We start from the raw sequence: 57,443 nt of genomic DNA on the forward strand, positions 1-57,443 counted from the left end.
ATCGAGGAGGCGAGCCGCATCGACGGCGCGGGAACCCTGCGCGGGTTCGTCTCGGTCGCCCTGCCGCTCGCCCGCAACGGCGTGCTCACCGTGAGCGCGATCGTCTTCCTCGTGTCGTGGGGCGAGTTCCTCTACGGCATCACGTTCATGCTCTCGCCCGACAACTACCCGATGAGCGCGCTCATCGCCGTGCAGGCCGGTGCGTACGGCGTCGACTGGCCGTCGATGATGGCCTTCGCCGTGATCTCGGCCGTGCCCGTGTTCATCGTCTACGTCTTCAGCTACCGGCTGCTGCGCACGGGCCTCACGATGGGCGCGGTGAAGTAGGGCGCGCTCGCCGGGCGAGGAGTCGCCCGGCGAGCGGATGCGGCGATCAGACGAAGGTCGCGCGCCAGCCGTCGCCCGGGTCGCCGTCGGCGACCACGACGGACTCCCCCGACACGGCGAACCGCGCCGAGCGGCCGTCGGGTGTCGTCACCGTCGCGCCCGAGGCATCCGTCGCCCCGGGGAACACGCGCAGCTCGAGCCCGTCGAAGTAGTCGGCGTCGGGCTTCGTCGTGTCGGCGCCGATCGGCAGCACGGCGCCCTCGCGCACGTACAGCGGCACGGTGTCGAAGCCGTGCACCTCGCGGCGCCACGAACCGGAGGAGGTGACGACCTCGCCCGTCCACCAGTTCGTCCAGCGGCCGGCGGGCAGGTAGAACTCCACCTCGCCGGACTCCGAGAACACGGGGGCCACGAGCAGCGACGAGCCGAGCATGTACTGCCGGTCGAGGTACGCGGTACCCGGATCGTCCGGGAACTCCAGCGCCATCGGGCGCATGACCGGCACGCCGCTCGCCGACGCGTCCAGGCCCTGCCGGTACAGGTACGGCATGAGCGAGAGCTTCAGCTTCGTGAAGATCCGCGTGACGTCGACGGCCTCCTCGTCGAACGCCCACGGCACCCGGTACGACCCCGACCCGTGGAAGCGCGAGTGGGTGCCGAGCAGGCCGAAGGCGACCCAGCGCTTGAACACACCGGCATCCGGAGTGCCCTCGAAGCCGCCGATGTCGTGGCTCCAGAAGGCGAAGCCCGAGTACGCGAGCGAGAGGCCGCCGCGCAGGGTCTCGGCCATCGACTCGTACGTCGAGGTCGAGTCGCCGCCCCAGTGCACGGGCAGGCGCTGGCCGCCGGTCGTCGCCGAACGCGCGAACACCACGGCCTCGCCCTCGCCGCGCTCCTGCTCGAGCACCTCGAACACGGCCTCGTTGTAGAGCTGCGTGTAGCGGTTGTGCATGCGGTCGGGGGCCGACCCGTCGAAGTACTCGACCTCGAGCGGGATCCGCTCGCCGAAGTCGGTCTTGAAGCAGTCCACGCCCTGCGCGACGAGCGCGCGCAGGTGGTCCTGGTACCAGCGGGTCGCGTCGGGGTTCGTGAAGTCGACGAGGCCCATGCCCGCCTGCCAGAGGTCCCACTGCCACACCGTGCCGTCTGGGCGCTTCACGAGGTAGCCGAGCTCTGCGGCCTCGGCGAACAGCTTCGAGCGCTGCCCGATGTAGGGGTTCAGCCAGACGCAGACGCGCAGGCCCTTGCCGCGCAGGCGAGCGAGCATGCCCTCGGGGTCGGGGAACGTGCGCGGGTCCCACTCGAAGTCGGTCCAGTTGAACTCGCGCATCCAGAAGCAGTCGAAGTGGAACACGCTGACGGGCAGTTCGCGCGCGGCCATCTCGTCGACGAACCGGTTCACGGTCGCCTCGTCGTAGTCGGTCGTGAACGACGTCGAGAGCCAGAGGCCGTACGACCAGGCCGGAACCCGGGCGGGCTTGCCGACGAGCTCCGTGTAGCGCTCGAGCACGCCGGCGGGGGTGCCGCCGTAGATCACGAAGTACTCGAGGCTCTCGCCCGGCACCGAGAACTGCACGCGCTCGACCGCCTCCGAGCCGATCTCGTACGACACGTGCCCGGTGTCGTTCACGAGCACGCCGTAGCCGCGGTTGGTCAGGTAGAACGGCACGTTCTTGTAGGCCTGCTCCGACGAGGTGCCGCCGTCGGCGTTCCAGATGTCGACCGTCTGCCCGTTCTTCACGAGCGGCCCGAAGCGTTCGCCGAGGCCGTAGACGAGCTCGCCGACGCCGAGCGAGAGCTGCTGCAGCGTGTACGCGGATGCCGCGGCGCGCGCCGAGCCCTCGCGGGCGTTGCCGACGGGCACGCCGTCGAGCTGCGCGTCGGGCCGCACGCGCATGTTCGCGATCGACTTGTCGCCGGCCGACACGATCGTGCGGCCGTCGACCTCGAACGCGAGCCCGAACGGCGCGCCGGGCGCCACGCGCACCGAGAGCCGTCCGGAGGTGAGCAGGCCGCCGGTCTCGTCGACCACGACCACGCCGTGGTCGCCCCGCGCGCCGACGAGGTCGAAGCCCTGCGGCCTCGGCCCGCCCGCGTGGTGCTCGACGCGCACGCCGATCACGTCGGGCAGCGGCGACGAGATCGTCACGGTCAACAGCGGGCGGTTCAGCGTGTCGCCGCGCTTGGCGACGACGCCGGTCGTGGCGAAGACCTGGAGGCGGTGCTCGCCGTCGGCCCAGATGTCGTACGCCTCCCGGCCGTACAACGGTTCGATGCCCGGCCTGATCTGCCAGAACCCGTCGGTGAACTTCATGGGAGTGGGTGTTCCTTTCGCGCGGGCCGCAGCTGCGGCATCCGCTTCGTTACTTGACCGCGCCCGCGGTGATGCCGCGTGTGAGCGTGCGCTGGAAGATGAGGAAGAAGATCAGCGTCGGGATCACGCCGAGCAGTGCCGAGGCGCTCGTCGTCGTGACGTCCATGAGCCGATCGCCCTGCAGGGTCGTGATCGCCACCGGAACCGTCTGGTTGTCGTTGGAGATCAGGAACGTCAGCGGGATGAGGAACTCGTTCCACGTCCAGATGAAGAAGAAGATGAGCAGCACCGAGAGCGTGCCCTTGCTGATCGGCAGCACGACCTTGATCAGGGTGCGCAGCTTGCCGGCGCCGTCGAGCGCGGCCGCCTCGAGCACCTCCTTCGGGAACGTGCCGAACACGCTCGAGAGCAGGTACGTGCCGAACGCCGCCTGGATCACCGTGAAGATGATGATGATCGCGAGCTGCGTATCGTAGAGGCCCACCGCCTTGAACATGTAGTACAGCGGGTAGAGCAGCGCCTCCTGCGGAATGAGGTCCGCGAGCAGGAACAGCAGCAGGATCCACGTGCGGTACTTCACGCGCCCGATGCCGAGCGCGTAGGCGTTCAGCACCGAGAGGGCGACCGCGAGCACGGCGACCGAGCCCGAGATGATGAAGCTGTTCCAGAGCTTCTGCGGGAAGTCGACGCGGGTCCAGAAGTTCACGAGGCCGTCGAAGTAGAGCTCCTTCGGCAGCATGAGCGGGCCCGACGTGTTGTAGTCCTCCGGCGACTTGAACGAGTTGATCAGGATCAGGATGAACGGCACCGCGACGAGCAGGCCGAACAGGATCGCGAGCCCCAGCCAGACCCAGTCCTTCGCGGTCTTCTTCGACTGCGGCGAGCGGTCGCGCGGCGGCTTCGAGCGACGGATGCCGCGGCGCGAGCCTCGGTCGCGACCCGACTCGACCAGGTCGGCGCCGACGAGCGGCACCCCGCCGGCGCCGGAGGCCGACAGCGGCGTGAGGGGCGCGGGCGCGGTGTTCCGCGTGGTGGTGGCTTCGGTGTACGACATCAGCGCTCACCCTCCTGTCGTTCGACGCGGGCCTGCAGTCGGATGAACCCGATCGCGACGAGCACCACCACGACGGTCAGGGCCGTCGCGATCGTGGCGCCGTAGCCGACCTGCTGGCTCTGGAAGAACTGGATGTACGAGTAGTAGCTCGGCACGATGGTCGCCGTGCCGGGGCCGCCGCCGGTCAGGGCGTAGATGGGGCCGAAGACCTTGAGGGCGGCGATCGTGCAGGTCAGCGTCACGACGAAGATCTCGGGGCGGATCGCCGACACCGTGATGTACCGGAACCGCTGGAACCAGCCGGCGCCGTCGAGCTCGGCGGCCTCGTAGAGCTCGGGGTCGACGCGCTGGAGGGCGGCCATGAAGATCACGACCGGGTAGCCGATCTGCACCCAGACCATGACGGCCATGATCGAGAGCATGGCCGTGTCGGGGCTGCCGAGCCAGTTGTGCTGGAGGGCGCCGAGACCGACGGTCTCGAGCACGGTGTTCAGCGCGCCGTTCTCGGGGCGGAGGATCCAGCCGATGACGATCGCGGCGATGGCGACCGGGAGGATCTGCGGCAGGTAGTACGTGGCGCGCAGGAAGCTCGCGAGCCGCCCGCCGAACTTGCGGCCGATGACGTCGAAGAGCAGTGCCGCGAGCACCAGGCCGAGCAGCGTCGGGATGATCACCATGGCGACGATCATCGAGAGCGAGTTGCGGAACGACGCCCAGAACTTCTGGTCCTGGAACAGCTCGACCCAGTTCTCGAGGCCGATGAACTCGGGCGGGCGGACGCCCCGCCAGTCGGTGAAGCTGAGGTACACGTTCCAGACCAGCGGGATCAGGATGATGAACGTGAACAGCAGCAGGCCCGGGATCAGGAAGAACCAGAACCCGCTGGATCGCACACCCGAGATGGCACTCATGCCGTCGGTGCGCCGCGACCCGCGAGGTCGCGTGGCGAGGGTGGAAACCACGATGGTTCCTTTCGGTGGAGAGCTCGGTGGGAGCTTTCGGTGGAGCGCGGGCCGAACCGTCAGCGGTTCGGCCGGTGCCTCCCGGTCGGCGGGCGTCGTGCGTCGTGTCCAGATCGGCGACGCCCGCCGGTCGAGGGCGATCGGGTCAGCCGATGATGTCGGCGACGCCGTCCTCGTAGTCGGTGCCGAGCTGCTCGAGCGTCTGCTCGGGCGTCAGGGTGCCGTTCACGAGTTCCTGGAGGGCTCCGACGAGCTGGTCGTAGAAGTTCGGCGTGGGCCAGTCGGGGTAGAACGCGAGCCCGTCGGCAGCGACGACCTCGTTGAACTCGGTGATGAGCGCGGCGGACTTCTCGTCGGTGATGTCGGCGGGGTCGGCCGCGACCGGGATCGAGCCGTTGTTGCCGATGAGGGCCTGGATCTCGGGGCGCATCGTGATGTCGATGAACTCGTAGGCGAGGTCCTTGTTGGCGGCGTTCTCGGGCACGACCCAGATGTTGCCCGACGATCCGGGAACCAGCTGCGACTCGGGGAACGCGAAGGTGTCCCACTCGAAGGTCGTGGCCTCGTTGATCACGCGGCCGGCCCACCACGAGCCGGAGACCATCATCGGGTACTCGCCGCTCATGAAGCCGACGCCCATGTCCTCGGCCTTGAGGCCGGTGGAGTCCTGCGAGATCCAGCCGTTGTCGACGTACTCGACGATCTTGTCGGCCGCGTAGGTGAGCTCGGGGCCCTGCCAGTCGACGGGGTTCTCGTAGAGCTGGTAGTCGTTGACGAACTGGCGGTCGGCCTTCGACAGGGCGAGCTGGTAGAAGAGCTGCCCGAGGGGGTACTCGGCGCCGGCCTGCGCGAGGGGCGTCGTGCCGTCCTTCGCGAAGGTGTCGAGGATGTCCTCGAACTCGGCGTAGGTCGTGGGTTCGGCGAGACCCTTCTCGTCGAAGGCGGTCTTGTTGTAGTAGACGGTGACGTACTCGCCGTAGTTCGGCACGCCGTACCAGGGGCCGGAGCCCATGATGCCCTCGTCGGAGTACTTCGCCGTGGTCTGCAGCGACGGGGCGAGCAGGTCGTCCCAGCCGTACTCCTCGACCGCGTCGGTGATGTCGGCGAGCAGACCCTGGCTCGCGAGCAGTCCGGCGGTGGCGTTGCCCTTGGGCGACTCCATGACATCCGGTGCCTCGTTCGAGTTGAGCACCTGGCTGGCGGTCGAGCGGATCTGCTCGAAGCTCTTGTCCTCGTACTCGACGGTGGCGCCGGTCTCCTCCTCGAAGATCTCGATGGCCTTGTTCCAGGCAATGCCGACATCGCTGTCGGTGCCCTCGAAGTGCCAGAGCTTCAGGGTGTTCGGGTCGGACTCGCCGCCCGTCGAGCAGCCGGTGAGCAGTGCGGCCGTCGCGGCCAGTGCTGCGACGGCGCCGATGCCGCGCTTGGTGATTCCCATGGTGCGTTTCCTCTCGTGGGTGCAGCTGGTGTGGGGTGGGGTGGTGCTCGTGCGAAGGACTGTCGAAGCGCTTCGACGATGCGCAGCGTTCGACTCGGTGATTCGGTTCGGTTGGATTTCGTGGAGCGGATGCCTCAGAGCCGGGGTCGTGCGACCGATCCGCGGTTCTCGGTGACGGGCGTGATGAGTTCGACGCCGAGGGCGTCGGCCCCGCGCACCTGGCGCAGGGCGGACTCGACCGCGATGCGGCACATCAGGTCGAGTGGCAGTGGGATGCAGTCGAGCGGGATGACGAGGTGCGACGTGTCGTAGCTCGCACACGCGGCGAAGAGCGACAGGTCGCGGGGCACGTCGAGTCCGCGTTCGCGGATGCGGCGCAGCACCGACTCGACGACCGGCTCGTTGCAATGGAAGATCACGGCGGTCATCTCGGGCGAGGCGTCGAGCAGCTCGTCGAAGGCCCGCTCGGCCGCGCCGCGCGCGAGCGTCGGCGAGACCACGGCGATGCGGATGCCGCGGGCGGCCGCCTCGGCCTCGAGGCCCAGGTTGAACCGCTGCACGAAGCCCGTGCCCCTGGCGAGGTAGGTCGGCGGGTGGCCGACGACGCCGATCGACCGGTGGCCGGCCTCGGCGAGCGTCGTGACGGCGAGCCGGCCCGCCAGCTCGAAGTCGAGGTCGACGCACGCGACGCCGTCGCCGCTGTGGCCGTCTTCGCCCGGGATGCCGATGAAGGCGGCGGGCAGCGCGGCCCGGCGCACGACGTCGACGCGCTCGTCGTGGTTCTTGACGCCCATGGCGACCACGCCGTCGACGAGCGACGAGGCCGCCACCCGGCGGATGCCCGACACGTCGTCGTCGGTGGCGAGCAGCAGCACGTCGTAGTCGTGCTTGCGCGCCGTGTCGACGACGGCGGTGACGAACCGCATGTGCGTCGGCAGGTGCCCGTCGGCATGGATCGGCGCCGAGAGGGCGAGGATGTTGGTGGTGGCGCCGGCGAGCATGCGGGCTCCGGCGTTGGGCTCGTAGTCGAGTTCGCGGATCGCGGCCTCGATGCGGGTGCGGGTCGACGCGGTGATCGCGCGCTTGCCCGACAGGGCGTAGGAGACGGTCGAGATGGAGACGCCCGCAGCCTTGGCCACATCACTGATCGTCACCATCCCGGTACCCCCCTTTGGACCCCTCGTGATCGTCGAAGCCGATGGATTCGAAGCGCTTCGACGACGTGAGAGCGAGAGTACGTGACCGTACCCGTCGCGCGCAACCCTTTTGTTGGAATAGACCACAATTCGGTTTTCGCGCGACCGCGTCTCACTCCCGGAACGTGTGCCGGTACTCGATCGGCGACGTGCCGAGCACGCGGTGGAAGTGCAGGCGCAGGTTCGCGCCGGTGCCGAGTCCGACGCGCGCGGCGATCTGCTCGACGCCGAGGTCGGTGCGCTCGAGGAGTTCGCGCGCGAGGTCGATGCGGGCGCGCAGGATCCACTGCATGGGCGTGTACCCGGTGTCCTCGACGAAGCGTCGCGAGAACGTGCGCGTCGACACCTTCGCGTTGCGCGCGAGGTCGGCGAGCGTCAGCGGCTCCTCGATGCGCTCGATCGCCCAGTGCCGGGTCGCGGCGAACAGCTCGCCGAGGTCGTCGGGCAGCGCGCGCGGCACGTACTGCGCCTGGCCGCCGCTGCGGTACGGCGCGGCCACGAGCCGCCGGGCGACGTGGTTCGACAGCGCGACGCCGTGGTCGCGTCGTACGAGGTGCAGGCAGAGGTCGATGCCCGACGCGGCGCCGGCCGAGGTGAGCACGCGCCCCTCGTCGACGAACAGCACGTTCTCGTCGACCTGCACGAGCGGATGCCTCGCGGCGAGCGCCTTCGTGTAGTGCCAGTGCGTCGTGGCCCGGCGCCCGTCGAGCAGCCCGGTCGCCGCGAGGGCGAAGGCCCCCGTGGAGATGGCCGCGAGCCGCGCGCCCCGTTCGTGCGCAGCCCGGAGTGCGTCGACGACGATCGCGGGCGGCTCCTCGACATCGGGATGCCGGTAGCCCGGGATGAAGATCGTCTCGGCCCATTCGAACGCCTCGAGCCCGTCGGCGACGTGGTACGAGAGCCCGTCACCGCCCGCGACCGGTCCGGGCGCGGCGCCGCAGACCCGCACCTCGTAGGGCATCGACGCGCGGGTCGTGAAGATCTGCGCCGGAATGCCGACGTCGAGCGGCTTGGCCCCCTCGAGCACGAGCACGGCAACGCGGTGCGCACGGGTGCTGCTGGCACGGTCGGCGGCGTTCATGGGGCCAGCCTGCCACCGCTCGCAACGTTCTCGCCACTCGCCGGCGACGCGACATCCGCCCGTCGCACGTCATCGCGAAGAGAGATGACGGACCCGCCGGGTCCGTGGAGGAACGGTCACGGTGCGGCCGAGCGCATTCGGAGGTCGTCCGGCGACGGGGCCGCCACCCGGCGGGTCGTTGCGAGCAAGCTAGCCCGAGGCGCGCGGAACCGCCAGCGTCCCGCCGGATCGGGCCCCGAACTGGGGGCGGCGACACCTGGCAATGGCGACGTCCGCGACCGGGCTAGGCTGGCGGGCAGTGACACGGGGTGCCGCGCTCCCGCCCTCGCAGGGCGATCGCGGCTGAGAACACACCCGTCGAACCTGATCTAGTTCGAACTAGCGAAGGGATGTCGCGTGAGCGAACGTCTGCGAATCGACCCTGCCCACCTCATCGACGCGAGCGCTGCGCTGCTCGGCCGGCTGCGCGAGCATCCGCCGCTCGTGCAGTGCATCACGAACAGCGTCGTGACGAACTTCACCGCGAACGCGCTGCTCGCGATCGGCGCGGCTCCCGCGATGGTCGACATCCGCGAGGAGTCCGGCCTGTTCGCCGGCATCGCGGGCGGCCTGCTCGTGAACCTCGGCACGCCCGCCGAGGAGCAGCGCGACGCCGCACGCGAGGCGGTGGCCGCGGCATCCGTCGCCGGCACGCCATGGGTGCTCGACCCCGTCGCGATCGGCGCACTGCCGGTGCGCACGGCGCTCGCGCACGAGCTCGTGGCCTCGCGGCCCACGGCGATCCGCGGCAACGCGAGCGAGATCATCGCGCTCGCGGGTGCGGGCGCCGGCGGGCGCGGCGTCGACGCGGCCGACAGCACGGATGCCGCGGCCGACGCCGCGACCTCGCTCGCCCTCGCACACGGCTCGGTCGTCGCGGTCTCGGGCCCGGTCGACCTCATCACCGACGGGCGCCGCACGGCCCGCATCGCGAACGGCGACGCGCTGCTCACCCGCGTGACGGGCGGCGGCTGCGCGCTCGGCGCGGTGACGGCGGCGTTCCTCGGGGCGAGCCGCGACGCCGGCGCCGCAGCCGACGGGAGCACCGACGCCGCGCTGCTCGCCGATCCCTTCGTCGCGACCGTCGCGGCCACCGTGGTCTACACGATCGCCGCCGAGCTCGCGGCGAGCCGTTCGGCCGGTCCGGGCTCGTTCGCCGTGGCGTTCCTCGATGCGCTCGCGACCGTCGCGCCCGCCGACGTGCTCGACCGGGCGAACGTCACCGTGACGGATGCCGCGGCATCCGCCATCGCATCGGCGATCACCGAGCCCACCACCGCGACGGCCGGCGCATGACCACGCGCCGCGCGCTCGACCTCTCCATCTACCTCGTGACGGATGCGACGCTCTGCGGACCGCGCGGCGTCGCGTCCGTCGTCGCCGACGCGGTCGACGGCGGCGTGCGCGCGGTGCAACTGCGCGACAAGACGGCATCGACCGACGCCCTGCTGCGGCAGCTCGAGGCGCTCGCGACCGCGATCGACGGCCGCGCCGCGCTGCTCGTGAACGACCGCGTCGACGTGGCGCTGGCCGCACGCGAGCGCGGCCTGCCCGTCGACGGCGTGCACCTGGGGCAGGGCGACGCTGCGGCATCCGCTGCTCGCGACCTGCTCGGCGACGACGCGATCATCGGCCTCACCGCGAACGAGCCCGAGCACCTCGCGCGGCTCCGGCGTCAGGCGCGCCGCGAGATCGACTACCTCGGCGTCGGCGTGATCCGCCCCACGGCCACGAAGCCCGACCATCCGCCGGCGCTCGGCATCGACGGGTTCGCCCGGTTCGCCGCCGAGGCCGAGCTGCCGTGCGTCGCGATCGGCGGCATCACGCTGGCGGATGTCGCGGGTCTGCGTCGGGCCGGAGCCGCCGGCGTCGCCGTGGTGTCGGCCATCTGCGCCGCGCCCTCGCCGCGCGACGCGGCCGTCGCCTTCGCCGCGGCCTGGAGCGCACGATGACCGCGGGGGCCGCGACCCACCGGGTTCGCCGCGTGCCGCGCGTGCTGAGCATCGCGGGGAGCGACCCGTCGGGCGGCGCGGGCATCCAGGCCGACCTCAAGTCGATCGCGGCCGTCGGCGGCTACGGCATGTCGGCGATCACTGCGCTCACGGCGCAGAACACGCGTGGGGTGCGAGGCGTGCACGTGCCGCCGGCCGAGTTCCTCGCCGCGCAGCTCGACGCCATCAGCGACGACATCGCGATCGACGCCGTGAAGGTCGGCATGCTCGCGAACGCCGAGGTCATCACGGTCGTCGCCGACTGGCTGCGGCGCACGAGCGTGCCCATCGTCGTGCTCGACCCGGTCATGGTCGCGACGAGCGGCGACCGCCTGCTCGACCCCGACGCCGAGCTGGCGCTGCGCGACCTGCTGCCGCTCGCCGACCTCATCACGCCGAACCTGCTCGAGCTCGCGGTGCTCGCGGGGGCGGTCGCCGACGCCCATCCCGTCGCTCCGGCGACGACGTGGGCCGAGGCCATCGCGCAGGCCGAGGCGGTCTCGGCGGCGACCGGCGCACGCGTGCTCGCCAAGGGCGGCCACCTGCCGGGCGGCGACGCCCCCGACGCACTCGTGCACGCGGCATCCGCCGGCGTCGTCGAGTTCACGGGCGAGCGCATCGCGACCACCGCGACGCACGGCACCGGCTGCTCGCTCTCGTCGGCGGTCGCGACGCTCCAGGCCGAGCTCGGCGACTGGGAGGCCGCGGTCGGCGAGGCCCGTCGGTGGCTGCGCGAGTCGTTGCGGCACGGCGAGGCGCTCGAGGTCGGCGGCGGACACGGGCCCGTGAGCCACTTCGCCGGACTCTGGTCGCGCGGCGGCCTGCGCACCGCGCCGATGCCCGCCGAGATCGCGGACGAGTGGTGGGGCGGCATCGCCGACGTGCGGGCGGCGATCGACGACCTGCCGTTCATCCGCGCCCTCGCCGACGGCACGCTCGAGCGCGAGCCCTTCCTCGCCTACCTCGCGCAGGACGCCCTCTACCTGCGCGACTACGCGCGCGTGCTCGCCGAGGCATCGCGCCTGGCTCCGGATGCCGCGGGCCAGGCGTTCTGGGCGGACTCGGCGCACGGCTCGCTCGTCGGCGAGCTCGAGCTGCACACGCGGTGGCTCACGGGCGACGCGGACGCGACGGGCGTGGCGCTGCCGACCGAGGCCGACGCGACCTCCGCCGCCCTGGTCTTCGCCGCGGAGCCCGACGCCGCGACGACGGCCTACCTCGACCACCTGCTCGCGACTGGTGCGCGCGGCGACTACGCGGTGCTGGCCGCGGCCGTGCTGCCCTGCTTCTGGATCTACGTGGACCTCGGCGAACGGCTCGCCGCCGGAGAGTTCGGGCAGCGCGCCCTCGACCCCGAGCATCCGTACGCGTCGTGGCTGGAGACCTACGCCGACCCCGCGTTCGCCGTGGCCACGCGCGAGGCGATCGAGCTGGTGACGCGCGAGGCGGCCGCCGCGACCCCCGAGCGTCGCGAGGCGATGCGCCGCGCGTTCCACGCATCGGCCCGACACGAGCTCGCGTTCTTCGCGGCGCCACTCGCCTAGCCGCCGCCCGGAACCACCTCCTCAGCGCAGCTCGACGAGCTCGCCGATGTCGTCGAACGGCAGCACGTCGGCGGTCGCCGCCACCGTGATCGCGTCGAGGCGCACGGCTCCGCCGTACGAGCTGAGGAAGGCGGTGTCGGCGGCGTCGCGTCCGGTCGAGATGCGCAGCAGCGTCGAGCGCGGGGCGAGCGCGGTCGCGTCGACGACGTGCCACGCGCCCTCGACGTGCGCCTCGGCCACGGCGTGGAAGTCCATCGGATCGAGGCCGGGCGCGTAGACGGCCGCGAGACGCGCGGGCACGTCGAGCGCGCGCAGCAGCGCGATCACGAGGTGCGCGTAGTCGCGGCACACGCCCTGCCGGGCGAGCAGCGTCTGCACCGCGCCGTCGGTCGGTCCGCTCGAACCCGGAACGTACGCGAGGCGCGTGCCCACCCACGACGACACGGCGTCGAGCAGCGCATGCCCCTCGAGTCCCGAGAACTCGGCGACGGCCGTGGCTCCCAGACGGTCGGACTCGCAGTACCGGCTCGGGCGCAGGTACTCCACGAGGTCGAGCGGTCGGCTCGAGCCCGGGGCGGCCTGCCCGTCGACGGTGGCCGAGTAGGCCAGCGACAGTCCGCCAGCCGGCGCGTCGACGACGTGCAGGCGGCTGCCCGCGGCATCCGTCAGTTCGAGCGCAGGCACCTCGACGCCGTTCGCGAGCAGCTCGAGCCGTTCGCCGGAAGCCCCGCCCGCGACGGACACCATGAACACGAGCCGAGCAGGATCGTCGAGGCTCAGGTCGATTCGGGCGGAGACGGTTCGCTGCATGGCCATGGGTGCCCCGGTTCATCGTCGTCGCAGGAGGACGTGCCGAGCGGCACCCGCCCAGTCTGACCCCTGGCCCGCCGGATCGGAAGCATCGGCTCGCCCGGTTGCGCCGTCGGCGGCATCCGCGTTGACTGGGGTCATGCGCGTCGTCATCGCCGGAGGTCACGGCAAGATCGCCCTCATCCTCGAACGCCTGCTCGCCGACGGCGGGCACGATCCCGTCGCGTTGATCCGCAACCCCGACCACGTCGTCGATGTCGAGGCCGCCGGCGCAGAGCCGGTCGTGCTCGACCTCGAGGCCTCGTCCGTCGACGAGGTCGCCGCCGTGCTCGCGGGCGCCGACGCCGTGGTCTTCGCGGCAGGCGCAGGGCCCGGCAGCACCGCCGAGCGCAAGCTCACGGTCGACCGCGACGGCGCGATCCTGCTCGCCGACGCCGCTCGCGCTGCGGGCGTGCCCCGCATCGTCGTGATCTCGGCCATGCGCGCCGACGACTTCGACGCGGCATCCGACGACGTATTCCAGATCTACCTGCGTGCGAAGAGCGAGGCCGATTCCGCCGTGCGTGCCAGCGGCCTCGACTACACGATCGTGCGGCCCGGCGGCCTGACCGATGCGCCGCCGACCGGGCTCGTCGTGGCCGACACCACGCTGCCGAAGGGTTCGATCAGCCGGGCGGATGTCGCGGCCACCGTCGCCGCACTGCTCGTGTCGGGGGCGGCGTCGCGTGCGCAGTTCGAGCTCACCGAAGGCGGCCTGCCGATCGCAGGCGCGCTCGCCGCACTTCCCGACCCAGCCTGAGCCGATGGCCGTGATCCCCAACCTGCGGGCCGCGAAGCGCCTGCCGGTGCTGCAGGTCCTGAAGACCTCGGTCGCGACGATCGCCGCCTGGCTCATCGCGGGCGCCCTGATTCCGGCGCAACTCCCGGTCTTCGCGGCCATCGCGGCCCTGCTCGTCGTGCAGCCGAGCGTGAACCAGTCGCTCGGCAAGGGCATCGAGCGTTCGATCGGCGTGCTGCTCGGCGTCGTCGTCGCGTCGGCGCTGTCGCTCGTGTTCGGCACGAACTCATGGGTCGTGCTCGTGTCGATCCTCGTCGCGATGGCCGTCGCCTGGGCCCTGAAGATGACGCCCGCGACCGGCAACCAGGTCGCGATCTCGGCCATGCTGACCCTCGCGCTCGGCGCGGCGACGCCGAACTACGCGCTCGACCGCGTGCTCGAGACCCTGATCGGCGCCGCGATCGGCATCGTCGTGAACGCGGCGATCGTGCCGCCCGTGGCGATCGCCCCGGCACGGCGCGAGGCGGCCCTGCTCGGCGGCGAGCTCGCGGCATCCGCCGATCGACTGGCCGCGGCCCTCGAGACGACGCAGTCGCGCGCCGACATCGAGGCGCTCATGATCGAGGCGCGCCTGCTGCGACCCATGCGCGACGCCGCCGACGCGGCGATCGAGGCCGGCACCGAGTCGCTCACGCTGAACCCCCGTCGCTCGGCGCACCGTGAAGAGCTCGGCCAGCTGCGCGACCTGCTCGAGCAGCTCGGCCCGATCGTCACGCAGCTCATCGGCATGACGCGCGCGTTCGCCGACCACTACGACGCCTCGCTGCACGACGAGCCGACGGTCAAGGCGATCGCCGAGCAGCTGCACCGCGTCGCCCACGACATCCGGCTCGCGGCGCGGGTCGCGGAGCCCGAACCCGAACCGATGACCTCGATGGTGCCCGCCCTGACGTCGGCACTCGTCGTGCGCCCACCGACCTCGTCGCACTGGATCCTGATCGGGTCGCTGCTCGAAGACCTGCGACGCATCCGCGAAGAACTTGGAGCCGAAGCCTGATGACCGATCCCCGCCCCGACCGCCGGCCGCTCGGGTTCGACTTCTTCGGCGCGGGCGAACTCGCCGCGCCGAACCTGCCCGTCGCCGAGGTCGCCGCGATCCTGCGCGAGCAGTGGGGGCTCGACGTTCACCTGGAGTCGCTCGGCAGCCAGCAGGACCAGAACTTCCTCGCACTCTCGTCGGCGGCCGCTGCCGACGGGAGCCGGACCGTCGATCCGGTTCCGATCGGCGTCGTGAAGATCACGAATCCCGGATTCACGGCGCTCGAGCTCTCGGCACAGGACGCGGCGGCCTCGCGCATCGCGGCGCACGCGCCGACGCTCCGCATCGCGACCACGACGACGGATGCCGCGGGCCGGCCGCGCTCGATCGTCGCCGACACGACCGAGGGCCCCCTCAGCATCCGCCTCATCGAGTTCCTCGGCGGAGGAACGCTGCACGGCGACGCATACCTCTCGCCGCATGCGATCGCGCGCCTGGGCGGGCTGGCGGCGCACGTGAGCCTCGCCCTCGCCGACTTCGAGCACGACGGCCTCGACCGCGTGCTGCAGTGGGATCCCCGTTTCGCCGACCGCGTCGTCGAACTGCTCGCGCCGCACCACCCCGACGGGGCCAGGCGCGAGCGGGTGACGGATGCCGCGGCCGCCGCCTGGACCGCGATCGCCGCCCTCGCGGGCGACCTGCCGATGCAGGGCGTGCACCTGGATCTCACCGACGACAACGTCGTGCGCTCGACCGACGCTGACCCCGACCACTCCGGCGACGCCGGCCTGCCCGACGGCCTCATCGACTTCGGCGATGTGACGCGCTCATGGGCGGTCGCCGAACTCGCGATCACGATCTCGTCGGTGCTGCACCACGCGGGCGCCGAGCCGGTCTCGGTGCTGCCCGCGATCCGCGCGTTCCACGCACTGCGCCCGCTCTCGCCGGCCGAAGTGGCGGCCATCTGGCCGCTCGTCGTCGTGCGCGGCGCCGTGCTCGTCGTGAGCGGCGAGCACCAGGTGCAGCTCGACGGCGGCGAGAACGCATATGCCGCCGACGGCATCGAGCGGGAGTGGCGCATCTTCGAGCAGGCGGTGTCGATTCCCACCGCGGTGATGACGGCGCAGATCGCGGCAGAACTCGGCGTCGAGCTCCCGGCCGGTGAGACCGCGACGGGCACCTTCGGAGTTCGGTTGCCCGACCTCGACACCTCGGCGGCCGTGCGACTCGACGTCTCCCCCGAGTCCGACGCGGTCGACGCCGGGGCGTGGCTCGACACCGAGCTCGAGGAGCGCCTCGCACTGGACGCGCTCGACTCCGGAGCATCCGCCGCGTGGATCGAGCGCGCGACGCCGCGACTCACCGGGAGCCGCATCCGCTCGGCTGCGTCGTCGGCCACGATCCCGACCGGCATCGACGTCTGGTTCGCCGACCAGCAGCGCCTCGAGGTCGTCGAATCACGCTCGGCCGGAACCCGACTCGTCGTCGAGGTGCCGCCCGCGAGCCTGCCCGACCAGCCCGTCGCCGACGGGCTCCCGCGACGTGCACGCGTGCGCATCCGCCTCGAGCAAGTCGGGCAGCCCGCCGTTCCGCACCTCGTGCGACCCGAGTACGCGCACGGCTGGCTGGCGCAGACGGTCGACCCGGCGCCGCTGCTCGGGCTCGCGACATCCGCTCGACCGACACCGTCGGTGGCCGCCGTCACCGACACCGACGCTCTGCTCGCCCGCCGCACCGCGAGCTTCGCCGAGGTGCAGGAGCACTACTACGAGGCGCCGCCGCGCATCGAGCGCGGGTGGCGCGAGCACCTCGTCGGCGTCGACGGGCGCGCGTACCTCGACATGGTGAACAACGTGACGCCGCTCGGGCACGGGCACGTGGGCGTCGCCGATGCCGTCAGCCGCCAACTGCGTCGGCTCAACACGAACTCGCGGTTCCACTACGGCGCCGTGGTCGAGTACGCCGAGCGGCTCGCCGCCCTCGCGCCCGATCCGCTCGACACCGTGTTCCTCGTGAACTCGGGCTCGGAGGCCGCCGATCTCGCGATCCGCGTCGCCCTCGCGGCCACCGGCCGACGCGACGTGGTCGCGATCCTCGAGGCGTACCACGGCTGGACCTACGCATCCGATGCGGTGAGCACCTCGGTCGCCGACAACCCGAACGCGCTCGCCACCCGGCCCGACTGGGTGCACGGCGTCGACGCGCCGAACCCGTTCCGCGGCGTGCATCGCGGGGCGGATGCCGCGCGCTACGCGCCCGAGGCCGCGGCCGTGATCGCGGGGCTCGCCGCCGCCGGGCGCCCGCCCGCCGCCTTCATCGCCGAGACGTTCTTCGGCAACGCCGGAGGCATCCCGCTGCCCGACGGATACCTCGCCGAGGTCTACGCGGCCGTGCGCGCCGCCGGCGGACTCGCGATCGCCGACGAGGTGCAGGCCGGGTTCGGCCGCCTCGGGCACTGGTTCTGGGGCTTCGAGCAGCAGGGCGTCGTGCCCGATGTCATCGCCGTGGCCAAGGCCGCGGGCAACGGCTACCCGCTCGGCGCGGTCATCACGACGCGCGAGATCGCGGCCCGGTTCCGCAGCCAGGGCTACTTCTTCTCCTCCACGGGCGGCAGCCCCGCGTCCAGCGTCGCCGGCCTCGCCGTGCTCGACGCGTTCCGCGACGAGGGCCTGCAGCGCAACGCCCTCGACGTCGGCACGCGGCTGAAGCACCGCCTCGAGGAGCTCGCCACGCGGCATCCGCTCATCGGAGCCGTGCACGGGCTCGGCCTCTACCTCGGCGTCGAGTTCGTGCGCGACCGCGCGACCCTCGAACCCGCCACGGCCGAGACCGCGGCGATCTGCGACCGCCTGCTCGCGCTCGGCGTGATCATGCAGCCGACCGGCGACCACCAGAACGTGTTGAAGACCAAGCCGCCGCTCTGCCTCGACGACGAGTCGGCCGACTTCTTCGTGGCCATGCTCGACCGGGTGCTGACCGAGGGCTGGTAGTCCTCGCACCGAGCCGCCGTCGACGGCGCTTGTCAACCCCCTCCGTGTCGTTCGAAGGTTCGATGCGGGCCGCCGACCCCCTGCCTAGGGTGGAGGAATCCGACCGGGATCCGAACGACGACGGCAGGAGCAGCGATGACGAACCCTGAGCGCACGGCCTCCGCGGCGAGCGCAGCGCCGCAACATCCTCGAGCAGCGGGTGCGACCTCCGCCACGGCACCCCCTCGCGATCTCGCCAGGCAGCTCGTCGTCGCGGTCAGTGCCGTGGTCGCCGTCGTCGGCTCGTTCATCGGGTCGGGCGCGGCCGGCGGTCAGCGGGTTCAGGATGCCGCGGGCGGCGCACTCGCGGCCGACGCGACGCTCGTGGCGCCGGGCGGCGGCGCCTTCAGCATCTGGTCGCTCATCTACTTCGGGCTGCTCGCGTATGCGGTGTGGCAGTTCCTGCCCGCTCAGCGCACCGACGAACGACACCGCCGGATCGGCCCGTGGATCGCGGCGTCGCTGCTGCTGAACGCGGCCTGGATCCTCAGCATCCAGTTCGACCTGCTGTGGCTGAGCGTTCCCGTGATCGCGGCGCTGCTCGTGGTGCTCGTCGCGGCGTTCCGCATCGGACTCGCCCTTCGCCCGAAGAGCATGACCGACGCGCTGGTCACCGACGGCACGATCGGCCTCTACCTCGGATGGGTCTGCGTCGCGACGATCGCCAACGTCGCGGCCGTGCTCGTCGCGGCCGGATTCGACGGGTTCGGCCTGCCGCCCGAGACCTGGTCGGTGGCGCTCGTCGCCGTCGCAGGACTGCTCGGCATGGCCCTGGCCGTCTGGGACCGCGGGCGGATCGCTCCGGCGCTCTCGCTCAGCTGGGGCCTCGCGTGGATCGCCGTCGCGCGCCTCACCGACGAACCCTCGTCGACGGTGACCGGCATCGCGGCGATCGTGGCGGTCGTCGCCGTGCTGCTCACGACGACGGCGATGCGGGTCGTGGCGATGCGCGCGGCGGGCGGGCGGGCGCCCGACATCGCTGCGCACGATCCGAGCGCGCCGAGGGCCGACTGAGCCGCGTCGGGGCCCGCGAGTAGGCTGCGGGAATGCCCGCTCGCACGTTCCGTTGGGGCGATCGCACGATCGTCGTCCACGAGACGCCGCGCCCCGGCGCCGAGGCGGGTACGCCGCTCGGCGCCCCTGCCGACGACCCCGGTCCCGCGACGCCGCCCACCTACGTGCTGGTGCACGGCCTCGGCATGGCGGCCGAGTACTGGGGCGGCCTCGGCGAGCGCCTCGCCCCGACCGGCCGGGTGCTCGCGCTCGACCTGCCCGGCTTCGGCGAGGCGCCCGAACCGGCCCGGGTGCTCTCCGTGCCCGAGACCGCAGACCTCGTCGCCGACCTGGTGCGGGCCGAACGCCTCGCACGTCCTGTGCTCGTCGGGCATTCCATGGGCGCCCAGATCGTCGCAGACCTTGCGGCGCGGCACCCAGAGCTGGTCGAACGCATCGTGCTCATCGGCCCCTCGGTCAATCCGCGAGAACGCTCGCGGGCCAGGCAGACCGCCCGCCTGCTGCAGGACGTCGCCGTGATCGACCCCGTCGCGTTCGCGCGCGGCGCCGGAGCCATGGCCGAGGCCGGACTGCCCTGGGTGCTCGCGAATCTGCGGCCGGCGCTCGAGCACCATCTCGAACGCGTGATGCCGCACGTGCGCGCCGAGACCCTCGTGGTGCGCGGCGAGGACGACCGCGTCGTGCCCCGCTTCTGGGCGCAGGCCGTCGCGGGCCTCGCGCCGAACGCACGCTATGCCGAGGTCCCGGGTCGGGGCCACGAGGTGGTCGCCCGCGACACCGGCGAGCTCGACGACCTCGTCATCGCCCACGCCCTGGGCGATCGGCCCGGGCGCCGTCTCGCCCCGTACGAACGCCGCATCGCCCTGTCGCGCTCGTTCGGCGGCAGCACCACGACCAGGGTCGGATGGGTGCTGCGCGACTACGGCTACGGCATCCGCTGGCGCCTCGCGCAGCTCGTCGCCGGCGACCCGCCCGCCCGCTGGCGCGAAGGCGACCCGACGCTGCCCGACGTCGTGCTGGTGCCAGGGGTGCACGAGCACTGGAGCTTCCTGACCAGACTCGCCGACGCGCTCAACCGGGCCGGGCACCGCATCACCATCGTGCGCGGACTCGGCATGAACCGTCGCCCCGTTCCCGACACGTCGCGCAGGCTGCAACGCGCGCTCGCCCGGGTGGCCGCGCCGCCCGCCGGGCGTGTGATCGTGGCGCACAGCAAGGGCGGGCTCATCGCCAAGCACCTGTTGACCGACCTCGTGCGTGGGTCGGGGCCGTTCGGAACCTCGGCCGTGGAGCGGCTCGACGTTCGCGGGGCCGTCACGCTCGCCGCGCCCTACGCGGGTTCGGTGCGGGCCCGATGGTTCCTCGACCCGAGCATGCGGGCGTTCCTCCCCACGGATGCCACGATCCTCGAGCTCCAGCGCGACGCGGCCGTGAACGCCAACATCGTCTCGATCTTCGGCACGCTCGACGCCCACGTCACCGAGGGCAGTGCGCTCGCCGGTGCGACGAACGTGATCGTGCCCGCGGCCGGGCACTTCCGCCTCACAGGCTCGGCGGCCGCGCACCGCGCCGTCATCGAGGGCGTCGCCTCGCTCGCGGGCGCCCCGCTCACGCGCGCCGCGGCGCCGCTGCCTCCCGAGGGGCTCGCGACCGCTCCGGTGGAGCCCGTCACACGCTGACGCGGGGCGCCGTCCTCCCGCGGCGCCTCCGCGCCGATCCCTAGACTGGGCGCGTGCTCGCCACCGTCATCCTGCTCGCCGTCGTCCCAGCGCTCGTCATCTTCGCGCTCGGCGTCGTCGCCCGCATCGTGTCACGGCAGCCCGTGCACTCCCCCGTCGTGCAGTACACGCGTGCCCGAGGGGCATCGGTGCTCCACGACGCGCTCCTCGTCGAGGCCGACCGGCGTGCGGCCGCCGCGGTGCTCGTCGACCTCGCGGTGTCCCGGCGCATCCGCATCATCGCCGGCGAGGGCAAGCGCGAACCGATCGGCGTCGAACTCCAGCCCGGCGGCGTGTTCACCGACGACGAGTTCGCCGTCCTCGAGGCGATCTTCGGGCCCGAGCACACGACCGAGCGCCTGCGACGGTTCTCGTCGGATCGGCGCGCGCTGGCCGCCAGGCTGAAGGCCGTGGTGCGCGACGCGCACTACGCGCTCGCCCGCGCCGGGCTCGTCGCCGAGGCCCGCATGACGTGGCCGGGCACGACCCTCACCGTGCTCGCCTATCTCGGCATGCTCGTCGAGGGCCTGTTCATCGTCGCCTCGCTGGGAGCCGGCGACTGGCCGGCCCTCATCGCGACGGTCGCGGCCCTGGCCGTCACGATCGCGACGATCGTCGTGACGCCCGCGTCGTGGCGCCGGTTCCTGCCGCCGGCGCGCGAGCCGCGCGAACACCTCGACGGCCTGCGCCGGTACCTCGAGTTCGCCGAGGCCGACCGCCTCCGCACGCTGCAGTCGCCGACGGGCGCCCAGCTCGTGCCCGTTCCGCAGACGACGGATGCCGAGGCGCCCGCTGGCGCGTCCGCGACCCCCGCGGCATCCGACGCCCTCGCGCGCTTCCACCTGCACGAACGGCTCCTTCCCTACGCCGTGCTGTTCGGTCTCGAACAGGCGTGGATCGCCGCGCTCCAGCTCGACCTCGGCACCCTCGAACGCACCAAGCGAGACACGCTCGACGACCTCGTCGACGGCACTGCAGAGGCCGCGGAGCTCGCGGTGCACCTCGACACACTGAGTGTGCTCGTCGCCCACGTGCCGCGGCTCGCGATGAACCTCGGAGCCCTCGTCGATGCGAAGGGCACCGTCGTCGACCTCGCCGACGCCGTCGGCGACCTGTTCAGGATCATCGAATGACCGACGAGCCCGTCCGCATCGACGTCTCCCGAGCGACGGATGCCGCGGGCGCGAGTGCCGCCGATGCCTCGGGCCTGCTCGGCGGCGTGCCCTCGGTGGGCGGGCTCTCGGGCCGACCGGCCGACGCGTGGGCCACCCTCGTCGTCGCACACGGTGCGGGCACGGGCATGGAGCATCCGTTCCTCGAGGGGTTCGCAACGGCCGTGCAGGCGCTCGGCGTCGCGACCCTGCGGTTCGACTTCCCCTACCGCGAGGCCGGCCGCAAGTTCCCCGACCGGGCGCCCGTCGCGACCGCGACCTGGCGAAGCGTCGTCGAGTTCGCGCGCGCACGGTCGGTCGAGGCCGGCGCACCCGACGAGCCGATCTGGGTCTCCGGCAAGTCCTTCGGCGGACGCATGGCGTCGATGGCCGTGGCCGAGGGCATGCCCGCCGCCGGCCTCGCGTTCCTCGGGTACCCGTTGCACCCGCCCGGACGCCCCGAGAAGGCGCGCGACGAGCACCTGCCCGACGTGGCCGCCCCGATGCTGTTCCTCCAGGGACGCAACGACCCGTTCGCCGCCCCGAACGAGCAGCTCGACGACCTCGTCGGCCGGCTCCGGGCGGAACGCGGTCCGACGGGCGCCCCGATCTCACTCGAGTGGATCGCCGACGCCAACCACTCGTTCGAGATCAAGGGCCGCAAGCGCCCGGCGCACGAGATCGGGGCCTCGCTCGCGGCATCCGTCGTCGACGTCATGCGGGCGAACCCGCCGGCCTGAACGCCGACGCCGGGACCGCCTCGAGAGGTCGGCGCCGGCGTCGGTTCGGAACGGCGTCGGTTTCGAACCGGTCAGCCGCGGTCGAGCGCGCTCCAGATGTCGTCGCCGCGAAGCGTCGCATCGGCACCGCCGTCGACGTAGATCGTCTGGCCGGTGACGTGCGTGTTCTCCTCGCTCGTGAGCCAGGCGAGCAGTCGCGCGATGACGACCGCGTCGGAGTGGCCGTTGAGCGGCATCGGCACCGCCGCGTCGACCATCGCGCGCCCCTCCTCGGTTGCGAGGAGCGGCGCGGTCATGGGCGTGACGACCGTGCCCGGGGCCACGGCGTTCACGGGGATGCCGGCTCCCGCATAGCGCGGCGCGATCGACTCGCGGCGCACCCACCGGCTGAGCGCGCGCTTCGACGAGGGGTAGTTGAGGTAGCCGGTCTCGGGCCCCTGCTCGGCGAGGGCCGCACCGATCTCGAGGGCCTTCGCCTCGTCGCCGGCCAGCAGCGCCTCGACGAGCTCGGTCGAGTTCGGCTGCAGGCTCGCCATCGAACTCACGACGGCGATGCGCGGCGCGTCGGAGGCCGCGAGGGTCGGCGCCAGCGCGTCGAGGAACTCGGTGACGCCGAAGTAGTTCACGGCCACGGTCAACGGGATCGGCGCCGAGATTCCGGCCGCCGCGATGACGGCGTCGACGACGCCGCCCGAGGCCGCGACGACGGCGGCCGCTGCGGCCGACCGTCCGTCGGCGGTGGACAGGTCTGCGGTGATGTCGGCGCCCTTGAGGTCGACGCCGATGACCCGGTGGCCGCGGTCGGAGAGGAGTGCCGCGGCGGCTGCTCCGATGCCCGATCCGGCCCCGGTGATGACATACGTTCTGCTCATGTCATCGACGCTACGCCGATGATCCAGGCCCCCGCTCGAAGAGCAGACCGACCTGATTTCAAGCTGTGAATCGGGGCTGGGCCGTGCCGGCTCGGGCCGCCCGATCAGGCCCCGACGTACGCCGCGAGGTGCGTCGCCGTGAGCGTCGTCGCGTCGGTCTTCGCCGAGGCGACGAGATCGGCGGGCGTGCCCTCGAACACGATGCGGCCGCCGTCGCGCCCGGCGCCCGGGCCGAGGTCGATGATCCAGTCGGCGTGCGCCATGACGGCCTGGTGGTGCTCGATGACGATGACCGAGTTGCCGTCGGCGACGAGACGGTCGAGCAGCGCGAGCAGGCGATCGACGTCGGCCAGGTGCAGGCCGCTGGTCGGCTCGTCGAGCACGTAGATCGTGCCCTTCTTCGCCATGTTGATGGCGAGCTTCAGGCGCTGCCGCTCGCCGCCCGAGAGGGTGTTGAGCGCCTGCCCGAGACCGAGGTAGCCGAGGCCGACGTCGGAGAGCCGCTGCAGGATCACCCGGGCGGTCTTGTCGGTCAGGTACTCGAGTGCCGCGTCGACCGAGAGCGCGAGCACCTCGGCGATGTTGAGCCCGTTGAGGCGGTACTCGAGCACCTCGGCGGTGAACCGCTTGCCGCCGCACTCTTCGCAGACGCTCGAGACGGTCGACATGGGGCCGAGTTCGACGAACACCAGGCCGATGCCCTTGCAGTTCGGGCATGCGCCCGCGGAGTTCGCGCTGAAGAGGGCCGGCTTCACGCCGTTCTCCTTCGCGAACGCCTTGCGGATGGTGTCGAGAAGACCGGTGTACGTCGCGGGGTTCGATCGGATCGACCCGCGGATCGGCGACTGGTCGACCACCACGACCTGCTCGTGCCGCGGAACGTTGCCGTGGATCAGCGAGGACTTGCCGGAGCCGGCGACACCCGTGACGACCGTGAGCACGCCGAGCGGGATGTCGACGTCGACCCCGGTCAGGTTGTGCTGCGTCGCCCCGCGGATCTCGAGGGCGCCCTTCGCCGCTCGCACGGTGTCGCGCAGTCGCGCACGGTGGTCGAGGTGGCGGCCGGTGAGCGTCTCGGAGGCGCGCAGCCCGTCGAGGTCGCCCTCGAAGCAGATCTGGCCGCCGTGCGAGCCGGCGCCCGGGCCGAGGTCGACGATGTGGTCGGCGATCTCGATGACCTCGGGCTTGTGCTCGACGACGAGCACGGTGTTGCCCTTGTCGCGCAGCTGGAGCAGCAGTCGGTTCATGCGCTGGATGTCGTGGGGGTGCAGGCCGACGGTCGGCTCGTCGAAGACGTAGGTGACGTCGGTGAGGGCCGAGCCGATGTGCCGGATCATCTTCACGCGCTGCGCCTCGCCGCCCGAGAGCGTGCCGGCCGGGCGGTCGAGGCTGAGGTAGCCGAGGCCGATCTCGACGAACGACTCGACGTTCTGGCGGAGGTTCGCGATGAGCGGGGCGACGCTCGGGTCGTCGATCTCGGCGGCCCAGGCGGCGAGGTCGGAGATCTGCATCGACGAGGCCTCGGCGATGTTGATGCCGTTGACCTTCGAGGCGAGCGCCTCCTGGTTGAGGCGAGCGCCGCCGCATTCGGGGCAGGTCGTGAACGTGAAGGCCCGGTCGACGAACGCGCGGATGTGCGGCTGCAGCGAGTCGCGGTCTTTGGAGCCCATGCTCTTCTGGAGCTTGAGCACGAGGCCGTCGTAGGTCATGTTGATGCCCTGCACCTTGACCTTGGTCGGCTCCTTGTAGAGGAAGTCGTGCAGCTCGGCCTCGGTGTAGTCGCGGATCTTCTTGTCGGGGTCGAGGAACCCGCCCTCGGAGTAGATGCGCACCATCCAGCCGTCGGCCGTGTAGCCGGGGATCGTGATGGCGCCCTCGGCGAGCGACTTGTCGCGATCGAACAGCGCGTCGAGGTCGAGGTCGTTGACCTGGCCGACGCCCTCGCATCGCGGGCACATGCCGGCGGGCACGTTGAAGCTGAAGTGGAAGCTCGGGCCGACGTACGGGTCGCCGAGGCGCGAGAACAGGATGCGCAGCAGCGCGTACACATCGGTGGCCGTGCCGACGGTCGACCGGGAGTTCGCGCCCATGCGCTCCTGGTCGACGATGATCGCCGCCGAGACGTTGCGCAGGCTGTCGACCTCCGGCCGCGGCTGCGTGGTCATGAACGACTGGATGAACGTGGAGTACGTCTCGTTGATGAGGCGCTGCGACTCGGCCGCGATGGTGCCGAACACGAGGCTCGACTTGCCCGAGCCCGAGACGCCGGTGAACACGCTGAGCCTGCGCTTCGGGATGTCGAGCGAGATGCCCTTGAGGTTGTTCTCGTGGGCGCCGCGCACCTCGATGAGATCGTGGGCGTCTGCCGTGTGCTCGCTCATGGGATCCGATTCTGACAGGCGCAACCGACATCCGCGCGCGTAGCCTGAGGAGATGGCCGATCGCCGCACCACCTCGTCGCGTTGGTGGCTGCCCGCGGGCGCGGGCGTGGCCTCCGTCATCGTCTTCGCCGGGGTGGGCGAACTCGCCGCGGCGCTGCTCGCGTCGGCATCGAGTCCGTTCGCCGTGGTCGGTTCGCTGCTCATCGATCTCGCGCCGCCGTGGGCGAAGGATGCCGCGATCGCGCTGTTCGGCACGAACGACAAGGCCGCGCTGCTGGTCGGCATCGGTCTCGTGCTGCTCGTCGTGGCCGCGGGTGCCGGGGTCCTCGAGGCGCGGAGGCCGCCGTGGGGCCAGGTGGTCTTCTGGGTGTTCGGGGGCGTCGGCGTGCTCGCCGCGGTCACGCGCGCGAACGCCTCGATGCTGGCGTTCGCACCCGCGGCGCTCGCGGCGATCGCCGGGGTCGTGACGCTGCGGCTCCTCACGCAACGCCTCCCGGGTGCGGATGTCGAGCCGGCCGTCGCCGGTCCACCGCACGCCGCAAGCGGCGACGACGACGAGCGAGCGGATGCCGCGGGCACGGCCGCGATCGACCGCCGCCGGTTCCTCGGCTGGGCGGGCGGTGCCGCCGCGATCGGCGCACTCGCCGCCATGGGCGGTTACGCGCTGCAGGCCGGATCCCGCGCGGTCACGGCGGTGCGCCAGGCGATCCGGTTACCCGATCCGGTGTCATCGGCGTCGATTCCGGCTGGGGCGGAACTCGACCTCGACGGTCTCTCGCCGTACGTGACGCCGAACGCGCAGTTCTATCGCATCGACACGGCGCTCGCGGTGCCGGCCGTCGAGCCGGCGAACTGGAGCCTGCGCATCCACGGCGACGTCGAGCAGGAGGTCGTGCTGACGTGGGACGAGCTGCTCGCCCTGCCCCTGGAGGAGTCCGTGACGACGCTGGCGTGCGTGTCGAACGAAGTCGGCGGCGGCCTCATCGGCAATGCGGTGTGGCTCGGCTACCCGATCCGCGAACTGCTCGCGACGGCCGTTCCGAGTGCGGATGCCGACATGGTGCTCTCGCGCAGCATCGACGGGTTCACGGCCTCGACGCCGCTCGAGGTGCTGCAGGACGACCGGAACGCGATCCTCGCGGTGGGCATGAACGGCGAGCCGTTGCCCGCCGAGCACGGGTTCCCGGTGCGCATGGTCGTGCCGGGGCTCTACGGCTACGTCTCGGCGACGAAGTGGGTGACCGAGCTCGAGGTGACCCGGTTCGACGCGGCATCCGCGTATTGGACCGACCGCGGCTGGAGCGAGCGCGGTCCGATCAAGCTGCAGTCCCGCATCGACGTGCCCCGTCAGGGCCAGGGCCTCTCGGCCGGTCCGGTGGTCGTCGCCGGCGTCGCCTGGCACCAGCATGTGGGCGTCGCGGCGGTCGACGTGCAGGTCGACGACGGTCCGTGGCAACCTGCAGCCCTCGCCACGGCCGTCTCGGACGACACCTGGGTGCAGTGGAGTTTCGACTGGGACGCGACCTCCGGCTCGCACACCCTGCGCGTGCGCGCGACGGGCGCCGACGGCGAGGTGCAGACCTCGAAGCGCCAGGGCGTCGTGCCCGACGGCGCCACGGGCCTGCACTCGCGCGACGTGAACGTCGGCTGAGGCGCCCGGGGCGGCGACGCGTCTCGAAACCGGGCAGGGGTTTCGAGACGCGTCCGACTCCGTCGGGCGCTCCTCGACCGGCGGGGCGCTCCTCAACGGGCGGGGCGCTCCTCAACCGGCGGAGCGCGTTTCGCGTCGGCGACGTCTCGCCGAAAGCCGCGGAAGTTCGCTCATGCGACCTTCGACGAGTGCTCGGCGCTTGGCGCGGCTCCACCCCTGCACCCGCTTCTCCATGGCGTACGCCTCGTCGATCCGTTCGAACTCTTGGCTGTAGACGAGACGCACCGGCAATCGCCGCCGGGTATAGAACGCACCTTCTCCACGACGATGCTGAGCGACTCTCCGTTGAGGTCGAGCGTGCTGCCGACGTAGGTCGTGCCGTCGGCGCATTCCAGGAGGTAGACATGCGGCATTCCACGAGGATGACCTGCACCGGCGGGCGCCCCACGCCTCGGGCCGGAGTCGTGAGCGGATCCATGCCGGCGGCGTCTGTGGAGGAACGCTGGTTGAGGAGCGCCGGCGCGGAGCGGCGACGCGTCTCGAAACCGGGCAGGGGTTTCGAGACGCGTCCGACTCCGTCGGGCGCTCCTCAACCAGCGGGGCAACCGGCGCCCGGGGCGGGTGCCCGGGCGCCTCAGGCGGTCACGGCAGGCGCGGGGTGCGCGGCGGCTCGCTGCGGCGCGCGCCGGTCGCCTCGAAGGCGGCGGCCAGGCGCAGCAGCGCCGTGTCGTCGTAGGCGCGGCCGGCGAACGTGAGCCCGACCGGCATCCCGATGTCGGACATCGTGCCCATGGGCACCGTGACCGTCGGGATGCCGAGGTGCCGCGGCACGAGGTTGCCGTTCGCGACCCAGACGCCGTTGCGCCAGCCGAGGTCGGCCGAGGCCTCGTTCACGTCCATGTCGGCGGGGCCGACGTCGGCGGAGGCCGGGAAGATCACGGCGTCGAGGCCGAGCCCGTCCATCCACGCCTCGAGATCGATGCGACGCGTCTCCTCGAGTCCGCGCAGGCCCTCCTCGAGCTCGGGCATGTCGTCGAACGTCGCCTCGGGGTGCTCGCGCACCCAGGTCGGGTAGGTCACGACGTCGTCCTCGAAGCCGAAGTACCGGTCGGGCAGCGTGCCCTCGGGCTGCGGGAAGATGCGTTCGCCGTCGACGCCCGCGAGCGAGTCGAGGGCGGGGTCGCCGTTCGCGGCCAGGAAGTCGTTCCACGACCAGGCCGAGAGATCCACGATCTCGCGGCGCAGGTACTCGGGCGAGACGAGTCCGCGCGTCGCGATGGTCGGGGCGCCCACGCGATCGCCCTCGTAGTTCGACACGACCGGGAAGTCGACCTCGACGACCTCGGCGCCCGCGGCCTCGAGGTCGCGGCGTGCGGCCTCCCACAGGTCGATGACCGAGGCGCGGGTCTCGATGCGCTGTCCGGTCGATCCGCCGATGCCGGGCTCGCGACCCGGCTCCGCCGTCCCCGCCTCGGGGTCGGCGTTGACGTACATGCGCGGGATGCCGAAGCGGCGACCGGCGAGCACGGCACGCGCGGCGTCGAGACGGGCGCCCGCGGCATCCGTCGCTCCCGCGGCATCCGTCACCGCGAGCCCGACGTAGGAGTCGGGGCGCACGTCGGAGGCCTTCGGGATCTCGACCCACGGCTGCACGCGCCAGAAGTCGCCACGTGTGTCCGCATCGTCGACGACGATGACGTCGAGCACCTCGAGCAGGTCGGCGATGGTGCGCGTGTGCGGCACGACGACGTCCATCGTGGGCACGAGGGGCCAGTTGCCGCGCACCGAGATGACGCCGCGCGAGGGCGTGTACGCGCAGAGGGCGTTGTTCGACGCGGGCGCTCGGCCGCTCGACCAGGTCTCCTCGCCGAGCCCGAAGGCGGCGAACGAGGCGGCCGTCGCGGTTCCGGAGCCGTTCGACGAGCCCGAGCCGAACGCGGCCGTCAGGAAGTCGGCGTTGTACGGGCTCTCGGCACGTCCGTAGACGCCGCGCTGCATGCCGCCGTTCGCCATCGGCGGCATGTTCGTCAGGCCGATGAGCACCGCGCCGGCGCCGCGGAGGCGCTCGATCGTGAACGCGTCGCGCTGCGCGACGAGATGCTCGAACGCCGGGGAACCGGCTGCGGCCGTCAGTCCCTTCGCGAGGTAGCTGTCCTTCGCGGTGTACGGGATGCCGTCGAGCGGGCCGAGCGCCTCGCCGCGCGACCGGCGAACGTCGGAGGCGACGGCGTCGGCGCGGGCGTCGGGGTTCGCGACCACGAGCGCGTTCAGCGCCGTGTCCGTGCCCGCGGCGTCGTAGGCCGCGATGCGCGCGAGGTACGCGTCGAGCAGCTCGACCGAGGTGACGAGGCCCGACTCGAGCGCGGCGCGCAGCTCGGCGATCGTCGCCTCGACGACGTCGAACCCCGAGGCGCCGGAACCGCCGGTCATCGGGCGCTCGGCAGCGACGGCTGCTGCTGGGTGATGCAGTGGATCCCACCGCCGCGCGCGAACAGCGGTCGTGCATCGACCGTCACGGCCTTGCGGCCCGGGTAGGCCGCCTCGAGGACGTCGCGCGCCGCGGCATCCGCCCGGTCGTCGCCGAAGCCGCACGCGATGACGCCGCCGTTCACGACGAGGTGGTTCACGTAGCTCCAGTCGACGAAGCCCTCGTCGTCGCGGATCGCGGCGGGTGCGGGCAGGTCGAGGATCTCGAACGTGCGGCCCGCGGCATCCGTCTCCTGCGAGAGCCGTGCGCGCAGGTCGCGCGTCACCTCGAAGTCGGGGTGCTCGGTCGAGTCCTGGCGGTGCAGGAGCATGCGACCGGGCGAGGCGAGGGTCGCGACGATGTCGACGTGCCCGCTCGTGCCGAAGTCGTCGTAGTCGCGCGTGAGGCCGCGGGGAAGCCAGACGGCCTTCGTCGCGCCGATGGTGCGGGCCATCTCGGCCTCCACACGTGCGCGGTCGGCGTAGGGGTTGCGTCGCGGGTCGAGCTGCACGGTCTCGGTGAGCAGCACGGTGCCCTCGCCGTCGACGTGGATGCCGCCGCCCTCGTTCACGAGCACGGAGCTCACGAGCTCGGCGCCGACGAGCTCGGCGATGATGCGGGCGTGCTCGGCCGACTTGCGCCACTCCGACCACTCGTGGTCGCCCCAGCCGTTGAAGATCCAGTCGACCGCGCCGAGCACGCCGGGGCGCTCGTCGTCGACCACGAAGGTCGGGCCGTGGTCGCGCATCCAGTACTCGTCGACGGGCGCCTCGACCTGGGTGACGCCGCTGCCGAGCAGTTGCGCGGCGCGCTCGCGCTCGGTCGGGTCGACGAGCATCGTCACGGGCTCGAACTCGGCGACCGCGTGCGCGACGGCGGTCCACGCCGTGTAGGCCTCCTCGTGGTCGGCGGCCGACTCGCCGAGCGTGGTCCCGGCGGTCGGGAACGCCATCCAGGTGCGGTCGTGCGGTGCGGTCTCAGCGGGCATGCGCCAGGTCATGCGTGGGCTCCTTCGGTTCGGTCGGATGCCGCGGCATCCGTTTCGATGATCGCAGCGGATGCCGCGGCCGGGCGCTTCGCCGGGTCGCGATAGGGGTTCGTGGTCAGCCAGAGCACGGCGTACAGGCCGCCGGCGAGGAGCGGGCCGACGATCGCGGAGAGGTCGGCACCGCCGAGCGCGGTCGCGATCGGGCCGACGTAGAGCGTCGTGTTGGCCGAGAGCACGGCGACCGTCATCGCGCCGACGACGGCGATCACGCCCGGCCAGAAGACACCGCCGCGGTACCAGAACGGGCTGCCGCGGCGCTCGTCGGTGAGGGCGAGGCCGTCGTACCGGTTGCGGCGCAGCACGATGTCGACCGCGTACACGGCGACGAGCGGTCCGAGCACCGTGACGGCCAGCTCGAGCGAGGAGTTCAGCGCGTCGAGGAAGCTCGGGGCGATGAAGAGCAGCCAGGCGGCAGCGGCGGTCGCGGCGAGACCCGTCACGACGACGGTGAGGGCTCGCGGCATCCGGAACCCGAGGCCCTGCGCGTAGAGGCCCGTGGAGTAGGCGACGAGCACGTTGTTCGTGATGCTCGAGAGCACGATCATCGCGAGGAAGACGGGCGTGAACCAGCCGGGCACGATCTCGGAGATCGTCAGCTGCGGGTCGGTCATGTCGATCGCGGTGCCCGCGACGACGCCGAGCGTGCCGATGAAGATGGCCGGGATGAAGCCGCCGAGCGCGGTCCAGACCGCGACCTTCGTCTTCGAGACGTCGCTCGGCAGGTAACGCGCGTAGTCGGCGCCGGTGCCCCACGAGAGCGGGCTCGACGCGACGATCGCGAAGCCGAGGAGCAGCATCGCCCAGTGCTCGCCCGGCTCGAGCGGAGCGGGCGCGTACGTGAAGTCAGCCGCTCCGAACACGAAGACGGCGAGCACGATGAAGACCACGGCGAGCGCGGCCGAGAAGTACGGGGCGAGCTTGAGGATCGTCGCGTGGCCGTAGATGCCGATCACGAAGCTCAACGCGGCGACGACCACGAGCACGCCCCACTCGGCACCCGCGGGCAGCACGATGCCGATCTGGGCGACCAGCGCGAGGGCCGCGAGCGTCGCGAACGCGATGTTGATGATCTCGTAGAAGATGCCGATGGCCACGCCGAGTCCGGCGCCGAAGACGCGACTGCCGCGGATGCCGAACATGGCGCGCATGATCGCGACGCTCGGGGTGCCGGAGGCCGGGCCGCTGATCGCGAGCAGGCCTACGGCCGCCCACCAGAGGTTGCCGAGCACCGTGACGGCCAGCGCCTCCCAGAGCGGGAGGCCGAGCAGCATGAGCACGCCGCCGATGACGAAGTAGAGGTAGATGACGTTGGCCGACATCCAGACCCAGAACAGCTCGCGGGGCTTGCCGTGCCGCTCGGACTCGGGGATGAAGTCGGCGCCGTGCGTCTCGACGTGGCCGGCGCGGTCGGCGGCGGGCGTGGTCGTGGCGGCGTGCTGCGCTGCGCCGGCTGCGTCGGGCGCGGCCCCGGGCGTGGCGAGCTGAGGGTGCGGCGTCGTTGCGGCATCCGGGGTCGCGGTGGTGGTGTTGCTCATCGTTGAGGACTCTCGGCTGGTCGATCTCTCGACAGGATCGGGGACTCGATCTACTATTGATCAATCGATCAATAAGTTGCAGCGACGCTACCGACACGAGGTCACCATGTCAAGACCGGTCCGCAAGAAGGCCGCCCGCAAGACCCCGGCAGAACGATCGGCCGAGATCACGGATGCCGCGCGCGACGTCGCCCTCGAGCAGGGCCTGTACGCGGTCACCCTGCGCAGCGTGGCCGCACGCATCGACGTGGCCCCCGCGCTCGTCGCGCACTACGAGCCGAACATGGACGCCCTGATCGCGAGCACCTTCGGCACCGTCGTCGCCACCGAGCTCGCCGAGGTCGCCGCGCTGCTCGCGCCGTTGCCGACGCCACGGGAGCGGCTCGCGCAGTTGCTCGACACCCTCCTCGACGGCACGCGCGCCGACGTCACCGTGATCTGGGTCGAGGCCTGGGCCATGGGTCGTCGCAACGAGGCGCTCGCACAGCGCGTGCGCGACGAGATGGACGACTGGCACGCCTTCCTGCTCGGCATCGTCGAGTCCGGCGTCGCGGCCGGCGAGTTCGAGACCGACGACGCGGCATCCGTCGCCTGGCAGCTGCTCGGCATGATCGACGGGCTGAACGCGCACGCGCTCGTGCGCTGGGCCGACTCGAGCTCCGACCTCGGCGATCGCGGGGCGCGCCTCGGGCAGGCGGTCGAGGGCATGCTGGGCATCGCACGGGGGGCGCTCACCGGGCCCTAGCCCGCGAACGCGGCAGGCTTCCGCGCCTCGAGCCGACCCGGTCGATGTCGGATGCCGCGGCTAACGTTGAGCCACGGCAGCACGGTCGGAGGGAGCCCGATGTACTTCGTCGACGGCACGGTGGTCACGAGCGCGAGCGACCTCAAGAAGGCGTCGGAATGCGAGTTCGCGTTCCTGCGCGCCCTCGACGCCAAGCTCGGCCGCATCGAGCCCGTGCCCGACCCCGAAGACGCCATGCTCGAGCGCTCGGGCCGCATGGGCGACGCCCACGAAGAACGCGTGCTCGACCGGTATCGCGAGCAGTTCGGCGCGGGCGTCGTCGAGATCGAGCGGCCATCGGTGCGCGACGCGGCCGCGGTGGCCGCCGCCGTCGAGGCCACGAACGCCGCATTCGCCGCCGGGGCGCCCGTCGTGTTCCAGGCGACCTTCGCCGACGACGGCTTCATCGGGTTCGCCGACTTCATCGTGCGGCAGCCCGACGGCCGCTACCTCGTGCAGGACAGCAAGCTCGCGCGCCGCGCGAAGGTCACGGCGCTGCTGCAGCTGGCCGCCTACGCCGAGCAGCTCGACCGCATCGACGTGCCTCGAGCCGACACCGTCGAGCTGCTGCTCGGCGACGGCACCACGAGCACGCACCGCCTCGACGACATCGCGCCCGTCTACCGCCTGCGCCGGGAGCGCCTCGAGCGCATCATCGCCGAGCGCCTGGCCGACACCGGTCCGGTCGCCTGGGGCGATGCCCGCTACGGGCTCGACGGGCGCTGCGCCACGTGCGACCTCGAGGTGCAGGCTCACCGCGACGTGCTGCTCGTCGCCGGACTGCGCGTGACCCAGCGAACGCCGCTCGCCGAGGCCGGCATCACGACGATCGACGAGCTCGCGGCATCCGACGCCCCGGTGCCGGGCGTGCTCGACGCGACCCTCGCGAACCTCCGCCTGCAGGCGCGACTGCAGCTCCAGGCCGAGGCTGCGCTCACGGCTGCGACCGCGCTCGTCGAGTCCGGCGCGGGCACGCGCTCCCCCGACGACCCGCCGCTGCCGCCGCCCGTCGACGTGCGCGACCCGTCGGCGCTCGCGGCGATCCCAGAGCCCGATGCGGGCGACCTCTTCTTCGACTTCGAGGGCGATCCGCTCTACACCGAGGGGCCGGCGAAGGAGTGGGGCATCGACTACCTCTTCGGCATGGTCGACGTCGACGAGGCGTTCACGCCGCTCTGGGCGCACAGCTTCGCCGAGGAGAAGGTCGCGCTCGAGCGCTTCCTCGACCTCGTCGCCGCACGCCGTGCCGCGCACCCGAACCTGCACATCTACCACTACGCCAACTACGAGAAGGCGCACCTGCTCTCGATCGCGGCGCGTCACGGCGTGCGCGAGGCCGAGGTCGACCAGTTGCTCGCCGACGGCGTGTTCGTCGACCTCTACCCGATCGTCAAGCGCGCCGTGCGCGTGGGCAGCCGGTCGTACTCGATCAAGAAGCTCGAGCCGCTCTACATGGGCACCGAGTTGCGCGAGGCCGAGGTGAAGTCGGGCGGCGACTCGATCCTCGAGTACGTGCGGGCGCGTCAGCTCGCCGCGACGGGCTCCGCCGTCGATCCCGACACCGGGCTCCCGGGCGAGGCTGCGGGGCAGCTCGTGCTCGACGACCTCGCCGACTACAACCGCTACGACTGCGTGTCGACGCTGCGCCTGCGCGACTGGCTGCTCGGCCTCGCCCGCGCCGCCGGCGTGCCGTCGGTGCCCGAGTCGCAGCTCGTCGAGGCGGCGAAGGCCGAGGGCCGGGTCTACGAGCCCTCGCCGGTCGCACTGCACCTCCAGCAGCTCGCCGGCCCCCGCGACGACCCTGCGCGCGACGCCGACCACACGGCGCTCGCGCTCGCGGCGGCGGCCATCGACTACCACGACCGCGAGGCGAAGAGCTTCTGGTGGGCGCACTTCTTCCGCCTCGAGCAGCCGCTCGAGGCATGGGAGGAGCAGCGCGACGTGCTCGTCGTCGACCCCTCGGCATCCACCGTCGTGCAGCCCTGGTTCCGTGAAGAGGGGCAGCAGGTCGACCGGCGGCACGTGCTCCTGCGCGGGCGCATCGCGCCCGGCTCGCGGTTCTCGGTCGGCGGCGGCGTGTTCGTGCTCTACGACGCGCCTGCGCCGTTCGCGCGCCGCGCCGTCGTCCGGCCCGGGGCGCGCACGCCGAGCCCCGTGCAGATCGTCGAGGTGCTCGACGACGGCGTCGTCGTCGAGGAGCGCGCGGTCGCCGGCGAGATGTGGTCGGGGCTGCCCGTGGCGGTCGTGCCCGGGGCGCCGCCGCACGCCGGCCGGCAGAAGGGCGCGATCGCCGGGTGGGCCGAGCAGGTCGCCCGAACCTGGCCGCGATGGCCTCGGAACCCGGCCGTCGACATCCTGCGCCGTGCGGCTCCGCGAACGCGCGACGGGCTCGGACTCGGCGCGAGCGCGACGCTCGCCGCCCACCACGACTACGTCGCCGCAGTCACCGCCGGGCTGCAACAGCTCGACGACTCGTACCTCGCCGTGCAGGGTCCTCCCGGCACGGGCAAGACCTACGTCGCCTCCCACGTGATCGCGACGCTCGTCTCGCAGCACGCCTGGAAGGTCGGGGTCGTCGCCCAGTCGCACGCCGTCGTCGAGAACGTGCTCGACGCCACGATCCGGGCGGGGCTCGCACCCGACCTCGTCGGCAAGGCGCCCAAAGACGAGTCCGCCCCGGGCGACCACGAGTACACGCTTCTCGACAAGAAGCGCAACGGCCTCGCGCAGTTCGCCGAGGCCCACGCCACGACCGGTTTCGTCGTCGGCGGCACCGCCTGGGACTTCGCCAACGACGACCGCGTGCCGCGCGGCTCGCTCGACCTGCTCGTGATCGACGAGGCCGGCCAGTTCTCGCTCGCCTCGACCATCGCCGCCTCGGTCTCAGCCCGGAACCTGCTGCTGCTCGGCGACCCCCAGCAGCTGCCGCAGGTGAGCCAGGGCATCCACCTCGAGCCCGTCGACACGTCGGCCCTCGGCTGGATCGCCGACGGCCACGACGTGCTGCCCGCCGAGTTCGGCTTCTTCCTCGCCGAGAGCCGCCGCATGCACCCCGCCGTCGCCGCGCCCGTTTCGCGCCTCTCGTACGAGGGCGAACTGCACTCGCACGAGGTCGCCTCGACGCGTTCGCTCGACGGCGTGCACCCCGGGCTCGTGCCCGTGCCGATCGAGCACGAGGGCAACACGGTCGCGTCCGCCGAAGAGGCCGACGCCGTCGTCGAGCACGTCGAGCGGCTGCTCGGGCTCGCCTGGGTCGATCCGACCGATCCCGATGCCGCGGGCGGGCGCCCGCTCGAACAACGCGACGTCATCGTGGTCACGCCCTACAACGCGCAACTCACGCTCGTTCGGCGTGCGCTCGACGACGCCGGGCTCACCGACGTCCCGGTGGGCACGGTCGACAAGTTCCAGGGCCAGGAGGCCGCGGTCGCGATCGTCTCGCTCGCCGCGTCGAGTGCGACCTCCGCGCCGCGCGGCGTCGAATTCCTGCTGCTGAAGAACCGGCTCAACGTCGCGATCTCGCGCGCGAAGTGGGCGGCGTACCTGCTCTACTCCCCCGGGCTCCTCGAGGCGCTGCCGCACACCCCAGCGGGCGTCGCGCAGCTCAGCGCGTTCGTGCGACTCGTGGGCGCCGATCGGCCGCGCGTCGGGCACGACTCGGAGCTGCGCCCCGTGGCGTGACGTGCGTCGCCCACTGCGCGTCGCCGGGCGTGCGAGGCGGGGCGGCCCGTGTCGTCAGCCGAGCTTGGCGATGATCGCGTCGATCCGACGCTGTCGGGTGTCGTCGGCCTTGGCCGACTCGACGCTCGTCACATGCGCCTTGCGCGCGCTCGGCGACAGCGCGTCGAACGCATCGCGAGCCCCCGCCGTCGCGAGCGCTGCCGCGAGATCCGCGGGAACCTCGACGGTGCGCGGCGTCGTGTCGACCTCGAGGTCGACCACGATCGCGTCGCCGCCCCCGATTCCCGTCGCGGCACGCTTGTCGGAACTGAACGAGATCATGTACCGCCCGCCCATCACGGCGACCGTGCTGCGGTACTCGTAGCCGTTCACCATCACGACCACCGGCGGCTTGCGCCCGGCTCCGAGCGCCTCGATCACCTCGGGCGGCACCTCGATGCCCGTGTTGTTGCCCGTCTGGGACATCGTCGTCTCGAATCGCATGCGGCGAGTCTGCCACCGGGCTCGCCTCCACGCACCCCGTTGCGCCCTGCGTCGCGGTCTGCAACCGAGCCGAGGGCGTCGGGCGCCTCGCGCCGGCCCGCGGCATCCGTCATGGCGAGCGCGCCTCGGCGGGCGCGGCATCCGATGCTGGGAATACCCCTCAGCCGCGGAACGTAGATTCTCTGTATGACCTCCCCCTCCTCTGACCTGAACCCTGCCCGCATCACGATGTACGGCGCCGAGTGGTGCATCGACTGCCGCCGCTCGAAGGCCCTCCTCGACGGCCGCGGCGTCGACTACGACTACGTCGACCTCGAGGTCGAGATCGACGGCGCCGACCGCGCCAAGGCCATCTCGGGTCGCACGCAGATCCCCGTGGTCGTGTTCCCCGACGGCACCCACTTCACCGAGCCGACCGACGCCGAGCTCGCCGCGAAGCTCGACGAGGCCATCGCGGCGTAACCTCCGGCATCGCGGAGCAGACCCCGCCGGCCGACGAGGCGCTGTCGCCTCCGGCCTGCGGGGTCTCAGCCGTTCAGCCGGTCGCCGTCCCAGCTGAGGTCGGCGCCCTCGGGAATCTCCTCGACCTCGAGCCCGGGTGCCGCGAGCAGGTCGGCCACGACATCGGCGCTGCCCGCCACGATCGTGGAGTCGTAGTCGACCTCGCCGACGAGCACCCAGGCGCGGTCCTCGGGCCACACGAGGCTCGGCGTCACCGGCCAGGAGTCGCGCACCCACGGTGCGCGCTCGGGCCACGACTCGTCGGCCAGTTCGCGGATGCCGGCGTCGAACAGCACGTGCGAGCGCGCCGGAAGCTCCAGCCTCGGGCCGGCGTCGACCTCGGGTCCGAGCGGCGGCGACTCGAGGAACGCAGCCTCGTCGACCTCGGACTCGAGCTCATCGTCGGCGTAGAACGTGATGCGCGAGATGCCGTCGTTCGAGAAGAGGCCGCCGTGCCCCTCCCAGACGGCGGCCTGGCCGACATCGGGCGTCGACGTGTGGCGGGCGAGCACCACCGCGATCTCGGCGAGCATCTGCGCCGACACGCCGCCCGACAACGGCTCGCCGTAGCGCCAGCCGTCGGGTCCGGGTATGCCGTTCCACCGGCCGTCCTCGCCGCTCGCCCGCGCGATCGAGTGCCACTGCACGAGCGGATGCCACGTGACGCCGAGGTCGTGGGCGAGCGAGCGCCAGGTCGTCGGGCGCTGCTCCCACCCGCCCGGCCAGAACTCGGGGTCACGACGCAGCTCGTCCCACGTGGCGCCCACCGGACGCCGGCCCTCGAGCGGATGGAAGATGCGCGCATACGCGGCGAATCCGCGCGGCACGACCGAGTGCATGGTCGCCGTCAGCGATCCTCGGTCGAGTCGTTCCGCGATCCACGCGCCTCGCGCGACCTCCGGCTGCCATCGCATCGGTCTCCCCTCCCGCCGAGTTCCAGTGCACCACGCCGAGCGGGCCGCCGCCAGAGCGGCGGCCCGCGCCGGACTAGTCGGCGAGCGCCGGGATGACCTCTGCCGCGAACAGGTCGAGCCCGCTGCGGTCGTAGGCGATCTCGGGGAAGTAGTGGATCGCGTACGACATGCCGCGGTCGCGGCGATCCTCGAGCTTGGCGACGACCTCGCCCACGGTGCCGACGAGTGACTCGTCGGAGTGGAACCCGGCGAGGTACCGCGCCGTGCCGGCCGCCCCCAGGTACGGCGCGACGCGCGCCTCGATCGCGGCGAGGCGACGCTCGACGTCGGCGGCATCCGCGCCGACGACGGTGTTGAAGTTGGACGAGCGCACGATCGAGTCGAAGTCGCGTCCGAGGGCATCGGTGTGCCCGCGCAGGATCTCGCTCTTCTGGCTGAACACCTCGGGCCCGCCGTTGAAGTTCGTGTAGCTCGCGTACTTCGCGGCGATCTTCAGCGTGACCTTCTCGCCGCCGCCGGCGATCCACATCGGGATGCCGCCGGCCTGCAGCGGCTTCGGCTGCACGACGGCGTCGGTGATCTGCCAGAACTCGCCGTCGAGGGTCGCACGCCCGGTGGTCCAGGCCTGGTGCATGACCTCGACGCCCTCGCGAAGCGCGCGCAGCCGGGTGGGCGCGTCGGGGAACCCGTACCCGTAGGCGAGCCACTCGTGCTCGTACCAGCCGGCACCGATGCCCATCTCGGTGCGTCCGCCCGAGATGAGGTCGACGGTCGCGGCGACCTTCGCGAGGTAGGCGGGGTTGCGGTAGGCGACGCATGTGCACATCTGGCCGAGGCGCACGCGCGAGGTCGAGGCGGCGAACGCGGCCATGAGGGTCCAGGCCTCGTGCGTGGCCTCGGTCTCGCTCGGCACGGGCACGGTGTGGAAGTGGTCGTAGACCCAGATCGACTCCCAACCGGAGTCGGGCGCGTCGGCGTACGCGGCGAGGTCGTGCATGGTCTGCCAGTGCTCGGCCGGGTCGATGTCGACGAGGTCGTGGCGCCAGCCCTGAGGGATGAACATTCCGAAACGCATGCTCGCCAGCCTAGGCGTCGGGCCCGGTCGGGCAGTGGAGGGCGTCCGGATGCCGCGGCGGCCCCTCGCACGTCGGAGCCGCGTACCGGCGGGTCGCCGCGGCATCCGCATCTCAGCGCTGTCCCTGATGCCGGGCTCTCGGCGCGTGCGTATCGTGCCCGGGATGAGCGACCTTCACTGCGAATTCTCCCCGGAGGACTTCACCGCGACCGCCTTCACGAGCTCGGTCGGACGCGTGATCCGCGTCACGGGCTTCGGCCTCTGCCCCTCTGCGGGGTGGGAGCTCTCCCTCGTCTCGACGAACCCCGGCGTCGTGCCGCACCCCGGCAGCCTGTGGCTCGAGCTGCGCGAGCGCGCGCCGAAGGGTCGCGGGCGCGTGCTCGTCGACACGGGCGTCGAGGCGATCATCGAGGACGATCGGGCGACCGAGATCGTCGTGCGCTTCTCGTGGCGCGAGCCGTTCGCGATCCCGGTGGTCGAGTTCGACCGGTTCGGTGATGCGGTGCGGTCGGATGCCGCGGCGCAGCCCGCCGCGGCATCCGCCACCGGATTCTGACCCGCGCTCAGGCGAGCGCGAACCGCAGTTCGGCCACGGCGGGTTCGTTCCAGCCCTCGCCGAGGTCGTCGCCGCGCACGGTGACGACCTTGCCGCCCTTGGAGATCACGAGCAGCGCCAGTTGGGGCAGGAGGTCGCCGGCGGGGGTTCCGTCGGCGAGCGCGTCACCCGCGCCGTTTCCGCTCGCGAACTCGACGGCGCCCGTCTCACGGTCGAGCGTGCCGTTGACCGAGGTCGTGAAGTCGAACCACAGCGTCTCGACCGCACCGTCTGCCGCGAGCCGCGCGATCGCCGCAAGGTCGCGTTCGACGCGCCCCGCGGTTCCCTCGGCGAGGGTGTCGAGTGCCTCGGATGCCTCGGAGACGTTGAGCCGCGAGAGCTGTTCGCGCAGCGCGGCGTCGATCTCGGAGGCCCCGAGCCGGTCGGGGGAGCCGGGCACGCCGACGATGCGGCGGCCGTTGCGCGAACGGTCGAGGAACGCGCTCAGCAACGGCTCGGCGGCGAACACGAAGAGCGGAACGCGCCCGTCGGGGTCGACCGCCGCGAGCTCGTGCTTGGTCGCGTCGGCGATTCGCTTGGCGTAGATGTCGAGCAGCTTCTTGCCGCGCTCGTCGCCGACCTCGCCGCGGTCGCCGTGCTGGCCGCCGCGCGGGCTGTTCTCGTTGGGTTCGCGATTGGTCGCCGCGTCGAGGTTCGCCGGATGCGACGGGTCGGTCTCGAGGTGCGTCGCGCGAGCGGTGGGCGTGGCGTGCCAGAGCGCCCACTCGTTCGAGGAGAGGGTCAGCGCGTACGCCTCCTGATCCTGGCTCGGTGCGCGCAGCAGCTGGCCGAGCGTGAAGTGCGAGCCGACGTGCCAGGCGTCGTCGAGTCGGTTCGGCAGCACGAACACCTCGGTGAACCCGGGGGCGACGAAGATCGCGAGCGACCGCGAGAGCCCGCCCCAGAGGGCGAAGTCGCCCAGCACGCCGTCGCGTTCGCGTCGGAGGGCATCGAGTTCGGATGCCGCGGCCCCGCCCTGCTTGACCACGTCGATCGCGTGGTCGAACGCGCTCTTGACCGAGACCTCGGCCCGTTCGCGTTCGTTCACCACCGGCGAGGTCGATGCGTAGATCGTGATGGCCGGATGGTGCGGACCGGCCAGTGCTGCGAAATCGGCGCCGGTGGGCAGCTCGTGATGGACCGTCATTCGTTTCCTCCCCCGTGGAACAGATGCGACGACAGCGTCGCAGACCCCCAGCCTATGAAGGGGCGGGGCTGCGCGACACCCCCAAGCAGGGAACGTTCAGCCGCGTGACGGCGCAGTTCGGTGACACGGCCGGGTTGCGCGCGGCCGGGTCACGGCGCGGCCGCCAACGGAGCCCCGTCGGCGTCCTGCTCCCACTCGCGCACGGCACGCGCGGCGATGAACGGCGCCCGCTGCTCGGCCCACTCGTCGACGGCGGCGAGTTCGGCCTCCTCCTGCCTGGCGACGAACGCGTCGGCGACGCGTCGGCCCGACTCCCGGCGGAGGCCCGCGCGGTACTCGGCGACGTCGAGTCTCGGCGCCGACTCGTCGCGCGCGCTGCGGAGCCGCTCGGCCGCCCGTTCGCGTTCGGCGGCCACGATGGTGTCGTCGGTGATCTGGGCGACCTCGTCGTAGGCGGTCGGCGCCATGAGGTTCTGCAGGGTCTTCGTGAGCACGGGCATGAGCTCGATGCACACGAAGAGCAGCGCGATCATGAGATGCGCGAAGCCGAGCATGCCGTTGCGCTCGCCGATGCGCCAGAGCGCGTCGAGGCGCGCGAGCATGCCGGTGCTCTGATCGGCCGCCGCGTCGTAGCGGGCGGCCTCGAGGTCGCGGGCCGCGGTCAACCGGTCGAGCTCCGCGCTGTCGGCGGCGAGCGTCTGCTCGGCCTGGGCGACCGCCTCGGCCGAACCGGTCTCGATGCGGGCCTCGGCCTGCGCCTTCGCTTCAGCCTCAGCGGCCTTCGCGGCGTCGAGGGCCGCGAGCTTGCCGTCGCGGTCGAGCTTCTTCGACTGCGTGATGGGGCCGTCGCCCACGATGCCGGTGCCTCCGGTGCCGTCGAGCTCGGCGAGCCAGACGCGGTTCGCCTCGTCGTAGGCCGCCTGCGCGGCGGCGGTCGCGGCCTGGGCGGCGACGTAGTCGGCATCGGCCGCCAGCGCGGCCCGTCCGCCGTCGGCGATGAGCGCTCGCTGTTCGGCGACGCTCTCGGTGAGCGCCGGGATCTCGTCGTAGCGGGGGTCGGCGGCGAGCTCCTCCTCGAACGCCTGCTTCGCCTCCAGCACCATGACCTCTGTCTCGGCGGCGATCTCGCGCTCGAACACCGCGAGCGTGAGCGGGGTCGCAACGACGACGCCGATGACGAGGGCGAGCGCGACGCGCGGCAGTGCGAGCAGCAGGTTGGCGGAGGCACGTTTCTGGCGCGGCATGCCGACGACGAGCATGCGGTCGATCGCGAGGATCACGAGACCCCAGCCGATGCCGACGACCACGGCCACCCAGACCGGCGCGGTGAGGGCCATGACGAGGGCGAACGTGGCTGCTGCGGCCGAGACGGCCGCGGTCGCGATGAGCACGAGGCCCATCGCGAGGTACCGCTGGCGCTGTCCGGGCGCGAGGGCGAGCGCATCGGGTCGCGCGCCGCCGAAGGTCGCAAGTCTGTCGCCGAGCCGGCTCATCGGTCCCCCGATCCGTTCCGGATCGGTCCACCCCGGCCCGTCCGGCTCGACACGTTACTCCGCGCCCGACCGGGTGTCACTCGGGGAAACCCCCGAGTGACCCCCGATCTCAGCGGCGTACGGGGTGGTTCGAGCGGATCAGGCCCGCGGGGTCGACCGCGAGCTTGACCGCACGCAGGCGGTGCACGCGCTCGCCCCAGAGCTGCTCGGCAGACCTGGCGTGCTCGGCGAAGTTCAGGTACTCCACCGGTGCGCGCCACGGCTCGATGCGCGAGAACAGGCGCCCGAGCGAGGCCACGAGCGCGTCGCCGAGGCCGGGCATCGGGATGCCGCCGGCGAACACGAGGTACTGCGCGTCGAAGCCCGAGACGACCCCGGGCGTCGGCACGCCGTGCTCGGCGGCCAGCGCGAGCGCCGTGTCGGGGTCGAGCGCACCGCCGAGGTGGCGGAGCTCGGCGACGAGCAGGGCGGTGTCGGCACCGGGCCCGACGGCCTCGAGGAACGCGCGCACGGTGGCGGGCGAGAGCTCGGAGAGCATCATGCCGTCGCCGAATCCGGGCGAGGGCTCCGGCGGGTCCATGTGCAGCTGCAGCAGTTCCGCGACGGGCTGGGGGTGCACGGTGTCGAGCTCCGGGGCGTGCGCGCGCAGCGGGGCGAGCAGTTCGTCGGCGCGCTCGGGGCTCTCCTGGCAGACGGCCTCGATGAGCAGCAGCGAGCGTCCGGCGAGGAACGGCGGCAGCTCGGGCACGTCGGGCAGGCGCATGACGCGCGCGGTCGACGTGACGCTGTCGGGCAGCCCGCCCGTCCAGGCGGCCCACGTCTGCAGCACCTCGTCCGCGGCATCCAGAGGCCAGAGCATCATGCCCGCGACCACCTCGGCGATCGGGAAGAGCCGGAACTCGAGCGCCGTGACGACGCCGAAGTCGCCGCCGCCGCCGCGCACCGCCCAGAACAGGTCGGTGTCGTGCTCGGCGTCGACACGGCGCAGCACGCCGTCGGCGGTCACGATCTCGGCCGCGAGCACCTGGTTCGCGGCGAGGCCGTGCGAGCGGGCGAGCCAGCTCACGCCGCCGCCGAGGGTGTAGCCCATGACGCCGACGTCGTGCGACGATCCGGCGAGCGCGGCGAGGCCGTGCGGGGCCGCGGCGGCGACCACGTCGCCCCACTGGGCACCCGGCTGGATGCGGGCGACACGAGCCTCGACGTCGATCTCGACGCCTCGCAGCTCGTGCATGCGCAGCAGCACGACCTCGTCGAAGTCGTCCTGGGCGGCGAGGGGGCCGGCGTTGTGGCCGGTCGACTGGGCGGCGACGCCGAGGCCGGCGGCACCTGCGGCACGCACGGTCGCGACGGCGTCCGATGCGCTCGCGGCGACGACGACCGCGGCCGGGCGCTGGTCGACGGCGAGGTTCCAGGCGGTGCGGTCGGCATCCCAGCGGGGGTCGCCGGGGACGCTCAGTCGTCCCTCGAGGCGGGCGGCGAGGTCGGCGAAGGCCTCCTCGCGGGTGACGAGCTCGGTGGCGACGGAGTCGAGGTCGAGGTCGGCGATGGACATGGGGGTGTTCACGGTGGTTCCTTTCGATGGAGTCGCGCCGCGGGCCCTGGCCCCACTCGGTGAGGCGGACGGCCGCGGGACTTCCCATCGGCACGCACGAACGCAGAACCCATACAACGGCGGCGGGCGGCACCGCGCGCCAGTGGCATCCCTGCGGAATCCTCAGGGTTATCCCGAGACGTTCGTCAGGGCGATGAACGGATGCCGCGGCATCCGGAATACCCGAACGACGCCGCCGGTTGTCGTTGGAGATGTCTGAAACGCTGCGCCTGTCCGTGCTCGATCTCGTTCCCGTGCGGAGCGGCCAGACCAGTGCGGGAGCCGTCGCGGCCTCCGTGGGCCTGGCCAAGCTCGCCGACCGGCTGGGGTACACCCGCTACTGGTTCGCCGAGCACCACAACATGCGCTCGGTCGCCTCGACCACGCCGCCCGTGCTGATCGCCGCGACCGTCGCGCAGACCGAGCGCATCCGCGTCGGGTCGGGCGGCGTCATGCTGCCGAACCACGCGCCGTTCGTCGTCGCCGAGCAGTTCGCCGCGCTCGAGGCCATCGCGCCGGGCCGCATCGACCTCGGCCTCGGTCGCGCGCCGGGCAGCGACCCCGTCATCACGCAGCTGCTGCGCATCTCGGGGCCGACGGCCGACGTCGACCGGTTCCCCGATCACATCGCCGACATCCTGAGCCTCGTCTCGCCCGACGGCGCGACGCTGCGCCTCACGAGCGGGCGCGAGTACGCGATCACGGCGACGCCGAACGCCGCGGGCGTGCCGCTCGTGTGGCTGCTCGGCTCGAGCGACTACTCGGCGAAGCTCGCCGCCTCGCTCGGACTGCCCTACGTCTTCGCGAACCACTTCTCGGGCGAGGGCCTCGAGCGTGCGCTCGAGCTCTACCGCACCGAGTACCAGCCGAGCGAGGCGCATCCGACCCCGCAGACCTTCCTCACCGCCAACGCGTCGGTCGCGCCCACGCACGACGAGGCCCGCGCTCGCGCCCTGCCCCAGTTGCGCGCGATGGCCCGCCTGCACGCGGGCCGCCCGATGCGCGAGCTCGAGACCGTCGAGGAGGCGCAGTCGGCCGCGACCGACTCCGCGGTCGACCAGGTCATCGCCGGCATGGAACGACGCTGGATCATCGGCGAACCGGATGCCGCGGCATCCGAACTGCGCACCCTCGCGACCCGCCACGGCATCGACGAGATCATGGTCTCGCCCATCTCGGGCGCCTTCGCGAGCGAGGCGACGGATGCCGCGCCCGGGCGCGAGCAGACGCTCGCGCTGCTGGCCGGGCAGCTGCTGCCGCCCGTCGACTAGCCGCTCCCGGCGGTCGGGGCGCGGAGCGTCTCGAGGCCAACGGCCGAGCGCATCCGACGGTCGAGGAGCGAAGCGTCCCGACCGGCATGCTGCCCCCGCACATGACGACGCCCGCACGACGTGAGTCGTGCGGGCGTTCCGTTGCTTCGGGGTGAGCCGCGGCTCAGGCCGCGAGGCCGAGCCGACGCAGGTCGTCGCCCGAGGCGCTGTACTCGGATCCGGCCTCGACCACGTACTCGCGCGGCACCCTGGCGGCGTTCTGCACGCGCGCCTCCCTGCCGACCTGGGCGAAGGGGCCCACGACGGCGCTGCGGCCGACGACCGCGCGCTGGCCGATGCGGGCGTTCACGCCCACGACCGCGCGCTCGGCGACGATCGCTCCTGCTTCGACCCATGCGCCGTGCTCGATGCGCACTCCGCGCTGCACCTCGGCTCCGGGGTCGACGTACGCCGTCGGGTCGACGAAGGCGCTCGGGTCGACCTTCGCCGTCGTCGAGACGAGGCCACGGCCGTTCGCGTGCTTGCGGTAGCGACGCAGGACCCCGGCTTCGTCTTCGAACTCGACGTAACTGATTCCCACGTTGTCCTCCCTCCGGCGCGGGGTCTTCCGCACCCGGACATTGATACAACACCGCGCACGACCGGGGCATTCCCGCGGCGGAGGTCCTACGCCGGCCCCGATTCTCAGTGCCTGCCCTGATTCGCCCGGGTGCCAGCACCGAGATCGTGGGGAATCGGTGGCGGGCGACATCCGCGCGTGGCTAGCGTCGCCCCTCGTGCCGGGTGTTCACCGGCATGCGCCGGGCGCATCCGCCCGGTTCGCCGCATCCGTCGAAGAGATCCACATGTCGAACTACCTGCTCTGCTCCAACCCGATCCAGGGGCACGTCGCCCCGATCGTCGCCATCGCCCGCGACCTCGTGTCGCGCGGCCACCGCGTCACGGTGCTGACCGGCTCGCGCTTCCGCGACGCGGTCGAGGCCGCCGGCGCGACCCACCGGGCCCTCGGGGGCCTCGCCGACTACGACGATCGCGACGTGCACGACCAGCTGCCCGACCGCGACCGCTACCGGGGCATCGCCAAGCTGCAGTACGACGTGCAGACGATCTTCGTGAAGACCGTGCCCGACCAGTTCGCGGCCGTCGAGGCGGCGATCGACGAGGTCTCGCCCGACGCGATCGTCGTCGAGTCTGCCTTCGCCGGCGTGCTGCCGCTGCTGATCGACCGGCAGCACGACGCGGAGGCGGGCCATCCGCCGATCGTCGCGGTCGGCGTGCTCCCCTTCAGCCAGTCCAGCGCGGATGTCGCACCCTACGGCCTCGGGCTCCTGCCCGTGCCGGGCGGGCTCGGCCGGATCCGCAACCGGGTGCTGAACGTGCTCGTGCAGCGCGTCGTGTTCCGTGCGACCCAGAAGCTCGCGAACGAGCTGCTGCACTCGCTGGGGCGCCCGAGCCTGTCGTCGTTCGTGCTCGACCTGTCGCGCGTGCACGAGCGGTTCCTGCAGCTCGGCCCATCCGACTTCGAGCCGCCGCGCCGCGACCTGACGCCGACCGTGCGGTTCGTCGGCACGGTGCTGCCGCCGGCTCCGGCCGCCGGCGCGCTGCCCGACTGGTGGCACGAGCTCGACGGCGACCGTCCGGTCGTGCACGTCACGCAGGGCACGATCGACAACAAGGAGCTCGACCGACTCATCCGGCCGACGCTCGACGCCCTCGCCGACCGCGACGTGCTCGTCGTCGTCTCGACCGGCGGCCGCCCCGTCTCCGAGCTCGGCGAGCTGCCCGCCAACGCGCGGGCCGCGGAGTTCCTGCCCTACGACCTGCTGATGCCGAAGACCGACGTGTTCGTCACGAACGCCGGATACGGCGGAACCCAGTTCGCCCTGAGCCACGGCGTTCCCCTGGTCGCCGCCGGCGACACCGAGGACAAGCCCGAGGTGTCGATGCGAGTCGAGTGGTCGGGCGCGGGCGTCAACCTCCGTTCGGGCACGCCGACCGCCGAGGCCGTGCGCGAGGGCGTCGACCGCGTGCTCGCCGATCCGGCGTTCACCGACCGCGCGCAGGCCCTCGCGGACGCGATCGCCGAGTACGACACGTTCGGCCTCATCGAGGCGGAGCTCGAGGCGGCCGTGCTCGCCCACGGGTCGCGGATGCCGGCGGCTGCGCCGGTCGAGTAGTGCCGGCGGCGGGGGCGGGTGTCGCGGCATCCGACACCAAAGGTTAGGCTGTCCTAAGCCGATCGCTCGGCGAGCCCCCACTCACTGCCGCACCGGCCACGCAGCCGATCCGGCCGATCTCCGGGACCCACGTGACCGCCGCCCCCCTCATCAGCCTCGATGCCGTGAGCATCCGCCACGACGAGTCCGCGCGGCCGACGCCCGACGGCGTCTCGTTCGAGGTGCGCCCCGGCGAGGTCGTGCTGCTGCTCGGGCCGTCGGGCTGCGGCAAGTCCACGCTCGCGCTCGCGCTCGACGGGCTCGTGCCGCACGCGGTGCCCGCAACGCTCGAGGGCACCGTTCGCGTCGCCGGACTCGACAGCGCCGAGCACACGGTCGCCGAGCTCAGCGAGCACGTCGCGATGGTGTTCCAGGACCCCGACGCGCAGGTCGTGACGGGCACGCTGCTCGACGAGGTGTGCTTCGGTCCCGAGAACCAGCTCGTGCCGGCCGCCGAGGTGCTCGAGCGCGCCGAGCGCGCACTGAAGCTCGTCGGTCTCTGGGAGCGCCGCGCCGACAACCCCGACGTGCTCTCGGGCGGCGGCCGCCAGCGTCTCGCGGTCGCATGCGCGCTCGCCCTGGCCGCGCCGGTGCTCGTGCTCGACGAGCCAACCGCGAACCTCGACCCCGCGGGCATCGACGAGGTCTACGCGGTGCTCCGCGACCTCGCGAGCGAGCGCGACCACGCGATCGTGCTCGTCGAGCACAACCTCGACGCCGCCGTCGACATCGTCGACCGGGTCATCGTGCTCGACGCCGCGGGCCGACTCGTCATCGACGGCCCTGCGCGCGACGTGCTGCAGGACCGGGCCGAGCAGCTGCTCGAGCTCGGCGTGTGGCTGCCCGTCTCGACGCTCGCGGCGCTCCGCCTGCGCGACGCGGGCATCGTGCTCGACCCGCTGCCGCTCAGCCCGGCCGAACTCGCCGCGGCGCTCGACGCCGTCGAGGTGCTGCCCTCCCCGCGCCTGGACGCAGACGCGCCCGCCGCCGCCACCGACGGCGCCGCGCCCGCCATCACCGTGCGCGACTGCTCGGTGCGGCGCGGCGGCCGCCGAGGGCCGGTCGTCGTCGACGGCGTCGACCTCGACGTGGCATCCGGCGACTTCCTCGCGATCGTCGGCACGAACGGCGCCGGCAAGACCACGCTGCTGCAGGCCATCGCGGGCGTCATCGCCTCGCCGAAGGGCAGCGTCGACGTGCTCGGCCTCGACCCGTCGCGGGCCGATGCGCGCACCCGCGCCAGGCAGATCGGGTTCGTCTTCCAGAACCCCGAGCACCAGTTCGTCGCGCACACGGTCGCCGAGGAGCTCGAGCTCGGACTGCGCCTGCAGGGCGTCGACGACGAGACCCGCCGCGTCGAGGTCGACCGCATGCTCGCCCGCTTCGACCTGACCGAGCACCGCGACCGGCACCCGTTCCTGCTCTCGGGCGGGCAGAAGCGCCGCCTCTCGGTCGGCACGGCGCTCGTCGCCGGCGCCCCCGTGCTCGCGCTCGACGAGCCCACGTTCGGGCAGGACCGGGCGCGCGCCTCCGAGCTGCTCGACATCCTCAGCGGCCTGAACGCCGAGGGCACGACCGTGCTCGTCGTCACGCACGACCTGCAGCTCGTCGCCGACCACGCCACGCACGTCGCCGTCATGCGCGACGGGCGCCTGCTCGGCGTCGGCACGACGGCCGACGTGCTCGCGGGTCCGCTGATCGAGGCGGCCGGGCTGCGGCATCCGCCCCTCGCTCGTGCGACCCGCGGCCTCGCGTCGCACCCCGAATGGCATGCGGTGACGCGGATGTCGCAGCTGCCCGTCGCCCGCAGGGCCGCCGCATGAGCGCCGTGACGCCCGACCTGACGCCCGAGGCCGCCGCGCCCACGAGCGGCACGAACGGCGCGGCGCCCGCGGCACCGGCGGCGCAGCCCGGAGCGCCCGCCCGCACCGTCGACCCGTACGCCGAGCAGGCGCCCGCCCCCGGCATCCGCTTCCTGCACTACCTGAACCCGCTCGCGAAGTTCGCGGCGCCGCTGCCCGTGATGCTCGCGCTGATCTTCACGCGCGGCCTCGCGATCCCGATCGCGTTCATCGTGCTCGCCCTGGCGCTGCTCGTGATCGGCGCCCGCCTGTCGGGCCGCGCCCTGGCGGTGCTGCTCCTCGGCGTGCCGGTGGTGATCCTCGTGCTCGGTCTCAGCTTCGGGCTGTGGGTCGACCCCGAGCGCATCCCGGGCGGGGGCGCCGCGGCATCCGTCGTCATCTTCGAGATCGGCGACTGGCAGTTCACCCTCGCGGCCTACCTCGTCGGCCTCGCGACCGCGCTACGCATCGCCGCGCTGCTCATGCTCTCGCTCATCGCGGGCCTCACGACGAGCGGACCCGAACTCGTGCGAGCGCTCGTGCAGAACCTGCGCGTTCCCTACCGCATCGGCTACACGGCCCTCGCGGCGCTGCGGTTCGTGCCGCGCTTCGGGCACGAGCTCGAGGTCATCCGCGCGGCGCATCGCGTTCGCGGGACGGATGCCGGGCGCGGGCCGATCGCGGCCGTGCGCCGCACGATCGGCACGGCGATCCCGCTGCTCGCGAGCGCCATCCGCCATGCCGAGCGCGTCGCCCTCGCGATGGACGCCCGCGCGTTCGGCGCCCACGCGACCCGGACCGAGCGCACGATCAGCCGCTGGCGCGTGCGCGACACGGTCTTCGTGATCGCGTTCTGGGTCGTCTCGATCGGCATCTACTGGTGGGCGCTCCAGGCCGGACTCGGCGGCGTCACCTCGGACCGCACGGAGGTCGGGCTCTGACCGCCCGGCCGCTGCCGCAGACCACCCGCACTCCCACGACCCCAGAATCCGAGAGGATCCCCGATGGCCAAGACGCATAGCCGCCAGGTGAAGACCGAGCGCACCACCCCGATCGAGCTGGAGGTGCTCGCGTCGACGCGCGTGAGCCCGTCGTTCACGCGCATCACGGTGGGCGGCGGCGAGATCGAGCAGTTCACGCCGCGCGGGTTCGACCAGTGGTTCCGCCTCTTCCTGCCGCCGGAGGGCGCCGACGAGGTGCGCCTGCCCGATCGCGACGGCTACCTCGGCTACGCCCAGCTGCTCCGCACGCCGAAGGCCGTCCGGCCGGTGATGCGCAACTACACCGTGCGCGAGTTCCGCCCGGCGACCGCCGAACGCGGTGCCGAGCTCGACATCGACTTCGTGCTGCACGAGAGCCCCGAGACGGGCCGGCTCGAGGGCGTCGCGGCGTCGTGGGCGAGCACGTGCACGGCGGGCGACCGAGTCGGCATCCTCGACGAGGGCTACGGCTTCGACGCCCCCGAGTCGGCCGCGTGGTTCCTGCTCGTGGCCGACGAGACCGGCCTGCCCGCGGTCGCCGGCATCTGCGCCTCGCTGCCCGCCGACGCGCGCGGCGTCGCGATCGTCGAGATCCCGCACGCCGACGACGTGCAGGCGTTCCCGACCCCGGCGGACGTCGTCGTGCACTGGATCGTGCGCGACCACGACGAACGCCCGGGCGCCGCGGCGTACGCGGCGGCGGCCGGACTCGAACTGCCCGGCGACGTCGTGACCCACGCCTACGCGGTCGGCGAGTCGGGGCTCGCCACCGGCATCCGTCGTCTGCTCGTGAACGAGCGCGGCTGGGCCAAGACCGACGTGAGCTTCTGCGGCTACTGGCGGCTGCCGAAGGGCGCACCCGCCGTCGAGACCTCGCTGCTGATCGGAGCCTGAGCCGTGCCCACGACGACGACCCGGTCGACCCGCATGAAGACCCCCACCCGCCTGCTGCTCACGTGCGCCGCGATCGGCGCCGCCGCGGGCCTCGTGCTCATCCCGGCGTTCGTGCTCTCGACGACGGTCGCGCCGGCGATCCCGCTGCTGTACGCCGCGTTCGCCGGCATCTGGAGCATCCCGTTCGTCATCGCGCTCGCGCTGCTGCGCCAGCCGGGTGTCGGTTTGCTGACCGCGCTCATCGCGGGCCTCATCAACGCGGTGCTGACGCCGCAGGGCCCGTCGGCCATCCTCACGTGCCTCATGATCGGCGCGATGGTCGAGATCCCGCTCGCGCTCGGCCTGTACCGGTCGTTCCGCCCGTGGATCTTCTACGTCGGCGCGGCCGCCTTCGCCCTCCCCTACGCGCTCTACTCGATGCCGTTCCTCGGCGTCGACCGGTTCCCGCTGTGGGCGCAGATCGCGTACCCGACGCTCTCGGTGCTCTCGAACCTCGCGGGCGTCTGGCTCGGCCTGCTCATCGCGGGCCGCCTCGAGCGCACGGGCGTGGCGCGCGGCCTGCAGCGTCCGGTGCGGCGCATCAGGGCGACGGATGCCGCGGCGCAGGCGGATGCCGGTGCGCCGGCGTCTCCCGCAGCGCAGGCGTCTGCCGATACGCAGGCGGCCCCCGCGACGCACGCCGACCCCGCCTGACCTCGACCGTCACCGCGTCAGGACTTCGGACGCGGCTCAGGACGATTCCGCGGATTCCGTCCTGACGCGCGGTCGTCATTCTGACGTCGAGGTCGACGTCGACGCAGACGCGGAACGGGCCGCAGCGAGTGATCGCTGCGGCCCGTTCGCATGCCGGGTGGCGAGTGGTTACGCCGCGGGCGCCGTGCCGAGGATCTCGACGAGGAACACGAGGGTCTGCCCGCCGAGGTCGGCCGCGTCGGGGTCGGTGCCGTAGGCGTAGACCGGCGGGATCGTCACGATGAGCTTCGTGCCGACCTTCTGGCCGACGAGCGCTGCGCCGAAGCCCTGGATCACCTGGTCGGTCGAGAACTGCGCGGGGTCGCCGCCGTAGCTCTGGTCGAAGACCTCGCCGGTGTCCCAGCTGGTGCCCTGGTAATTGAGCGTCACGGTGTCGCCGGTGGCGACGACGTCGCCGTCGCCCTCTTCGAGCACCTTGAGCTCGAAGTCGGTCGGAGGTGCGGTGTCGGGCAGCGTGACCGTGGGGGCCTCGCCCTCGGCGCCGAACTTCACCTCGGGCACGTTCTCGGTCCACTCCTTGGCCGTGAGCGGCTCCTGCACGTCGACGACGATGACGACGCTCTCGCCCGCGGCGAGTCCGACGTTCTCGTTGCCGGCGCCGTCGTACAGCGCGGAGGCGGGGGCGACGGTCACCGTGCGCGACCCGGTGGGCACGCAGTCGATGCCAGCGAGGAACGCCTCGTAGACGCCTTCGCCGCCGGCCTCGATGGTGGCGGGCTGCGAGAAGAGCTGCTTGCCGGAGGTGCCGGCGAACGCGCTGACCACGGCGTTCACGCTGTCGCCGGTCGCGGTGACGTCGCCGTCGCCCTCGATCGCGATCGTGCGCTGCAGCTCCTCGGCCTCGAGCGGGGTGTCGAAGGTGACGGTCGGCACGGCGCCGAAGTCGCCCTCGACCTTGACGCCGTCGCTCAGGGAGCCCGACGAGAGGTCCATGCAGTCGGCGGCCGACGGGGTGTCGGTGGCCTTCGGGTCGGCGCTGCCGGCGCATCCGGCGAGGAGCAGGACGGCAGCTGCTGTGGCGAGCGCGACGGGCGCGGCGCGGCGCAGGGCACGATTCATGAGGGGGTCTTCTCGATTCGATCGGAAAGGCGGAAGAGTCCAGTCTGCACGTTCGGGCTTTCGATTGCCTGAATTCCAGACATCCGAGCAGATCAGCAGCAGAATGGGCACATGGGGGAACAGTCTGACGTTCGGGGTACCGTCCGGCATTTCGTCGAGCACGCCTCGGCGTTCGCGGCGCTCGATCCGGTGGTGTGGGATCCGATCTCGATGGCGACGGTGATCCGATCGGCGCCGCAGTTCGGCGAGCTCGTGCTCGACGCCTGCTGCGGCGACGGCGCATCGGCGCTGCCGACGGCCGAGCTCGTGGGGCCGACGGGCGTCGTCGACGCGGTCGACCTGTCCGAGACGATGATCGAGCTCGTGCGCGAGCGGGCCGAGCGCGAGTCGGCACCGCTCCCGCAACTGCGGCTGCATGCGGTCGACGTGCTCGAGTGGGAGCCGACCGGCTACGACCTCGTGCAGTGCGTGCTCGGGGTGTTCTTCTTCGGCGATGCGGATGCCGGTGCCCGCCGTCTCGTCGAACGCGCGAAGCCGGGCGGACGGTTCGCCGTGACCCTGTGGGCGCCGACCGCGTTCCGGGAGTTCACGAAGGCGCTGTGCGACGCCGTCGAGGCCGAGGGCGGAGAGGTCGGAGCCGAGGCGGTCGCCGCGTACCGCGACCGGTCACTGCCCGGGCTGCCCGAGACGCCGGGCGCGCTCGCCCAGTGGTTGGGCGGGCTGGGCCTCGAACGCACGCGCGGCGAGCTCGTGCCGCGGCACCTCGACCTCGACGAGGAGCTCGCCTGGAAGCTCGTCGTCGGGATGTCGAGGGCGCGCCTCATCGCCGACCTCGACGACGAGACGCGCGACGCCGTCGCGGCCCGATTCCACGAGATCCTGGCCGAGCGCGAGATCACCCGCGTCGACGTCTCGACGCTCATCGGCGTCGGGCACGTGCCGGTCTGAGCACCGACGACCGCGAAGCCGGCCGCGTCCGCCTGGGCGTCAGCCCGGCTCGCCGCCCGTCGCAGCGGGGCGCGAGGCGTCGTTCGACCACTGGCTCCACGATCCGGGGAACAGGGCCGCGTCGACGCCGGCGATGGCGAGCGCGGCGACCGCATGGGCGCCCGTGACGCCCGAACCGCAGTAGGCGGCGACGTCGGCGCCGGGCACCGCGCCGAGCTCGGCGTACTGCGCCCGCAGCACCTCGGCGGGCAGGAAGCGTCCGTCGGCGTCGAGCGTCGTCGCGGTCGGCGCCGAGCGGGCGCCCGGGATGTGTCCGGCGCGGGGATCGATGGGCTCGACCTCGCCGCGATAGCGCTCGGCCGCGCGCACGTCGAGCAGCACGCCGTGGTCGGGCAGCGCCCCGGCCCCGTCGATGTCGAGCACGGGCATTCCGCCGTAGCGCGCGGTCGCGTCGCCGGGTTCGGGCACGACCTCGCCCGTCTCGAGCGGATGCCCCGCTGCCCGCCACGCACCGAGTGCGCCGTCGAGCAGGCGCACGTCGCCGAATCCGGCGTGGCGCAGCAGCCACCAGGCGCGTGCGGCGGACTGGTTGCCCAGGTCGTCGACCACGACCACGGTGTCGCCGTCGTGCAGTCCCCACCGTCGCATGGCCGTCGTGAGCGAGGCCTCGGAGGGCAGCGGATGCCGGCCGGCACCGACCACGTCGTGGTCGGCGAGTTCGGTGTCGAGGTCGACGTACACGGCGCCGGGGATATGCCCGTTGCGGTATGCCCCGGATCCGTCGGGCTGCGCGAGCGTCCACCGCACGTCGAGCACGACCGTTCGGCCGTCGGGCGCGCCCGGAGCGAGGCGCGAGGCGAGTTCGTCGACGGTGATGAGGATCGGCATCCGTCCATCCTGCGCCATTCGCCCGCCCGCGGCATCCCTCGCCGGTCATGTATTCGCGATGTGGGGGCGGACCGTGCGCTCGCCCCCGGTAAACTGTCCGGACGGACTGTTACTGAAGCTGAAGCATGAGGAGGGTGGATGATCACCAGCCTCGCGATCTTCGCGGCGGCCTCGGTTCTCACACCGTGGCTCACGAAGCGCCTCGGCCGACGGGTCTTCCCGCTCATCGCCCTGGTGCCCGCCGCGACCTTCGTCGTGCTGCTGACCTGGCTGCCCGGCGTGCTCGCGGGCACGCCCGTCGTCGAGTCCGTCACGTGGATCCCCGAGCTCGACATCGCGCTGAGCTTCCGCATGGACGCGCTCGCGCTGATCCTCTCGCTCGTGGTCACGGGCATCGGCGCGCTCGTGCTGCTCTACTGCACGTGGTACTTCGCCGACGACGAGCCGGCGCTCGGGCGATTCGCCGCGCTGCTGCTCGCCTTCGCGGGCGTCATGCTCGGCCTCGTCACCTCCGACGACGTGTTCGTGCTGTTCACGTTCTGGGAGGCCACGAGCGTGCTCTCGTACCTCCTCATCGGCCACTACACGGGCCGCAAAGAGAGCCGCGGTGCGGCGCTGCAGGCGCTCACGGTCACCACGTTCGGCGGCCTCGCGATGCTCGTCGGGCTCGTGCTGCTCGCGGTCGAGGGCGGCACGACCTCGCTGTCCGAGCTCATCGCGCACCCCGTCACGGGCGCCGCGGCCGAGTGGGGCATCGCGCTCGTGCTCGTTGGCGCGATCTCGAAGAGCGCGCTCGTGCCGTTCCACTTCTGGCTTCCGGCCGCGATGGCCGCACCGACTCCCGTCAGCGCCTACCTGCACGCCGCGGCGATGGTCAAGGCCGGCGTCTACCTGGTTGCGCGCCTCGCCCCCGGGTACGCGGACCTCGAGGTGTGGCATCCGATCGTCATCGCACTCGGCGTGCTCACGATGCTCGTCGGCGGCTGGCGCGCGCTGCGCCAGTACGACCTGAAGCTGCTGCTCGCCTACGGCACCGTGAGCCAGCTCGGCTTCCTCGTGCTCGTCACGGGCTTCGGCACGCGCGACGCCGCCCTCGCCGGCGTCGCCCTCCTGCTCGCGCACGCCATGTTCAAGGCGACGCTGTTCCTCACGGTCGGCATCATCGACCACTCCGCCGGCACGCGCGACTGGCGCAAGCTCTCGGGCCTCGGGCGACGGATGCCGGTGATCACCGCGATCGCGGCCCTCGCCGCCGCGTCGATGGCCGGGGTCCCTCCCCTGCTCGGGTTCGTGGCGAAGGAGGGCGTGCTCACCGCCTTCATCGACGCGACCGCCGAGGGCGGGTCCATCGCCACCTGGGCGTGGATCGCGCTCATCGGCTCGGTCGCGGGGTCGGTGCTGACCTTCGCGTACACCGCCCGCTTCCTCTGGGGCGCCTTCTCGACGAAGCCCGACGTTCCGCCCACGCCGTTGCACGCGCCGGGCGCCGCGATCGCGATCGCCCCGGCGACGCTGGCCGTCGGCAGCCTCGTCGCCGCGTTCGCGATCGGGTTCATCGAGCCGCTGCTCGCCGCCTACGCCGACGAGCTGCCGGGCGGCCACGACACCCACCTCGCGCTCTGGCACGGCCTCGAGCCCGCGCTCTTCATCTCGCTCGGCATCTTCGCCATCGGCGGACTGCTCGTCTGGGGCCGCCGCGAGGTCGCCCGCCTGCAGGCGGCCGTCGTGCCCATGGTCGACTCGAGTCGCGGCTACCTCGGCATCGTGTCGGCGGTCGACCGCACGGCCGCGGCCGTCACGACCGCGATCCAGTCCCGCGGCCTCCCGGGCTACCTCACGATCATCATCGCGGTGTTCATCGGCGGGCTCGGCACGGCGACGATCCTGAACTCCGAGTGGCCGGCCGACATCCGGCTCTGGGACTTCACCTCGCAGCCGTTCATCGCGTTCGTGATGTGCGTCGCGGCGATCGCGGCCGTCATGGTGCGCCAGCGCATGACCGCCGTGCTGCTCGTGAGCGTCACGGGCTACGGTCTCGTGCTGCTGTTCGGCATGTCGGGCGCGCCCGACCTCGCCCTCACGCAGGCGCTCGTCGAGACGATCGTGATCGTCGTGTTCGTGCTCGTGCTGCGCCGGCTGCCGAAGCA

The 57,443-nt window shown here is 72.3% G+C and carries 46 protein-coding genes and 1 riboswitch (2 of these 47 cut by a window edge); of the genes, 24 read left to right on the forward strand and 22 right to left on the reverse strand.

The features are described from left to right. Positions 1-327: the 3' end of a carbohydrate ABC transporter permease gene (locus GQR16_RS16380; RefSeq protein ID WP_157416234.1), read on the forward strand. It extends 543 nt beyond the left edge of the window; 327 of the gene's 870 nt are visible here — the last part of the coding sequence; the start codon falls outside the window, past its left edge; its stop codon occupies positions 325-327. A gap of 46 nt (positions 328-373) precedes the next feature. Here GQR16_RS16380 and yicI read toward each other — a convergent pair whose 3' ends face one another. The 6 genes from yicI to GQR16_RS16410 form a co-directional block, all read right to left on the reverse strand. Then, a complete protein-coding gene (gene yicI / locus GQR16_RS16385; protein ID WP_157416235.1) occupies positions 374-2,641 on the reverse strand; it encodes an alpha-xylosidase in 2,268 nt (755 codons plus the stop codon). A gap of 49 nt (positions 2,642-2,690) precedes the next feature. Beyond that, positions 2,691-3,695, reverse strand: coding sequence for a carbohydrate ABC transporter permease (locus GQR16_RS16390; RefSeq protein WP_157416236.1), 1,005 nt, complete (start codon positions 3,693-3,695; stop codon positions 2,691-2,693). Continuing rightward, complete coding sequence (locus GQR16_RS16395; protein ID WP_157416347.1) at positions 3,695-4,606, reverse strand: carbohydrate ABC transporter permease; 912 nt, start codon at positions 4,604-4,606, stop codon at positions 3,695-3,697. Before GQR16_RS16395 ends, GQR16_RS16390 begins: the two co-directional genes overlap by 1 nt. A gap of 196 nt (positions 4,607-4,802) precedes the next feature. Continuing rightward, the gene (locus GQR16_RS16400) at positions 4,803-6,095 is read right to left on the reverse strand and encodes an ABC transporter substrate-binding protein (protein WP_157416237.1); all 1,293 of its coding nucleotides are present in this window, start codon (positions 6,093-6,095) and stop codon (positions 4,803-4,805) included. Between the two features lie 134 nt (positions 6,096-6,229). Then, the gene (locus tag GQR16_RS16405) at positions 6,230-7,252 is read right to left on the reverse strand and encodes a LacI family DNA-binding transcriptional regulator (RefSeq protein ID WP_157416238.1); all 1,023 of its coding nucleotides are present in this window, start codon (positions 7,250-7,252) and stop codon (positions 6,230-6,232) included. Positions 7,253-7,403: 151 nt separating this feature from the next. After that, positions 7,404-8,372 carry a GlxA family transcriptional regulator gene (locus GQR16_RS16410; protein WP_157416239.1) on the reverse strand — a complete coding sequence of 323 codons (969 nt, stop codon included), beginning with the start codon at positions 8,370-8,372 and terminating at the stop codon, positions 7,404-7,406. Between the two features lie 294 nt (positions 8,373-8,666). After that, positions 8,667-8,779, forward strand: a riboswitch (TPP riboswitch). Between GQR16_RS16410 and thiM the strand changes: the two genes are divergently transcribed. The 3 genes from thiM to thiD all read left to right on the forward strand — a co-directional run bounded on the left by thiM (position 8,769) and on the right by thiD (position 11,946). After that, positions 8,769-9,707 (forward strand): hydroxyethylthiazole kinase, encoded by a 939-nt coding sequence (gene thiM, locus GQR16_RS16415; RefSeq protein WP_157416240.1) that lies wholly within the window; start codon positions 8,769-8,771, stop codon positions 9,705-9,707. Its footprint overlaps the riboswitch before it by 11 nt. Beyond that, the gene (gene thiE, locus GQR16_RS19985) at positions 9,704-10,363 is read left to right on the forward strand and encodes a thiamine phosphate synthase (protein ID WP_170298544.1); all 660 of its coding nucleotides are present in this window, start codon (positions 9,704-9,706) and stop codon (positions 10,361-10,363) included. Before thiM ends, thiE begins: the two co-directional genes overlap by 4 nt. Then, entirely contained in the window at positions 10,360-11,946 is a 1,587-nt protein-coding gene (thiD, locus tag GQR16_RS16420; RefSeq protein WP_170298545.1) for a bifunctional hydroxymethylpyrimidine kinase/phosphomethylpyrimidine kinase, read from the forward strand. Before thiE ends, thiD begins: the two co-directional genes overlap by 4 nt. Before the next feature lie 21 nt (positions 11,947-11,967). Here the strand turns inward: thiD and GQR16_RS16425 are convergent, their stop codons facing one another. Continuing rightward, entirely contained in the window at positions 11,968-12,756 is a 789-nt protein-coding gene (locus tag GQR16_RS16425; RefSeq protein ID WP_157416348.1) for a transglutaminase-like domain-containing protein, read from the reverse strand. Positions 12,757-12,895: 139 nt separating this feature from the next. On the opposite strand from GQR16_RS16425, the gene GQR16_RS16430 reads away from it, so the two are divergent. From GQR16_RS16430 to GQR16_RS16460, 7 genes are all read left to right on the forward strand, one after another. Next, entirely contained in the window at positions 12,896-13,555 is a 660-nt protein-coding gene (locus tag GQR16_RS16430) for an SDR family oxidoreductase (protein WP_157416241.1), read from the forward strand. 4 nt (positions 13,556-13,559) lie between these two features. Continuing rightward, on the forward strand, positions 13,560-14,591 hold the full coding sequence (locus tag GQR16_RS16435) for an FUSC family protein (protein WP_157416242.1): 1,032 nt from the start codon (positions 13,560-13,562) through the stop codon (positions 14,589-14,591). Continuing rightward, the gene (locus tag GQR16_RS16440; protein WP_157416243.1) at positions 14,591-17,563 is read left to right on the forward strand and encodes an aminotransferase; all 2,973 of its coding nucleotides are present in this window, start codon (positions 14,591-14,593) and stop codon (positions 17,561-17,563) included. The genes GQR16_RS16435 and GQR16_RS16440 overlap by 1 nt, the downstream gene beginning before the upstream one ends. A gap of 135 nt (positions 17,564-17,698) precedes the next feature. Further along, the gene (locus tag GQR16_RS16445) at positions 17,699-18,616 is read left to right on the forward strand and encodes a tryptophan-rich sensory protein (RefSeq protein WP_246200893.1); all 918 of its coding nucleotides are present in this window, start codon (positions 17,699-17,701) and stop codon (positions 18,614-18,616) included. 32 nt (positions 18,617-18,648) lie between these two features. Then, entirely contained in the window at positions 18,649-20,295 is a 1,647-nt protein-coding gene (locus GQR16_RS16450) for an alpha/beta hydrolase (RefSeq protein WP_157416244.1), read from the forward strand. Between the two features lie 53 nt (positions 20,296-20,348). Next, the gene (locus GQR16_RS16455) at positions 20,349-21,467 is read left to right on the forward strand and encodes a DUF2207 domain-containing protein (protein ID WP_157416245.1); all 1,119 of its coding nucleotides are present in this window, start codon (positions 20,349-20,351) and stop codon (positions 21,465-21,467) included. After that, positions 21,464-22,225 carry an alpha/beta hydrolase family protein gene (locus GQR16_RS16460; RefSeq protein WP_157416246.1) on the forward strand — a complete coding sequence of 254 codons (762 nt, stop codon included), beginning with the start codon at positions 21,464-21,466 and terminating at the stop codon, positions 22,223-22,225. The genes GQR16_RS16455 and GQR16_RS16460 overlap by 4 nt, the downstream gene beginning before the upstream one ends. 71 nt (positions 22,226-22,296) lie before the next feature. Here GQR16_RS16460 and GQR16_RS16465 read toward each other — a convergent pair whose 3' ends face one another. Together GQR16_RS16465 and GQR16_RS16470 are read right to left on the reverse strand one after the other, a co-directional pair. Then, entirely contained in the window at positions 22,297-23,097 is an 801-nt protein-coding gene (locus GQR16_RS16465; RefSeq protein WP_157416247.1) for an SDR family oxidoreductase, read from the reverse strand. 104 nt (positions 23,098-23,201) lie between these two features. Then, positions 23,202-25,478, reverse strand: a complete 2,277-nt coding sequence (locus GQR16_RS16470; protein WP_157416248.1) for an ATP-binding cassette domain-containing protein — start codon at positions 25,476-25,478, stop codon at positions 23,202-23,204. Between the two features lie 52 nt (positions 25,479-25,530). Here GQR16_RS16470 and GQR16_RS16475 point away from each other — a divergent pair, with 52 nt between their 5' ends. Then, positions 25,531-27,129: a molybdopterin-dependent oxidoreductase gene (locus tag GQR16_RS16475; RefSeq protein WP_157416249.1), complete on the forward strand. Its 1,599-nt coding sequence runs from the start codon at positions 25,531-25,533 to the stop codon at positions 27,127-27,129. 111 nt (positions 27,130-27,240) lie between these two features. On the opposite strand, the gene GQR16_RS16480 is transcribed toward GQR16_RS16475, so the two are convergent. The 4 genes from GQR16_RS16480 to GQR16_RS16495 form a co-directional block, all read right to left on the reverse strand. Next, positions 27,241-27,519 (reverse strand): GIY-YIG nuclease family protein, encoded by a 279-nt coding sequence (locus tag GQR16_RS16480; RefSeq protein WP_246200894.1) that lies wholly within the window; start codon positions 27,517-27,519, stop codon positions 27,241-27,243. Positions 27,520-27,771: 252 nt separating this feature from the next. Continuing rightward, a complete protein-coding gene (locus tag GQR16_RS16485; protein WP_157416250.1) occupies positions 27,772-29,559 on the reverse strand; it encodes an amidase in 1,788 nt (595 codons plus the stop codon). After that, complete coding sequence (locus tag GQR16_RS16490) at positions 29,556-30,596, reverse strand: agmatine deiminase family protein (protein WP_157416251.1); 1,041 nt, start codon at positions 30,594-30,596, stop codon at positions 29,556-29,558. The genes GQR16_RS16485 and GQR16_RS16490 overlap by 4 nt, the downstream gene beginning before the upstream one ends. Beyond that, positions 30,593-32,179, reverse strand: a complete 1,587-nt coding sequence (locus GQR16_RS16495; protein ID WP_157416252.1) for a purine-cytosine permease family protein — start codon at positions 32,177-32,179, stop codon at positions 30,593-30,595. The genes GQR16_RS16490 and GQR16_RS16495 overlap by 4 nt, the downstream gene beginning before the upstream one ends. Before the next feature lie 106 nt (positions 32,180-32,285). On the opposite strand from GQR16_RS16495, the gene GQR16_RS16500 reads away from it, so the two are divergent. Then, a complete protein-coding gene (locus tag GQR16_RS16500) occupies positions 32,286-32,924 on the forward strand; it encodes a TetR/AcrR family transcriptional regulator (RefSeq protein ID WP_157416253.1) in 639 nt (212 codons plus the stop codon). 99 nt (positions 32,925-33,023) lie between these two features. Then, entirely contained in the window at positions 33,024-36,644 is a 3,621-nt protein-coding gene (locus GQR16_RS16505; protein ID WP_157416254.1) for a TM0106 family RecB-like putative nuclease, read from the forward strand. 54 nt (positions 36,645-36,698) lie between these two features. On the opposite strand, the gene GQR16_RS16510 is transcribed toward GQR16_RS16505, so the two are convergent. Beyond that, entirely contained in the window at positions 36,699-37,127 is a 429-nt protein-coding gene (locus tag GQR16_RS16510) for a YdeI/OmpD-associated family protein (protein ID WP_157416255.1), read from the reverse strand. 186 nt (positions 37,128-37,313) lie between these two features. Here GQR16_RS16510 and GQR16_RS16515 point away from each other — a divergent pair, with 186 nt between their 5' ends. After that, positions 37,314-37,589, forward strand: coding sequence for a glutaredoxin family protein (locus GQR16_RS16515; RefSeq protein WP_157416256.1), 276 nt, complete (start codon positions 37,314-37,316; stop codon positions 37,587-37,589). Between the two features lie 65 nt (positions 37,590-37,654). On the opposite strand, the gene GQR16_RS16520 is transcribed toward GQR16_RS16515, so the two are convergent. Next, positions 37,655-38,542, reverse strand: coding sequence for a hypothetical protein (locus GQR16_RS16520; RefSeq protein WP_157416257.1), 888 nt, complete (start codon positions 38,540-38,542; stop codon positions 37,655-37,657). 73 nt (positions 38,543-38,615) lie between these two features. Then, positions 38,616-39,617, reverse strand: a complete 1,002-nt coding sequence (locus GQR16_RS16525; RefSeq protein WP_157416258.1) for an LLM class F420-dependent oxidoreductase — start codon at positions 39,615-39,617, stop codon at positions 38,616-38,618. A gap of 163 nt (positions 39,618-39,780) precedes the next feature. Here GQR16_RS16525 and GQR16_RS16530 point away from each other — a divergent pair, with 163 nt between their 5' ends. Then, complete coding sequence (locus GQR16_RS16530; protein ID WP_157416260.1) at positions 39,781-40,173, forward strand: hypothetical protein; 393 nt, start codon at positions 39,781-39,783, stop codon at positions 40,171-40,173. 7 nt (positions 40,174-40,180) lie between these two features. Here GQR16_RS16530 and GQR16_RS16535 read toward each other — a convergent pair whose 3' ends face one another. From GQR16_RS16535 to GQR16_RS16545, 3 genes are all read right to left on the reverse strand, one after another. Then, complete coding sequence (locus GQR16_RS16535) at positions 40,181-41,359, reverse strand: baeRF3 domain-containing protein (protein ID WP_157416261.1); 1,179 nt, start codon at positions 41,357-41,359, stop codon at positions 40,181-40,183. Positions 41,360-41,508: 149 nt separating this feature from the next. After that, entirely contained in the window at positions 41,509-42,852 is a 1,344-nt protein-coding gene (locus GQR16_RS16540) for a DUF4407 domain-containing protein (RefSeq protein ID WP_157416262.1), read from the reverse strand. A 109-nt stretch (positions 42,853-42,961) separates the two neighbouring features. Further along, positions 42,962-44,419 carry an FAD-binding oxidoreductase gene (locus GQR16_RS16545; protein WP_246200895.1) on the reverse strand — a complete coding sequence of 486 codons (1,458 nt, stop codon included), beginning with the start codon at positions 44,417-44,419 and terminating at the stop codon, positions 42,962-42,964. A gap of 239 nt (positions 44,420-44,658) precedes the next feature. On the opposite strand from GQR16_RS16545, the gene GQR16_RS16550 reads away from it, so the two are divergent. After that, positions 44,659-45,717: an LLM class flavin-dependent oxidoreductase gene (locus GQR16_RS16550; RefSeq protein ID WP_157416263.1), complete on the forward strand. Its 1,059-nt coding sequence runs from the start codon at positions 44,659-44,661 to the stop codon at positions 45,715-45,717. 163 nt (positions 45,718-45,880) lie between these two features. Here the strand turns inward: GQR16_RS16550 and GQR16_RS16555 are convergent, their stop codons facing one another. Beyond that, positions 45,881-46,297, reverse strand: coding sequence for a transferase (locus GQR16_RS16555; protein WP_157416264.1), 417 nt, complete (start codon positions 46,295-46,297; stop codon positions 45,881-45,883). A gap of 196 nt (positions 46,298-46,493) precedes the next feature. On the opposite strand from GQR16_RS16555, the gene GQR16_RS16560 reads away from it, so the two are divergent. The 5 genes from GQR16_RS16560 (at position 46,494) to GQR16_RS16580 (ending at position 52,341) form a co-directional block, all read left to right on the forward strand. Continuing rightward, positions 46,494-47,894: a glycosyltransferase gene (locus GQR16_RS16560; RefSeq protein ID WP_157416265.1), complete on the forward strand. Its 1,401-nt coding sequence runs from the start codon at positions 46,494-46,496 to the stop codon at positions 47,892-47,894. Positions 47,895-48,025: 131 nt separating this feature from the next. Beyond that, a complete protein-coding gene (locus GQR16_RS16565) occupies positions 48,026-49,756 on the forward strand; it encodes an ABC transporter ATP-binding protein (protein ID WP_157416266.1) in 1,731 nt (576 codons plus the stop codon). Next, positions 49,753-50,715, forward strand: coding sequence for an energy-coupling factor transporter transmembrane component T family protein (locus GQR16_RS16570; protein WP_157416267.1), 963 nt, complete (start codon positions 49,753-49,755; stop codon positions 50,713-50,715). The genes GQR16_RS16565 and GQR16_RS16570 overlap by 4 nt, the downstream gene beginning before the upstream one ends. 63 nt (positions 50,716-50,778) lie before the next feature. Further along, entirely contained in the window at positions 50,779-51,648 is an 870-nt protein-coding gene (locus GQR16_RS16575; protein ID WP_157416268.1) for a siderophore-interacting protein, read from the forward strand. Positions 51,649-51,651: 3 nt separating this feature from the next. Beyond that, positions 51,652-52,341, forward strand: a complete 690-nt coding sequence (locus GQR16_RS16580; RefSeq protein ID WP_157416269.1) for an ECF transporter S component — start codon at positions 51,652-51,654, stop codon at positions 52,339-52,341. A 168-nt stretch (positions 52,342-52,509) separates the two neighbouring features. Here GQR16_RS16580 and GQR16_RS16585 read toward each other — a convergent pair whose 3' ends face one another. Then, on the reverse strand, positions 52,510-53,460 hold the full coding sequence (locus GQR16_RS16585) for an FKBP-type peptidyl-prolyl cis-trans isomerase (protein WP_157416270.1): 951 nt from the start codon (positions 53,458-53,460) through the stop codon (positions 52,510-52,512). A gap of 111 nt (positions 53,461-53,571) precedes the next feature. Between GQR16_RS16585 and GQR16_RS19775 the strand changes: the two genes are divergently transcribed. Continuing rightward, on the forward strand, positions 53,572-54,408 hold the full coding sequence (locus GQR16_RS19775; RefSeq protein ID WP_211373559.1) for a class I SAM-dependent methyltransferase: 837 nt from the start codon (positions 53,572-53,574) through the stop codon (positions 54,406-54,408). Positions 54,409-54,447: 39 nt separating this feature from the next. On the opposite strand, the gene GQR16_RS16595 is transcribed toward GQR16_RS19775, so the two are convergent. Then, the gene (locus tag GQR16_RS16595) at positions 54,448-55,296 is read right to left on the reverse strand and encodes a sulfurtransferase (protein WP_157416271.1); all 849 of its coding nucleotides are present in this window, start codon (positions 55,294-55,296) and stop codon (positions 54,448-54,450) included. Between the two features lie 138 nt (positions 55,297-55,434). Between GQR16_RS16595 and GQR16_RS16600 the strand changes: the two genes are divergently transcribed. Next, positions 55,435-57,443 carry the 5' portion of a Na+/H+ antiporter subunit A gene (locus GQR16_RS16600; protein WP_157416272.1) on the forward strand. It continues 967 nt past the right edge of the window, so 2,009 of the gene's 2,976 nt are visible here — the first part of the coding sequence; it begins with the start codon at positions 55,435-55,437; the stop codon falls past the right edge of the window.

Source organism: Agromyces allii, from assembly GCF_009749385.1.
Classification (GTDB): domain Bacteria; phylum Actinomycetota; class Actinomycetes; order Actinomycetales; family Microbacteriaceae; genus Agromyces; species Agromyces allii.

What these genes read in the sequence shown, in the direction of transcription:
- yicI (WP_157416235.1), bottom strand. Translation starts at nt 2,641, where the DNA reads ATGAAGTTCACCGACGGGTTCTGGCAGATCAGGCCGGGCATCGAACCG.
- GQR16_RS16390 (WP_157416236.1), bottom strand. Translation starts at nt 3,695, where the DNA reads ATGTCGTACACCGAAGCCACCACCACGCGGAACACCGCGCCCGCGCCC.
- GQR16_RS16395 (WP_157416347.1), bottom strand. Translation starts at nt 4,606, where the DNA reads ATGAGTGCCATCTCGGGTGTGCGATCCAGCGGGTTCTGGTTCTTCCTG.
- GQR16_RS16400 (WP_157416237.1), bottom strand. Translation starts at nt 6,095, where the DNA reads ATGGGAATCACCAAGCGCGGCATCGGCGCCGTCGCAGCACTGGCCGCG.
- GQR16_RS16405 (WP_157416238.1), bottom strand. Translation starts at nt 7,252, where the DNA reads ATGGTGACGATCAGTGATGTGGCCAAGGCTGCGGGCGTCTCCATCTCG.
- GQR16_RS16410 (WP_157416239.1), bottom strand. Translation starts at nt 8,372, where the DNA reads ATGAACGCCGCCGACCGTGCCAGCAGCACCCGTGCGCACCGCGTTGCC.
- thiE (WP_170298544.1), top strand. Translation starts at nt 9,704, where the DNA reads ATGACCACGCGCCGCGCGCTCGACCTCTCCATCTACCTCGTGACGGAT.
- thiD (WP_170298545.1), top strand. Translation starts at nt 10,360, where the DNA reads ATGACCGCGGGGGCCGCGACCCACCGGGTTCGCCGCGTGCCGCGCGTG.
- GQR16_RS16425 (WP_157416348.1), bottom strand. Translation starts at nt 12,756, where the DNA reads ATGCAGCGAACCGTCTCCGCCCGAATCGACCTGAGCCTCGACGATCCT.
- GQR16_RS16430 (WP_157416241.1), top strand. Translation starts at nt 12,896, where the DNA reads ATGCGCGTCGTCATCGCCGGAGGTCACGGCAAGATCGCCCTCATCCTC.
- GQR16_RS16435 (WP_157416242.1), top strand. Translation starts at nt 13,560, where the DNA reads ATGGCCGTGATCCCCAACCTGCGGGCCGCGAAGCGCCTGCCGGTGCTG.
- GQR16_RS16440 (WP_157416243.1), top strand. Translation starts at nt 14,591, where the DNA reads ATGACCGATCCCCGCCCCGACCGCCGGCCGCTCGGGTTCGACTTCTTC.
- GQR16_RS16445 (WP_246200893.1), top strand. Translation starts at nt 17,699, where the DNA reads ATGACGAACCCTGAGCGCACGGCCTCCGCGGCGAGCGCAGCGCCGCAA.
- GQR16_RS16450 (WP_157416244.1), top strand. Translation starts at nt 18,649, where the DNA reads ATGCCCGCTCGCACGTTCCGTTGGGGCGATCGCACGATCGTCGTCCAC.
- GQR16_RS16460 (WP_157416246.1), top strand. Translation starts at nt 21,464, where the DNA reads ATGACCGACGAGCCCGTCCGCATCGACGTCTCCCGAGCGACGGATGCC.
- GQR16_RS16465 (WP_157416247.1), bottom strand. Translation starts at nt 23,097, where the DNA reads ATGAGCAGAACGTATGTCATCACCGGGGCCGGATCGGGCATCGGAGCA.
- GQR16_RS16470 (WP_157416248.1), bottom strand. Translation starts at nt 25,478, where the DNA reads ATGAGCGAGCACACGGCAGACGCCCACGATCTCATCGAGGTGCGCGGC.
- GQR16_RS16475 (WP_157416249.1), top strand. Translation starts at nt 25,531, where the DNA reads ATGGCCGATCGCCGCACCACCTCGTCGCGTTGGTGGCTGCCCGCGGGC.
- GQR16_RS16480 (WP_246200894.1), bottom strand. Translation starts at nt 27,519, where the DNA reads ATGCGCCGACGGCACGACCTACGTCGGCAGCACGCTCGACCTCAACGG.
- GQR16_RS16485 (WP_157416250.1), bottom strand. Translation starts at nt 29,559, where the DNA reads ATGACCGGCGGTTCCGGCGCCTCGGGGTTCGACGTCGTCGAGGCGACG.
- GQR16_RS16490 (WP_157416251.1), bottom strand. Translation starts at nt 30,596, where the DNA reads ATGACCTGGCGCATGCCCGCTGAGACCGCACCGCACGACCGCACCTGG.
- GQR16_RS16495 (WP_157416252.1), bottom strand. Translation starts at nt 32,179, where the DNA reads ATGAGCAACACCACCACCGCGACCCCGGATGCCGCAACGACGCCGCAC.
- GQR16_RS16500 (WP_157416253.1), top strand. Translation starts at nt 32,286, where the DNA reads ATGTCAAGACCGGTCCGCAAGAAGGCCGCCCGCAAGACCCCGGCAGAA.
- GQR16_RS16505 (WP_157416254.1), top strand. Translation starts at nt 33,024, where the DNA reads ATGTACTTCGTCGACGGCACGGTGGTCACGAGCGCGAGCGACCTCAAG.
- GQR16_RS16510 (WP_157416255.1), bottom strand. Translation starts at nt 37,127, where the DNA reads ATGCGATTCGAGACGACGATGTCCCAGACGGGCAACAACACGGGCATC.
- GQR16_RS16515 (WP_157416256.1), top strand. Translation starts at nt 37,314, where the DNA reads ATGACCTCCCCCTCCTCTGACCTGAACCCTGCCCGCATCACGATGTAC.
- GQR16_RS16520 (WP_157416257.1), bottom strand. Translation starts at nt 38,542, where the DNA reads ATGCGATGGCAGCCGGAGGTCGCGCGAGGCGCGTGGATCGCGGAACGA.
- GQR16_RS16525 (WP_157416258.1), bottom strand. Translation starts at nt 39,617, where the DNA reads ATGCGTTTCGGAATGTTCATCCCTCAGGGCTGGCGCCACGACCTCGTC.
- GQR16_RS16530 (WP_157416260.1), top strand. Translation starts at nt 39,781, where the DNA reads ATGAGCGACCTTCACTGCGAATTCTCCCCGGAGGACTTCACCGCGACC.
- GQR16_RS16535 (WP_157416261.1), bottom strand. Translation starts at nt 41,359, where the DNA reads ATGACGGTCCATCACGAGCTGCCCACCGGCGCCGATTTCGCAGCACTG.
- GQR16_RS16540 (WP_157416262.1), bottom strand. Translation starts at nt 42,852, where the DNA reads ATGAGCCGGCTCGGCGACAGACTTGCGACCTTCGGCGGCGCGCGACCC.
- GQR16_RS16550 (WP_157416263.1), top strand. Translation starts at nt 44,659, where the DNA reads ATGTCTGAAACGCTGCGCCTGTCCGTGCTCGATCTCGTTCCCGTGCGG.
- GQR16_RS16570 (WP_157416267.1), top strand. Translation starts at nt 49,753, where the DNA reads ATGAGCGCCGTGACGCCCGACCTGACGCCCGAGGCCGCCGCGCCCACG.
- GQR16_RS16575 (WP_157416268.1), top strand. Translation starts at nt 50,779, where the DNA reads ATGGCCAAGACGCATAGCCGCCAGGTGAAGACCGAGCGCACCACCCCG.
- GQR16_RS16585 (WP_157416270.1), bottom strand. Translation starts at nt 53,460, where the DNA reads ATGAATCGTGCCCTGCGCCGCGCCGCGCCCGTCGCGCTCGCCACAGCA.
- GQR16_RS19775 (WP_211373559.1), top strand. Translation starts at nt 53,572, where the DNA reads ATGGGGGAACAGTCTGACGTTCGGGGTACCGTCCGGCATTTCGTCGAG.
- GQR16_RS16595 (WP_157416271.1), bottom strand. Translation starts at nt 55,296, where the DNA reads ATGCCGATCCTCATCACCGTCGACGAACTCGCCTCGCGCCTCGCTCCG.